The organism is Streptomyces sp. NPDC025651, from assembly GCF_055558735.1.
Genome location: NZ_JBVHLZ010000001.1, coordinates 1 through 57,076 on the forward strand (window position 1 = coordinate 1; position 57,076 = coordinate 57,076).

The 57,076-nt window shown below is 71.7% G+C and carries 42 protein-coding genes, 2 rRNA genes and 1 pseudogene (1 of these 45 cut by a window edge); 22 read left to right on the forward strand and 23 right to left on the reverse strand.

Annotation, left to right across the window (positions count from 1 at the left end):
* Together ACZ4D5_RS00005 and rrf are read left to right on the forward strand one after the other, a co-directional pair.
* Positions 1-213, forward strand: a 23S ribosomal RNA gene (locus ACZ4D5_RS00005); the annotation flags it as partial.
* Between the two features lie 89 nt (positions 214-302).
* Positions 303-419: ribosomal RNA gene (gene rrf, locus ACZ4D5_RS00010) — 5S ribosomal RNA — on the forward strand.
* A gap of 100 nt (positions 420-519) precedes the next feature.
* Here the strand turns inward: rrf and ACZ4D5_RS00015 are convergent.
* From ACZ4D5_RS00015 to ACZ4D5_RS00035, 5 genes are read right to left on the reverse strand one after another with little or no spacing between them, the layout of a single operon-like run.
* The gene (locus ACZ4D5_RS00015) at positions 520-1,830 is read right to left on the reverse strand and encodes a DUF58 domain-containing protein (RefSeq protein WP_467770028.1); all 1,311 of its coding nucleotides are present in this window, start codon (positions 1,828-1,830) and stop codon (positions 520-522) included.
* A complete protein-coding gene (locus ACZ4D5_RS00020; RefSeq protein WP_467770029.1) occupies positions 1,830-2,819 on the reverse strand; it encodes an AAA family ATPase in 990 nt (329 codons plus the stop codon). The genes ACZ4D5_RS00015 and ACZ4D5_RS00020 overlap by 1 nt, the downstream gene beginning before the upstream one ends.
* The gene (locus ACZ4D5_RS00025; protein ID WP_467770030.1) at positions 2,816-4,078 is read right to left on the reverse strand and encodes a DUF4350 domain-containing protein; all 1,263 of its coding nucleotides are present in this window, start codon (positions 4,076-4,078) and stop codon (positions 2,816-2,818) included. Before ACZ4D5_RS00025 ends, ACZ4D5_RS00020 begins: the two co-directional genes overlap by 4 nt.
* Complete coding sequence (locus tag ACZ4D5_RS00030; RefSeq protein WP_467770031.1) at positions 4,075-4,800, reverse strand: DUF4129 domain-containing protein; 726 nt, start codon at positions 4,798-4,800, stop codon at positions 4,075-4,077. Before ACZ4D5_RS00030 ends, ACZ4D5_RS00025 begins: the two co-directional genes overlap by 4 nt.
* A 4-nt stretch (positions 4,801-4,804) precedes the next feature.
* Positions 4,805-6,109, reverse strand: coding sequence for a DUF7847 domain-containing protein (locus ACZ4D5_RS00035; RefSeq protein WP_467770032.1), 1,305 nt, complete (start codon positions 6,107-6,109; stop codon positions 4,805-4,807).
* Positions 6,110-6,249: 140 nt separating this feature from the next.
* On the opposite strand from ACZ4D5_RS00035, the gene mtnA reads away from it, so the two are divergent.
* From mtnA to ACZ4D5_RS00070, 7 genes are all read left to right on the forward strand, one after another.
* Positions 6,250-7,410, forward strand: a complete 1,161-nt coding sequence (gene mtnA / locus ACZ4D5_RS00040; protein ID WP_467770033.1) for an S-methyl-5-thioribose-1-phosphate isomerase — start codon at positions 6,250-6,252, stop codon at positions 7,408-7,410.
* A 403-nt stretch (positions 7,411-7,813) separates the two neighbouring features.
* Positions 7,814-8,503, forward strand: a complete 690-nt coding sequence (gene mtrA / locus ACZ4D5_RS00045; protein ID WP_189176211.1) for a two-component system response regulator MtrA — start codon at positions 7,814-7,816, stop codon at positions 8,501-8,503.
* 1 nt (position 8,504) lies between these two features.
* On the forward strand, positions 8,505-10,658 hold the full coding sequence (mtrB, locus tag ACZ4D5_RS00050) for an MtrAB system histidine kinase MtrB (protein WP_467770034.1): 2,154 nt from the start codon (positions 8,505-8,507) through the stop codon (positions 10,656-10,658).
* Positions 10,648-12,510, forward strand: coding sequence for an LpqB family beta-propeller domain-containing protein (locus ACZ4D5_RS00055; protein ID WP_467770035.1), 1,863 nt, complete (start codon positions 10,648-10,650; stop codon positions 12,508-12,510). The genes mtrB and ACZ4D5_RS00055 overlap by 11 nt, the downstream gene beginning before the upstream one ends.
* A 257-nt stretch (positions 12,511-12,767) precedes the next feature.
* A complete protein-coding gene (locus ACZ4D5_RS00060) occupies positions 12,768-13,613 on the forward strand; it encodes a ComF family protein (protein ID WP_467770036.1) in 846 nt (281 codons plus the stop codon).
* Positions 13,614-13,927: 314 nt separating this feature from the next.
* The gene (gene hpf / locus ACZ4D5_RS00065) at positions 13,928-14,620 is read left to right on the forward strand and encodes a ribosome hibernation-promoting factor, HPF/YfiA family (RefSeq protein ID WP_467770037.1); all 693 of its coding nucleotides are present in this window, start codon (positions 13,928-13,930) and stop codon (positions 14,618-14,620) included.
* Between the two features lie 194 nt (positions 14,621-14,814).
* A complete protein-coding gene (locus ACZ4D5_RS00070) occupies positions 14,815-15,558 on the forward strand; it encodes a response regulator transcription factor (protein ID WP_362339751.1) in 744 nt (247 codons plus the stop codon).
* Here the strand turns inward: ACZ4D5_RS00070 and ACZ4D5_RS00075 are convergent.
* Entirely contained in the window at positions 15,551-16,738 is a 1,188-nt protein-coding gene (locus ACZ4D5_RS00075) for a winged helix-turn-helix domain-containing protein (RefSeq protein ID WP_467770038.1), read from the reverse strand. The genes ACZ4D5_RS00070 and ACZ4D5_RS00075 overlap by 8 nt on opposite strands.
* Positions 16,739-16,808: 70 nt before the next feature.
* On the reverse strand, positions 16,809-17,381 hold the full coding sequence (locus tag ACZ4D5_RS00080; RefSeq protein WP_467770039.1) for a GNAT family N-acetyltransferase: 573 nt from the start codon (positions 17,379-17,381) through the stop codon (positions 16,809-16,811).
* 249 nt (positions 17,382-17,630) lie between these two features.
* Here ACZ4D5_RS00080 and secA point away from each other — a divergent pair, with 249 nt between their 5' ends.
* Positions 17,631-20,465 carry a preprotein translocase subunit SecA gene (gene secA, locus ACZ4D5_RS00085; protein ID WP_467770040.1) on the forward strand — a complete coding sequence of 945 codons (2,835 nt, stop codon included), beginning with the start codon at positions 17,631-17,633 and terminating at the stop codon, positions 20,463-20,465.
* A gap of 156 nt (positions 20,466-20,621) precedes the next feature.
* On the opposite strand, the gene ACZ4D5_RS00090 is transcribed toward secA, so the two are convergent.
* Positions 20,622-21,083 (reverse strand): Rv3235 family protein, encoded by a 462-nt coding sequence (locus tag ACZ4D5_RS00090; RefSeq protein ID WP_467770041.1) that lies wholly within the window; start codon positions 21,081-21,083, stop codon positions 20,622-20,624.
* A gap of 299 nt (positions 21,084-21,382) precedes the next feature.
* Between ACZ4D5_RS00090 and ACZ4D5_RS00095 the strand changes: the two genes are divergently transcribed.
* The 3 genes from ACZ4D5_RS00095 (at position 21,383) to ACZ4D5_RS00105 (ending at position 25,019) form a co-directional block, all read left to right on the forward strand.
* A complete protein-coding gene (locus ACZ4D5_RS00095; RefSeq protein ID WP_467770042.1) occupies positions 21,383-21,889 on the forward strand; it encodes a DUF6912 family protein in 507 nt (168 codons plus the stop codon).
* A 60-nt stretch (positions 21,890-21,949) separates the two neighbouring features.
* The gene (locus ACZ4D5_RS00100; protein ID WP_467770043.1) at positions 21,950-22,618 is read left to right on the forward strand and encodes an HAD family hydrolase; all 669 of its coding nucleotides are present in this window, start codon (positions 21,950-21,952) and stop codon (positions 22,616-22,618) included.
* A 109-nt stretch (positions 22,619-22,727) separates the two neighbouring features.
* On the forward strand, positions 22,728-25,019 hold the full coding sequence (locus ACZ4D5_RS00105) for an ATP-binding protein (RefSeq protein ID WP_467771450.1): 2,292 nt from the start codon (positions 22,728-22,730) through the stop codon (positions 25,017-25,019).
* Between the two features lie 413 nt (positions 25,020-25,432).
* Here the strand turns inward: ACZ4D5_RS00105 and ACZ4D5_RS00110 are convergent, their stop codons facing one another.
* Positions 25,433-25,999 carry a DJ-1/PfpI family protein gene (locus ACZ4D5_RS00110; RefSeq protein ID WP_467770044.1) on the reverse strand — a complete coding sequence of 189 codons (567 nt, stop codon included), beginning with the start codon at positions 25,997-25,999 and terminating at the stop codon, positions 25,433-25,435.
* 476 nt (positions 26,000-26,475) lie between these two features.
* On the opposite strand from ACZ4D5_RS00110, the gene ACZ4D5_RS00115 reads away from it, so the two are divergent.
* From ACZ4D5_RS00115 to ACZ4D5_RS00135, 5 genes are all read left to right on the forward strand, one after another.
* Complete coding sequence (locus ACZ4D5_RS00115; RefSeq protein WP_467770045.1) at positions 26,476-31,422, forward strand: NAD-glutamate dehydrogenase; 4,947 nt, start codon at positions 26,476-26,478, stop codon at positions 31,420-31,422.
* 507 nt (positions 31,423-31,929) lie between these two features.
* On the forward strand, positions 31,930-33,057 hold the full coding sequence (manB, locus tag ACZ4D5_RS00120; RefSeq protein WP_467770046.1) for a mannose-1-phosphate guanylyltransferase: 1,128 nt from the start codon (positions 31,930-31,932) through the stop codon (positions 33,055-33,057).
* Positions 33,058-33,143: 86 nt separating this feature from the next.
* Positions 33,144-33,881: a polyprenol monophosphomannose synthase gene (locus ACZ4D5_RS00125; protein WP_467771451.1), complete on the forward strand. Its 738-nt coding sequence runs from the start codon at positions 33,144-33,146 to the stop codon at positions 33,879-33,881.
* The gene (locus ACZ4D5_RS00130; protein ID WP_467770047.1) at positions 33,878-34,372 is read left to right on the forward strand and encodes a GtrA family protein; all 495 of its coding nucleotides are present in this window, start codon (positions 33,878-33,880) and stop codon (positions 34,370-34,372) included. Before ACZ4D5_RS00125 ends, ACZ4D5_RS00130 begins: the two co-directional genes overlap by 4 nt.
* Complete coding sequence (locus ACZ4D5_RS00135; protein ID WP_467770048.1) at positions 34,356-35,876, forward strand: hypothetical protein; 1,521 nt, start codon at positions 34,356-34,358, stop codon at positions 35,874-35,876. The genes ACZ4D5_RS00130 and ACZ4D5_RS00135 overlap by 17 nt, the downstream gene beginning before the upstream one ends.
* A gap of 30 nt (positions 35,877-35,906) precedes the next feature.
* Here the strand turns inward: ACZ4D5_RS00135 and ACZ4D5_RS00140 are convergent, their stop codons facing one another.
* The 7 genes and pseudogenes from ACZ4D5_RS00140 to ACZ4D5_RS00170 form a co-directional block, all read right to left on the reverse strand.
* A complete protein-coding gene (locus ACZ4D5_RS00140) occupies positions 35,907-36,686 on the reverse strand; it encodes a GntR family transcriptional regulator (RefSeq protein WP_467770049.1) in 780 nt (259 codons plus the stop codon).
* Positions 36,686-36,931 (reverse strand): annotated as a pseudogene (locus ACZ4D5_RS00145) (UTRA domain-containing protein); the annotation flags it as partial. The pseudogene ACZ4D5_RS00145 and the gene ACZ4D5_RS00140, both read right to left, overlap by 1 nt.
* A 119-nt stretch (positions 36,932-37,050) precedes the next feature.
* On the reverse strand, positions 37,051-38,736 hold the full coding sequence (locus ACZ4D5_RS00150; RefSeq protein WP_467770050.1) for a glycosyltransferase family 2 protein: 1,686 nt from the start codon (positions 38,734-38,736) through the stop codon (positions 37,051-37,053).
* Positions 38,733-40,934: a CDP-glycerol glycerophosphotransferase family protein gene (locus tag ACZ4D5_RS00155; protein ID WP_467771452.1), complete on the reverse strand. Its 2,202-nt coding sequence runs from the start codon at positions 40,932-40,934 to the stop codon at positions 38,733-38,735. The genes ACZ4D5_RS00150 and ACZ4D5_RS00155 overlap by 4 nt, the downstream gene beginning before the upstream one ends.
* Positions 40,935-40,957: 23 nt before the next feature.
* The gene (locus ACZ4D5_RS00160; protein WP_467770051.1) at positions 40,958-44,551 is read right to left on the reverse strand and encodes a bifunctional glycosyltransferase/CDP-glycerol:glycerophosphate glycerophosphotransferase; all 3,594 of its coding nucleotides are present in this window, start codon (positions 44,549-44,551) and stop codon (positions 40,958-40,960) included.
* Positions 44,552-44,644: 93 nt separating this feature from the next.
* On the reverse strand, positions 44,645-45,442 hold the full coding sequence (locus ACZ4D5_RS00165) for an ABC transporter ATP-binding protein (protein WP_467770052.1): 798 nt from the start codon (positions 45,440-45,442) through the stop codon (positions 44,645-44,647).
* On the reverse strand, positions 45,435-46,358 hold the full coding sequence (locus ACZ4D5_RS00170) for an ABC transporter permease (protein ID WP_467770053.1): 924 nt from the start codon (positions 46,356-46,358) through the stop codon (positions 45,435-45,437). Before ACZ4D5_RS00170 ends, ACZ4D5_RS00165 begins: the two co-directional genes overlap by 8 nt.
* Positions 46,359-46,494: 136 nt before the next feature.
* On the opposite strand from ACZ4D5_RS00170, the gene ACZ4D5_RS00175 reads away from it, so the two are divergent.
* Complete coding sequence (locus tag ACZ4D5_RS00175) at positions 46,495-47,139, forward strand: TetR/AcrR family transcriptional regulator (protein WP_467770054.1); 645 nt, start codon at positions 46,495-46,497, stop codon at positions 47,137-47,139.
* A 42-nt stretch (positions 47,140-47,181) separates the two neighbouring features.
* Here the strand turns inward: ACZ4D5_RS00175 and ACZ4D5_RS00180 are convergent, their stop codons facing one another.
* A complete protein-coding gene (locus tag ACZ4D5_RS00180; protein ID WP_467770055.1) occupies positions 47,182-47,346 on the reverse strand; it encodes a hypothetical protein in 165 nt (54 codons plus the stop codon).
* Positions 47,347-47,532: 186 nt separating this feature from the next.
* Between ACZ4D5_RS00180 and ACZ4D5_RS00185 the strand changes: the two genes are divergently transcribed.
* Together ACZ4D5_RS00185 and ACZ4D5_RS00190 are read left to right on the forward strand one after the other, a co-directional pair.
* A complete protein-coding gene (locus tag ACZ4D5_RS00185; RefSeq protein ID WP_467770056.1) occupies positions 47,533-48,705 on the forward strand; it encodes a sensor histidine kinase in 1,173 nt (390 codons plus the stop codon).
* A complete protein-coding gene (locus ACZ4D5_RS00190) occupies positions 48,693-49,337 on the forward strand; it encodes a response regulator transcription factor (protein WP_467770057.1) in 645 nt (214 codons plus the stop codon). The genes ACZ4D5_RS00185 and ACZ4D5_RS00190 overlap by 13 nt, the downstream gene beginning before the upstream one ends.
* A gap of 74 nt (positions 49,338-49,411) precedes the next feature.
* On the opposite strand, the gene ACZ4D5_RS00195 is transcribed toward ACZ4D5_RS00190, so the two are convergent.
* On the reverse strand, positions 49,412-50,098 hold the full coding sequence (locus tag ACZ4D5_RS00195) for an SDR family NAD(P)-dependent oxidoreductase (protein WP_467770058.1): 687 nt from the start codon (positions 50,096-50,098) through the stop codon (positions 49,412-49,414).
* Positions 50,095-50,553 carry a PPOX class F420-dependent oxidoreductase gene (locus ACZ4D5_RS00200; protein ID WP_467770059.1) on the reverse strand — a complete coding sequence of 153 codons (459 nt, stop codon included), beginning with the start codon at positions 50,551-50,553 and terminating at the stop codon, positions 50,095-50,097. Before ACZ4D5_RS00200 ends, ACZ4D5_RS00195 begins: the two co-directional genes overlap by 4 nt.
* Here ACZ4D5_RS00200 and ACZ4D5_RS00205 point away from each other — a divergent pair.
* Positions 50,471-51,025: a TetR/AcrR family transcriptional regulator gene (locus ACZ4D5_RS00205; protein ID WP_467770060.1), complete on the forward strand. Its 555-nt coding sequence runs from the start codon at positions 50,471-50,473 to the stop codon at positions 51,023-51,025. The two genes, ACZ4D5_RS00200 and ACZ4D5_RS00205, sit on opposite strands and share 83 nt — an antisense overlap.
* On the opposite strand, the gene ACZ4D5_RS00210 is transcribed toward ACZ4D5_RS00205, so the two are convergent.
* The 4 genes from ACZ4D5_RS00210 to ACZ4D5_RS00225 form a co-directional block, all read right to left on the reverse strand.
* Positions 50,973-53,678, reverse strand: coding sequence for an ABC transporter permease (locus tag ACZ4D5_RS00210; protein WP_467770061.1), 2,706 nt, complete (start codon positions 53,676-53,678; stop codon positions 50,973-50,975). The genes ACZ4D5_RS00205 and ACZ4D5_RS00210 overlap by 53 nt on opposite strands.
* A gap of 5 nt (positions 53,679-53,683) precedes the next feature.
* Positions 53,684-54,445 (reverse strand): ABC transporter ATP-binding protein, encoded by a 762-nt coding sequence (locus ACZ4D5_RS00215; protein WP_467770062.1) that lies wholly within the window; start codon positions 54,443-54,445, stop codon positions 53,684-53,686.
* A 141-nt stretch (positions 54,446-54,586) separates the two neighbouring features.
* Entirely contained in the window at positions 54,587-55,570 is a 984-nt protein-coding gene (gene galE, locus ACZ4D5_RS00220) for a UDP-glucose 4-epimerase GalE (RefSeq protein ID WP_467770063.1), read from the reverse strand.
* 73 nt (positions 55,571-55,643) lie between these two features.
* Positions 55,644-57,076 carry the 3' portion of a glycosyltransferase family 2 protein gene (locus ACZ4D5_RS00225; RefSeq protein ID WP_467770064.1) on the reverse strand. 181 nt of this gene lie beyond the right edge of the window, so only the last 1,433 of its 1,614 coding nucleotides appear in the window; its start codon lies beyond the right edge, outside the window; the stop codon is at positions 55,644-55,646.

Here is a 57,076-nt window from a genome sequence, read left to right on the forward strand (position 1 = left end):
TGCCAGTTGTCCTGCCAAGGGCATGGCTGGTTGGCTACGTTCGGAAAGGATAACCGCTGAAAGCATCTAAGCGGGAAGCCTGCTTCGAGATGAGTATTCCCACCCCCTTTGAGGGGTTAAGGCTCCCAGTAGACGACTGGGTTGATAGGCCAGATCTGGAAGCCCGGTAACGGGTGGAGGTGACTGGTACTAATAGGCCGAGGGCTTGTCCTCAGTTGCTCGCGTCCACTGTGTTGGTTCTGAAACCACGAACGACCCCGCATGGGTTTTGCCGTGTGGTGCGGTTGTCAGTTTCATAGTGTTTCGGTGGTCATAGCGTGAGGGAAACGCCCGGTTACATTCCGAACCCGGAAGCTAAGCCTCACAGCGCCGATGGTACTGCAGGGGGGACCCTGTGGGAGAGTAGGACGCCGCCGAACTCCTTTTGAAGAAAGCCCCGGACCGGGAACGGTCCGGGGCTTTCTTGCGTTATGGGCCCCTTTTCTTGATGGGGATGGAATAGCTGCCGCCCCTTTCTGCTCAGAGGCGGCCGGCGGCCTTGAGGGAGAGGTATGCGTCCGCCAACGCGGGTGCGAGGTCCTTGGGGGTGGCGTCCACGACCGTGACGCCACGGCGGGTGAGTTGCTCCGCTGTGCGGTGGCGTTCCGACTGGGCTTGGGCGGCTGCTGCTGCGTCGTACACCGCTTCTGTCGTGCCGCGGGAAGCCGCCATTTCTTCGATGTGCGGGTCGGCCACTGACGCGACCAGCACTTTGTGGCGCTTGGTGAGGCGGGTGAGGACCGGGAGCAGGCCTTCTTCGATGGGGGCCGTGTCGAGGCTGGTGAGCAGCACGATCATGGAACTTCGAGGGGCCGTGCGAAGGGCCGTCGACGTCAGGCCTCTGGCGTCCGTCTCGATGAGTTCGGGTTCCAGCGTGGCCAGGGCGTTGACCAGGGATGGGAGGACGTCGCCTGCTGAGCGGCCCTGGACCAGGGCGCGTACTCGGCGGTCGTAGGCGAGAAGGTCCACGCGGTCGCCGGCGCGGGAGGCCAGGGCGGCGAGGAGTAGGGCCGCGTCCATGGAGGCATCGAGGCGGGGTGCGTCGCCCACTCGGCCGGCGGAGGTGCGGCCGGTATCGAGGACCAAGAGGATGTGGCGGTCGCGTTCCGGGCGCCAGGTTCGGATCGCGACGCGGGACTGGCGGGCGGTGGCGCGCCAGTCGATGGAGCGGGTGTCGTCCCCGGGAACGTAGTCACGGAGGCTGTCGAACTCGGTTCCCTGGCCGCGTGTCAACACGCTGGTGCGGCCATCGAGTTCGCGTAGGCGGGCCAGCTTGGAGGGGAGGTGCTTCCGGCTGGCGAAGGGCGGCAGGACGCGTAGGGACCAGGGGGCCTTGTGGCTGCCCTGGCGGGTGAAGAGGCCCAGGGGGCCGTACGAGCGGATGGTCACGCGGTCGGCGTGGTGGTCGCCTCTGTGGGTGGGGCGCAGGCGGGTCGTGAGACGGCGGCGCTCGCCGGCCGGGACGGTCAAGTGGTGGCGTGACGCGGCGACTTCGGTTCCGGGTTGCCAACTGCTCGGGGGCCAGGCGTCGCGGAGGTCGGCGCGCAGAGGGCGGCCGGAAGGGTTCGTGACGGTGAGTTCGACGTCGGCGGCTTCGCCCAGACGCACGGAGGTGTCGCCGGAGCGGGTCAGGCCGAGGCGGCGTACGGGGGCGGCCAGGGCGAAGTCGCAGGCGCAGGCCAGGGCCAGAGGGGCGTTGACGGCGAGGATGCCGGTCCAGCTCGGCTCCCAGAGGCCCACGGGGAGGGTGCCCAGGGCCGCCAGGAGGGCGGTGCGTCCGGTGAGGGCCATCAGCGGGGGACCGGGACGTGGGCGAGGATCGCGTTGATGACGGAGTCGGCCGTCACACCTTCCATCTCGGCCTCCGGGCGGAGTTGGATCCGGTGGCGGAGGGTGGGGAGGGCGAGGGCCTTCACGTCGTCGGGGATGACGTAGTCGCGGCCGGTGAGCCAGGCCCAGGCGCGGGCCGTGGAGAGCAGGGCTGTGGCGCCCCGAGGGGACACGCCGAGGGTGAGGGACGGGGATTCGCGGGTGGCGCGGCACACGTCCACTACGTACGCGGTGATCTCGGGGGAGACGGAGGTCTTGGCGACGGCGGCTCGGGCGGCTTCGAGGTCGGCGGGGCCCGCCACGGGGCGTACGCCGGCGGCGCGGAGGTCGCGGGGGTTGAAGCCCTGGGCGTGGCGGGTGAGGACGTCGATCTCGTCCTGGCGGGACGGGAGGGGGACCGTCAGTTTGAGGAGGAAGCGGTCCAGTTGTGCTTCGGGGAGGGGGTACGTGCCTTCGTACTCGACCGGGTTCTGGGTGGCCGCGACGAGGAACGGCTCGGGGAGCGGGCGCGGTGTGCCGTCGACCGTGACCTGGCGTTCCTCCATCGCTTCGAGGAGCGAGGACTGGGTCTTGGGCGGGGTGCGGTTGATTTCGTCGGCCAGGAGGAGGTTGGTGAAGACCGGGCCGGGTTGGAAGGAGAACTCGGTGGTGCGGGCGTCGTAGACGAGGGAGCCCGTGACGTCGCTCGGCATCAGGTCGGGGGTGAACTGGACGCGCTTGGTGTCGAGTTCGAGGCTCGACGCGAGTGCGCGGACGAGCAACGTTTTGGCTACCCCGGGGACTCCTTCTAGTAGGACATGGCCGCGGCAGAGGAGGGCGACGACGAGGCCGGTGACGGCGGAGTCCTGGCCGACCACGGCCTTGGAGATCTCGGTGCGCAGAGCTTCGAGGGAAGCGCGTGAGCTGCGGGGATCTCCGGTGGGCCCGGTGTCAGTGGTCGGGTCCATCATGAGTGGCGTACCTCTCTTTCGAGGGCGTCGAGTTGGTCGGCGAGGGCGATGAGTGCTGCGTCGTTGCCGGGAGGCGGCCCGAAGAGGAGGGGGCGAAGGTCTTGGCCGGAGGTGCTGACGCGGGCGGACAGCGCGGGGATCAAGGTTTCGGGCGCGTGCGCCTGCGTGGGGGATACGCCGACAAGAGAGGCGAGGCGGGTGCGGGTGGCTGTGCGCAGGGCCGCGGCCGCGCGGTCGCGGGCGTTCGCCTTGCGATAGAGGCGGGCACGGCCTTCGACGGTCTCTGAGGCGCGGATCGCCACAGGGAGGCGTTCGGCGACGAGGGGGCCGAGGTGGCGGGCTCGCCACAGGGCGGCGAGCGCGGCCGCGATGGTGAGCTGCAGGGTGCCCCAGAGCCAGCCGGAGGGGATCAGGTCGAAGAAGCTTCGGCGTTCGGACTCGGTGGCGGCCTGGTCGTCGGAGAGCGAGGGGAGGTACCAGACCAAGTGGGGGCGGGAGCCGAGGAGTTGGAGGGCGAGTGAGGCGTTGCCCTGCTCGTCGAGACGGTCGTTGTAGAGGATGTCGGGCGCGCCGAGGACGACGGTGTCGCCGTTTCCGCGGGGGGCGGGGAGATGCAGAAGGCTGGGCAGACCGTCGCTGAGGTAGCAGGCCTCGGCGTCCGGGGCGAGGGAGTCGTAGCGGATGCCGCCCATGTCGGCGGTGCCCGCGCGGCGGGCCGCGGGGAAGGAGCAGGCGGGGGAGAGCGTGGAGTCGGTGCTGGGAGTGGCGTCCGCGGTGACCCCGGGGGCGAGGGTGCCGATCGACGGGGCGCCTGGGGTGACGAGGACGGTACGGCCGTCGGAGTCCTTGGTGGCCTCGTGGAGTCGGGAGCGCTGGCGGTCGGTGAGCAGGTCGGGGTTGGCCACGAGGAGGGTCGTGTCCGGGCCGGCCGCGGAGCGCGCTTCTTCGGTGCTGGTGACCACGCGGGTGGACACGCCTCGGTCGGCGAGGAGTTCGGCGACGGCCCGGCTGCCGTAGGGGTCGGCGGAGCGCGGGTCGAGGCGGCCGTGCTGGGCGCCGGAGCGGACGGCGGCGAGGGCGACGGCCGCGGCCAGGAGGACGAGCAGGGCGAGGGCGATGCCTCGGGAGCGGGTCCACAGCTGGCGGGGGGTGGGGGAGAGCGAGGTCGGGGCCGGGCCGGGAGGTGTGCCGGGCTGCTGCGTGGTGGTGGGCGGCGCGGAGGGCTGGAGCGGCTCCGTGGAAGGGGTGGGGCCGGTCATTCGGCGGCCCCCTGGGAGCTGCTGCTCGGCGTGGTGTGGGCGGTGCTGGTCAGGACCGGTTTGGTGCGTTCCAGGTCGCGGTCGAGCTCGGCCAGGCGGAGGTATGTCGGCTCGTCGGTGGTGCGGCCGCCGTATGTCACGTCGTCGAACGCGTGGGCGGCGGTGCGCAGTCCGTCGGTGTGGGAGGGGAGGGTGCGGCCCGCTTCCGCTGCCGCCTCGTCGGCGGTGCGTCCGGGGCGGGGGTCCAGGAGTGCGCGTTCCTCCAGGGCGCGGACGATGGCGCGCATGCGTTCCTGGACGGCCTGGTTCCAGTGGGCCTGGGCGGCGTGTGCCTCGGAGGCCGCGCGGTGTTCCGCGGCGCTGCGGGGGCGGTCGTCGAAGAGGGCCGGTGCGGAGGCGGGGGAGCGTCGGGGGGTGCCGAGGCGCCACCACAGGGCGACGGCCAGGAGTACGACTGCCAGCACGATGACCAGGAGGCCGAACCCGCCGCCCGGGGTGGCCCCCGAGGCGGCGGAGAACAGGTCGTCGACCCAGCTCCAGAAGCGGTTCAGGGCTCGCTGGAAGAGGCTGGGGTCGTTCTCGTGGTACATCGGCTTGGACAGTTCGCGCTCGGCCGCCTCCCGTGCGGGGTCGCGGGGGATCGTCACCGGTGGGTCGTCGCCGGCGCGCGGCAGGAGCGGTGCCGCTCCGAGCCCCATGAGCACTGCCCCCGCCGCGGTCACCGCATCAGCTCCCCGGGGTGCCGGGCGGGGTGGTGCCGTGGCCGGGGAGGCCTGCGGCGCGGGCCAGTTCGAGGTCGAGGGCCTCGCGGCGGATCCGCTGGTCGATGTAGAGGAGGACGGTGACTCCAGCGGTGATGGGGAACGTCAGCATGGAGCCGATCACCGAGCCGACGCCGCTGACGATCAGGAAGGTCCAGCCCAGTTCGCCGGTGTTGTTGAGGAAGCCGGTGACGCCGTCGCCGCTGAGGGCGCCCGCGATGAACGTGAACGGGATGACGATGATCGACGCCACGACGTTCGCGATGATCGCGGCGAGCAGCTGGATGCCGAAGACGCGCCACCAGGAGCCGTGGACCAGCTTGACGGAGCGGGCCAGGGACTTCTTGACGCCCTGCTTCTCCAGCATGAGCGCGGGAGAGGCGAGGGAGAAGCGGATCACGACCCAGATGGCGGCGATGCTCGCGGCCAGGCCGCCGAGGATGGCCAGGCTGGCGCCGGCGTCGGAGGCGCCGGCGAGGGCGATCAGCACGCCGGGCAGGATGCCGACGGCGACGATCGCCGCGCCGATGAGCGGGATGAGCAGTGTCAGGCCGAACAGCTTCGCCAGCTGGGGGCGGGAGTCCCGCCAGGCCTCCTTGGTGGTCACCGGCTTACCGAGCACCGCACGGCTGGTGACCATCGTGAGCAGGGCCGTCGCGATGATCGTGCCGAGCAGGGTGATCACGAGGACCGTGCCGGAGCTCAGCATCGTGTCGCCCATGGCGCGGGTGAGTTCGCCGACGGTCGCGCTCGGGTCGTTGAGGGCTTCGGTGTCGACGGAGTCGTTCAGGACGAGCCCCTGAAGGAGGACGACCACGATCTCCGTGAAGACGGCCACCGTCAGGGAGATGCCGAGCACCGTGCGCCAGTGGGCGCGCATGGTCGACACCGCACCGTCGAGGATCTCGCCCACGCCGAGCGGGCGGAGCGGGATGACGCCGGGCTTGGCCGCGGGCGGCGGGCCTTGCCAGGCACCCCAGCCGCGGTAGCCGCCGGGGCCTCCCGGGCCGCCGGGACCTCCGCCGGGGGGCTGGCCGCCCCAGCCCCAGCCGCCGCCCTGGCCGGGCGGAGGGGGCGGTGGAGGCGGCGTCTGGCCCGGGCCCGAGGTGCCGGGCGGGGACCACTGGGCGGGCGGCGGCTGCTCCTTGGACCACTTGGACGCGCCGCTCTGCTGGCCGGCGTCCGCAGGCCCGGCGGCGTCCGGCTTGCCGGAGTCCTGTCCTTCGGAGGGGGCAGATCCGGGCGAGGCCCAGCCCGGAGTGTCGTTCATCGTCGCTCCTTCAAGGTGCCCGTCCGCGGGTGCGGCGGCAGGTTGCCAGCCATCGTGCCACGGGGCACCGGCCAGGTGACCGGGCGCCGTAGGGGCTGTACACCTTCAATTGTCCGCCGGGTACGGGGCAGACTGGGCGGATGGCTGATCAGTACGCGCAATCCAGCGAGGACAAACGGCCGACCGAGACCCCGACGACGATTCCCGCGATCCGATGGGACGACCCACCTGAAGGACCTGTGCTGGTCCTCCTCGACCAGACCAGGCTGCCGGGCGAGGAGATCGAGCTGGTGTGCACCGACGCGCCGGCCCTGGTGGAGGCGATACGGACGCTCGCGGTGCGCGGGGCACCGCTTCTGGGCATCGCGGGGGCCTACGGCGTCGCGCTCGCCGCTGCCCGTGGCTTCGATGTGGACGAGGCGGCGGACTCGTTGGCGGGGGCGCGGCCCACCGCGGTCAACCTCGCGTACGGGGTGCGCAGGGCCCAGGCGGCGTATCGCGCCGCGGCCGTGGGCGGCGCGGGTCTCCGGGCGGCGGCGGGTGCCGCGCTCGATGCGGCGCGGGCGCTGCACGCCGAGGACGCCGAGGCCAGTGCCAGGATGGCGGCGCACGGTCTGGCTCTGCTCGACGAGCTGCTGCCGGGCGGTGGGCATCGCGTCCTGACGCACTGCAACACGGGGGCGTTGGTCTCCGGTGGGGAGGGCACGGCGTTCGCGGTGGCCCTCAAGGCGCACAGAGAGGGGAGTCTGCGCAGGCTGTGGGTGGACGAGACGCGGCCGTTGCTGCAGGGGGCGAGGCTCACCGCGTACGAAGCGGCGCGGAACGGCATGGCGTACACCTTGCTCACGGACAACGCGGCGGGTTCGCTGTTCGCGGCCGGTGAGGTGGACGCGGTGCTGATCGGTGCCGACCGCATCGCGGCCGACGGTTCGGTGGCCAACAAGGTGGGGAGCTATCCGCTCGCGGTGCTGGCGCGGTATCACCATGTGCCGTTCATCGTGGTGGCGCCGGTGACGACCGTGGACCCGGACACCCCGGACGGAGCGTCCATCGAGGTGGAGCTGCGGGGCGGGCACGAGGTGACGGAGGTCACGGCACCGCATGTGCCGGTGATCGGGATGGAAGCGGGAGGCGGTATTCCGGTGGCACCTCTGGGGACCCAGGCGTACAACCCCGCGTTCGATGTGACGCCACCCGAGCTGGTGACGGCCCTCGTCACGGAAGAGGGCGTGCTGTCACCTGTGACGGCAGAGGGTATTGCCGAGCTGTGTGCCAGGTCACGACAGGTGACGATCGGTTGACCGGATGATGGCGCGGGTGGCGGCGGGGAGGTTCTCAACCGGCTGTGCCTGCTGCTGACGTACCGGCCTCGGCTTCGGCTTGCTGCGGGCCCTGTTGGCCTGGCCCGCAGCAAGCAGCAAGCAGCAAGCAGCCCGCAGCCCGTGGCCGGGGCGGGCGGCGTCGTGGCTTCGGGCGGCCACCATGGTGCGGGCGGTGAGCGGGGGTGGGGGAGTGCGGGGGTGCAGAGCGTGGGGTCGTAGCCGGGGCTTTCGGTGATGTTCGACCTGCCGCGGTGAATGATCCGCCCCTGACGGCCATGACCGGCATCGGCGGGCGACGGCAGACAGTAGTGCCCCCGTACGACTATCGTCACAGGCCAGTGACCTACCTCACCAGCAGCACAGTCGCCGTTACGAGAATGGGATGATGTCAGGCATGAAGGGACGAGTCCTTGTCGTCGACGACGACACCGCACTGGCCGAGATGCTCGGGATTGTGCTGCGTGGTGAAGGTTTTGAGCCGTCGTTCGTAGCTGATGGCGACAAGGCGCTGGCTGCTTTTCGGGAGGCCAAGCCCGATCTTGTGCTGCTCGACCTCATGCTGCCGGGGCGGGACGGCATCGAGGTGTGCCGCCTGATCAGGGCGGAGTCCGGAGTGCCGATCGTCATGCTCACCGCAAAGAGCGACACCGTGGATGTGGTGGTCGGTCTGGAGTCGGGGGCCGACGACTACATCGTCAAGCCGTTCAAGCCGAAGGAGCTCGTGGCCCGGATCAGGGCGCGGTTGCGGAGGTCGGAGGAGCCCGCGCCGGAGCAGCTGGCCATCGGTGACCTGGTCATCGACGTGGCGGGGCACTCCGTGAAGCGGGACGGGCAGTCGATCGCGCTGACGCCGCTGGAGTTCGACCTGCTGGTCGCGCTGGCGCGCAAGCCGTGGCAGGTGTTCACGCGTGAGGTGCTGCTCGAGCAGGTCTGGGGCTACCGGCACGCGGCGGACACCCGTCTGGTGAACGTCCACGTCCAGAGGCTGCGGTCCAAGGTCGAGCGGGACCCGGAGCGGCCGGAGATCGTGGTGACCGTCCGTGGCGTCGGTTACAAGGCCGGACCGAGCTGACGTGTCCCGGGACAGTTCCTCCTCGGCGCCCGCAGGTCCGGGGGCACGCCCGGGGCGGACTGGACCGGCGCGTCGCGCGTCCCGGTTCGGGCGGCTCGTCGACGGCGGGCTGCTGTTGCAGGGGGGCATGCAGGGCAGTCCTGTCGTGCGGCTCTTCGTGCGCTGGGTGCGCCGTCCGCTGCTGCCCGCGGTGCGGCTGTGGCGGCGCAACATCCAGCTGAAGGTCGTCGTCACGACCTTGCTGATGTCGCTCGGCGTGGTGCTCATGCTCGGCTTCGCCGTCATGAGCTCGGTGAACAACGGCCTGCTCAAGGCCAAGGTGAAGGCCTCGCAGAGCCAGGCCGACGGTGGCTTCAGGGCCGCGCAGGACAGTGTCAACGCCGCGCGGCAGAGTGCCCAGGGGCAGGGCCAGGAAGGCAGCACGGCCGACGGGCGCAACGCCGCGGTGTGGATGTCCGACCTCGTCGAGCAGCTCTCCAGCGGTGGTCAGAACGCCTTCGCGGTGGTGACGCTGAGCCCCACCTCCGCGGGTGACGCGGGCAGTGTGCGGGGCTCGCGGGCCTCGGGCGGGGTGGAGCCGATCCTGAGCGTGCCCGAGGAGCTGCGTCTCCAGGTCGACGACGGCACGGGCGTCTACCAGGCCAATACGCGCATCATCTACGACGACGGCCGTGAGCCGCAGTCGGGCCTGGTCATCGGCAAGCGGCTCAACGACCTCAACGGCGACCCGTACCAGCTGTACTACCTCTTCCCGCTGACGCAGGAGGAGGAGTCGCTCAACCTCGTCAGGACGACGCTCGCGACCGCGGGGCTCTTCGTCGTGGTGCTCCTCGGTGCCATCGCGTGGCTGGTGGTGCGCCAGGTCGTCACGCCCGTGCGCATGGCGGCCGGTATCGCCGAGCGGTTGTCCGCCGGGCGCCTTCAGGAACGTATGAAGGTCACCGGTGAGGACGACATCGCGCGGCTCGGTGAGGCCTTCAACAAGATGGCGCAGAACCTGCAGCTGAAGATCCAGCAGCTGGAGGAGCTGTCGCGGATGCAGCGGCGGTTCGTGTCCGACGTGTCGCACGAGCTGCGGACGCCGCTGACGACCGTGCGGATGGCCGCCGACGTCATTCATGAGGCGCGGGTGGACTTCGATCCGGTGACCGCGCGGTCGGCCGAGTTGCTCGCCGATCAGTTGGACCGCTTCGAGTCGCTGCTCGCCGATCTGCTCGAGATCAGCCGGTTCGACGCGGGGGCGGCCGCCCTGGAGGCCGAGCCGATAGACCTGCGCGAAGTCGTGCGGCGGGTCGTCGGCGGCGCGGAGCTGCTCGCCGAGCGCAAGGGCACGCACATACGGATCGTCGGGGATCAGCAGCCCGTGGTCGCCGAGGCGGATGCCCGGCGTGTGGAGCGGGTGCTGCGCAACCTCGTGGTGAACGCCGTGGAGCACGGCGAGGGCAAGGACGTCGTGGTGCGGCTCGCCGCCGCGGGCGGCGCGGTCGCCGTCGCGGTGCGGGACTACGGAGTGGGCCTCAAGCCCGGTGAGGCGACCCGGGTGTTCAGCCGCTTCTGGCGGGCGGACCCGGCACGCGCGCGTACCACCGGTGGTACGGGACTCGGGCTCTCCATCGCGCTCGAAGACGCGCGGCTGCACGGTGGCTGGCTGCAGGCGTGGGGTGAGCCGGGGGGCGGTTCGCAGTTCAGGCTGACGTTGCCGAGGACGGCGGACGAGCCGCTGCGGGGTTCGCCGATACCGCTGGAGCCCGACGACTCGCGTCGGCACCGCGGTCTCAACGACGCGGGGCTGCCGCTCGGCGGCGTCAGCAAGCTCGCCACGGTGCCCGCGCAGGCGTCCGCGACATCGCCCGAGAGGGTGTCGCCGCCCGTGCCGGTGAAGGGGCCGATACCGCCGCGGCTCGCCCAGGCCGCGGCCGTGGATCCGACGGCGCTGCCCGGTAACGGGGCGCGGGTCGTACCGCGCAGACCGCTGGAGGGGGAGTCCCGGAGCGACGGGGCCTCGGACGGCGCGGTGCACGAGGCGGAAGAGTCCGGGGCGGGCGAGTCCGGGGCGGGCGAGTCCGGGGCGGGCGGTGAAGGCTCTGCCGGGCACGTCGAAGCGGAGCCGGGCACGGATGCGGACAGGGAAGAGGAGAGCACGCGTGGGCGCTGACCGTGACGGGCGCGGCCGCGGGCGGGGCCGCCGGCGTTCGCCGCGCACGGGGCTGCTGCTGGGCAGCTGCGGCGTGCTCCTGGCCGGCTGTGCCTCGATGCCCGACAGCGGGAATCTGAAGGCCGTCGACGCCTCGCAGCGCCCGGACTCGCAGTCGCAGGTGCGGGTCTATGCGATGCCGCCGCGCGAGGGCGCCAAGCCCGTGGAGATCGTGCAGGGCTTCCTGGAGGCGCTGACCAGCGACGACCCGCAGTTCGCGATGGCGCGCAAGTATCTGACCAAGCAGGCGTCGAAGGACTGGCACCCGGAGGAGTCCACGACGGTGCTCGCCGACGGCCCGAACACGGACGCGGGCAACGCGGGCAACGAAGCCGACGACAGCCGTCGCTTCACGCTCACCGGCCAGCAGGTCGCGAAGGTGGACGAGCAGCACGCGTACCGGCCGGACGAGACCTCGTACAGCCAGTCCCTCCACCTGAGCCAGGTGGGCGGTCCGGGCGGGAGCGAGTGGCGCATCGACAAGCCGCCGCCGGGCGTGGTGCTCGGTGAGTCGGACTTCCAGCGGATCTACCGGTCGGTCAACAAGTACTACTTCGCCGGGCCTTCGGGGGCCGGCGTCAGCGGGGAGCCGGGGCTCGTCGCGGACCCCGTCTACATACGCCAGCGGATCGACCCGCTGACGCAGACGGTGAAGACGTTGCTGGAGGGGCCGACCAACTGGCTGGGGCAGGTGGTGCGTTCGAGCTTCCCGAGCGGTACGCGGCTCAAGGATCCGGACAAGCCGCTGACGCTGGACGACCAGAACCGGCTGACCGTGCAGCTGAACAGCCGGTCCGACAACACCGGGCAGACCCAGTGCAAGGAGATGGCGGCGCAACTGCTCTTCACCTTGCGGGACTTGACGCCCTCGGGCGTCGAGCAGGTGACGTTGGAGCGTTCCAACGGCTCGATGCTCTGCGTCCTGAGCCAGGAACGGGCCGAGACCGTCGCGTCGTACCGCAGTGCGGACCGTCCCGACTTTCAGTACTTCGTCGACGAGAAGCACCGCCTGGTGAAGATGTCGGCCAGTGCGGGGAGCGCCGTGACGCCCGAGCCGGTGGGCGGTGTGCTCGGCACCGGTGACCAGCCGCTGCTCTCGGCGGCGGTCTCGCGTGACGAGAAGCGCGCGGCCGGGGTGTCGCTCGACGGCAAGTCGCTGTACACGGGCTCGCTGCTCACGGACGACACGCTCGGCAAGGCGCGGCTGCGCAGCAAGGCCAAGTCGGAGAAGCAGCGTCTGTCCACGCCGAGTTGGGACGGCAGGGGCAACCTGTGGGTGGCCGATCGCGATCCGAAGCGGCCCCGGCTGCTCTGGCTCGAACAGGGGCAGGGCGATCCGGTCGAGGTCGAGATCCCGGCTCTGGACGGTCGCGTCGAGTCGGTGCGGATGTCGGCCGACGGCGTGCGCATCGCGCTGCTGGTGAAGAAGGACGGCAAGACGTCGCTGTGGATCGGCCGGGCCGAGCGGGGCGGCGGCAAGGGGGAGCGGCCCGAGATATCGGTTCTCGACCCCACCCCCGCGGCACCGCAGATGGAAGAGGTCACGGCCATGTCGTGGGCGGGCGGCGGCCGGCTCGTCGTCGTCGGCCGGGAGACCGGCGGGGTGCAGCAGATCCGGTACGTCCAGTCCGACGGCTCGGTGCTTCCGGGCACCGCGCTGCCCGGCCTGACCGGCGTCATGGAGATCGCGGCGTCCGAGGACGAGCGGCAGCCGCTGGTGGCCCACTCGGACGACGGGATCGTGCGGCTGCCGACGGGCTCGCAGTGGCAGACGGTGGTGAAGGAAGGGATGGCTCCGGTCTATCCGGGGTGAGCTCTTGTCCGGGGCGAGATCCTCCGGGGTGAGCTCCCTCTGGGGTGAGCTCCCTCTGGGGTGAGCGTGAGTTGTCCGTGACGTGGGGGCCCGTGACGTGGGGGGTCCGGCGCGGGTGACGCGCGGGGCCCGCACGCATTATGCCCGCGGGCCTGAGGGGGCCAGGCCCGCAACGGGGCCTCGGCGGTGGGCAGTTGTCCACAGGGGGTTATCCACAGGGGTGGCCGGGCGGTCCGCGGCTTGGCACAGTGGTGGACATGCGGGGGTGGTGGCAGGACCTCACCGACCTGGTGCTGCCGGCCGAGTGCGGAGGCTGCGGAAGGCCTCGGACGGCACTCTGTGACGAGTGCCGTGCCGCCCTGATCGGGGCCGCGCCGCGCCGGGTGCGACCGGTGCCGGAGCCGCCCGGGCTGCCCGTGGTGCATGCCGCGGCGCCGTACGAGGACGCGGTGCGGGCCGTTCTGCTCGCGCACAAGGAGCGTGGCGCCCTGGGGCTCGCGGGACCGCTGGGCGCCGCGTTGGCCGCGTCCGTGCGTGCCGCTCTGCGGGGCGAACCGCGGGTTCGGGGTGATAGGGGCGCCCCATCGTGGGTAGGCGGCACACAAGGCGGTCCACAGGGGCGTGTGATGCCGTTGTCGCTCGTTCCTGTGCCCTCGGCGCGGGCCGCCGTGCGGGCACGTGGTCACGACCCGGCACGGCGGATCGCGCTCGCCGCGGCGAGTGAGCTGCGGCGCGCGGGGATTCCCGCCCGGGTGCTCGCGGTGCTGCGCCAGCGGCGTGCGGTCGCCGACCAGTCGGGGCTCGACTCCCGGCAGCGGCAGGCCAATCTGGCGGGCGCCCTGGAGGTGACCGCAGGGGGCGGCCGGCTGCTCGCGGGCGGTGGCCGGGTGGTGGTCGTGGACGACCTGATGACCACCGGCGCCTCATTGGCGGAGGCCGCCCGGGCAATACGTGACGTACACACGGAAGAGAACGCGCGAGCGGAGGCCGTGCGAGAACCGGGAACGGGGGTTCTTCGGAGGTCGGTATTGGGTCGTGAGAACGCGATCAGTGCGGCCGTTGTCGCCGCACCACCGGATTCCTTCGAAATAAACCGGAACTGATTGAGAACTTGCATCGTTGCAGGTGATGAGAGGGTGGATACACCTGAATGGAGGTACGCGGCAGTAGAGGGTGACGACATCCGTCCGGGCGAGATATGTTCGGTTGTGAGGAATGGCGGACGCCGTCCCTCGCATATCGGAATGCCGGTCTGTGGGTTATCCGCAATCACCCGGGCCGGTGGGGTGGAGATCTTGTCCGCGGGGGAGGAGGAGGTGGAAGTCACCGAGTCCGAGGCTCCGGGATTCACCGGGGCCTGGTGCAAAAGGGAGATGCTCCGCAGTCGAAGCGGAGCGATCCGGGAACGGAGTTCTGCGTGGACATCGTCGTCAAGGGCCGCAAGACCGAGGTGCCCGAGCGGTTCCGCAAGCACGTGGCCGAGAAGCTGAAGCTGGACAAGATCCAGAAGCTCGACGGCAAGGTGATCAGCCTCGACGTCGAGGTGTCCAAGGAAACCAACCCGCGTCAGGCCGACCGTTCCGACCGCGTGGAGATCACCGTCCGCGGGCGTGGGCCCGTGATTCGCGCGGAGGCCTCGGCAGCAGATCCGTACGCGGCGCTCGACCTGGCCACGGCCAAGCTCGACGCACGACTGCGCAAGCAGCACGAGAAGCGTCACAACCGGCGAGGCACCGGCAGGCTCTCCGCCGCCGAAGTGGCCGAGCGGGTCCCGGACGCGGCGTACCTCAACGGAGACGGCACCGTCGCACGCGACGAGGAGCCGGACGGTGTGCCGGTCAAGAAGATCGGCTCCCTGGAGATCCAGGGCGAAGGCCCGCTCGTGGTCCGCGAGAAGACGCACGTAGCTGCCCCCATGTCGCTCGACCAGGCGCTCTACGAGATGGAACTGGTCGGACACGACTTCTACTTGTTCGTCGACTCCGAATCCAAGGAACCCAGCGTCGTCTACCGACGGCACGCCTACGACTACGGCGTCATCCGCCTCAACACCGACCCCATGGTCGCCAGGGCCGAATCGGCCGGCGGAGGCGGAGCACTCGGCGGCTGACCCTGCCCCGTGACCGCTGACGTGGTGCCCCTGGAGCGCGTGTGCGCCCCCCAGGGGCACCACCGTGCGCCCAGTGCGCGCACCGCACCGGCGCCGGGCATGAAATCATGGGCGGGCCGGCCAACCGGTGTGCTGCCGCCTCGGGTTGGCGCAGCAGAGGCACAACAGGCCACGGCCTTCATGGGGGAGGAACGATGGCGGACAGCTTCGGACCGATGCGACGCGACGATGCCGACGACGGCATCGGCATCGGCACGGACGCGGGCGCCCCACGCAAGGAGCCCATCAGGGTCCTTGTGGTGGATGACCACGCCCTCTTCCGCCGCGGCCTGGAGATCGTCCTCGCCGCCGAGGAGGACATCCAGGTCGTCGGGGAAGCGGGCGACGGCGCCGAGGCGGTGGACAAGGCCGCCGACCTGCTGCCCGACATCGTGCTCATGGACGTCCGGATGCCCAAGCGCGGCGGCATCGAGGCGTGCACCTCCATCAAGGAGGTGGCGCCCAGCGCCAAGATCATCATGCTGACGATCAGCGACGAGGAAGCCGATCTCTACGACGCCATCAAGGCGGGCGCGACCGGCTATCTCCTCAAGGAGATCTCCACGGACGAGGTGGCCACGGCGATTCGCGCGGTGGCCGACGGGCAGTCGCAGATCAGCCCCTCGATGGCGTCCAAGCTCCTCACGGAGTTCAAGTCGATGATCCAGCGCACCGACGAGCGGCGGCTCGTTCCCGCGCCCCGGCTGACCGACCGGGAGCTGGAGGTGCTCAAGCTGGTCGCCACCGGCATGAACAACCGGGACATCGCCAAGGAGTTGTTCATCTCCGAGAACACCGTGAAGAACCACGTGCGCAACATCCTGGAGAAGCTGCAGCTGCACTCCAGGATGGAGGCCGTCGTCTACGCGATGCGGGAGAAGATCCTCGAGATCAGGTGAGCGCGCGCACCAGCTCGGCGGTCAGCTCCGGGCGGTTCACCCGCTCCACCCGTACGGAGTCGCAGCCGACCCAGGACGCCGCTTCGAGCAGGGCCTGCGCCATCGGGGCCACCGCCTTCGGGGCGTCCAGCGAGACCTGCTTGGCCACCAGCGTGCTGCCCTCGCGCGCGGGGTCGACCCGGCCGAGGAGCTTGCCGCCCGCGAGCAGCGGCATCGCGAAATAGCCGTGGATCCGCTTCGGCTTGGGCACGTACGCCTCCAGGCGGTGCGTGAAGCCGAAGATCCGCTCCGTGCGCGCCCGCTCCCAGATCAGGGAGTCGAAGGGGGACAGAAGCGTCGTGCGGTGCCGGCCACGGGGCGCCGTCTCCAGGGCCCTGGGGTCCGCCCAGGCGGGCTTGTCCCAGCCCTGGACCCGCACCGGCACCAGACCCGAGTCCGCGACCACCGCGTCGAACTGCTCGCCCTTGAGGCGGTGGTAGTCGGCGATGTCCGCGCGCGTGCCGACGCCCAGCGCCTCGCCGGCCAGGCGGACCAGGCGGCGCAGGCACTCCGCGTCGTCCAGGTCGTCATGGAGCAGCGGGTCCGGGATGGCGCGCTCCGCGAGGTCGTACACCCGCTTCCAGGAGCGGCGCTCCGTGCACACCACCTCGCCGTGCATCAGCGCGCGCTCGACGGCGATCTTCGACTCGGACCAGTCCCACCACTCGCCCTTGTTCTTCGCGCCGCCCAACTCCGTCGCGGTGAGCGGGCCTTCGGCGCGGAGCTGCTTGATCACCTGGTCGTACGCCCCGTCGGGCAGGTCGTGGTGCCAGTGGGGGCGGGCGCGGTAGGCGCGGCGGCGGAAGGCGAAGTGCGGCCACTCCTCGATGGGGAGGATGCACGCGGCGTGCGACCAGTACTCGAAGGCGTGCGGACGGGCGGGGCCGGGGCCCGTCGTGCCGTCCCAGTACGCCGCCTCGACGCGGTCGCGGCCGACGGCGCCCAGGCGTGCGTACGGAACGAGTTCGTGCGAGCGGGCCAGGACCGAGATCGTGTCGAGCTGGACCGCGCCGAGGTGCCGCAGGACGCCCCGCACACCGGACTTGCGGTCGGGGGCGCCGAGGAAGCCCTGGGCGCGCAGGGCGATCCGGCGGGCCTCGTCGGCGGAGAGTTCGGTGGCGGGACTCGGCAGGCTCGTCATGGAGCGAACGATAGAGCGCGCCACTGACAATCCGGCGGGAGCGCCCGGTCCAGACCTCCAGGGGCGGCGCTCAGGCCTTCGCGGGCAGGTACGGGTGCGGCGACGGCATGCCGAGATCCGAGGGGAGCAGCGCGCCGACCCAGCCGTCGCGCAGCGTGCCCTTGTTGAGCAGGCCCGCGCGGAGCACGCCCTCGACGGTGAAGCCCGCCTTCTCCACGACCGCGCGCGAGCCGGTGTTGCCGACCTCCGCGCGCCACTCCAGGCGGGTGCAGCGCAGCTCCGTGAAGGCCCAGCGGGCGAGGCCGAGCACGGCCTCCGTCATATAGCCGCGGCCCCGGTGCTCCTTGGCCGTCCAGTAGCCGACCTCCCAGGTGCCCGAGCGCGGGTGGTGCAGGCTGGTGGCGGCGAGCAGCGGGCCGCCTTCCCTGGGGCGTACGGCGAAGGTGTACTCCAGGTCGTTGCGCCAGCCGTCCGGGACCACGCGGCCGATGAAGGTCTCGGCGTCCACGCGCGCGTACGGCGAGGGGATCGTGGTCCAGCGCTGGATGTCCGGGTCCTGGCAGGCCAGGTACGTCTCGTCGATGTCCCCGGGCGTGAAGACGCTCAGGCACAGACGTTCGGTGGTCAGTGTGACGGGCTCCATCAAGCGATTCTGCTGGTGCGCCCGCCAGGGGGCCAGTGCTTTTGCCGTGCCTGCTCGATCACCGGTCACGGAGTGTGGGCGGGCACCACCCGAGAGGTACTCATGGGCGCAACCCGGCACCTTCGGCGCTCCTCGCCCGTTGACCTCATGGCAGACCTCCCGGCGCAGCCGGGTCCTCGCATACGATGGCCGTTGCCCGACGAGTAAAACCGACCATGCCAGGCCCGACCGGCAAGGAGACCAACCCCCGTGTCCGTCCTCTCGAAGATCATGCGTGCAGGCGAAGGCAAGATCCTGCGCAAGCTGCACCGCATCGCGGACCAGGTCAACTCCATCGAAGAGGACTTCGTCAGCCTCTCCGACGCCGAGCTGCGCGCCCTGACCCAGGAGTACAAGGAGCGTTACGCCGACGGCGAGACCCTCGACGACCTCCTGCCCGAGGCCTTCGCGACGGTCCGCGAGGCCGCCAAGCGCGTCCTGGGTCAGCGCCACTACGACGTCCAGATGATGGGCGGCGCCGCGCTGCACATGGGCTATGTCGCCGAAATGAAGACCGGTGAGGGCAAGACCCTCGTCGGCACCCTGCCCGCGTACCTGAACGCCCTGTCCGGCAAGGGTGTGCACCTCATCACGGTCAACGACTACCTGGCCGAGCGCGACTCCGAGATGATGGGCCGCGTCCACAAGTTCCTGGGTCTGACCGTCGGCTGCATCCTGGCCAACATGACGCCGGCCCAGCGCCGCGAGCAGTACAACTGCGACATCACGTACGGCACGAACAACGAGTTCGGCTTCGACTACCTCCGCGACAACATGGCGTGGTCGCAGGACGAGCTGGTCCAGCGCGGCCACAACTTCGCGATCGTCGACGAGGTCGACTCGATCCTCGTCGACGAGGCCCGTACGCCGCTGATCATCTCCGGCCCCGCCGACCAGGCCACCAAGTGGTACGGCGACTTCGCCAAGCTGGTCACCCGCCTCACCAAGGGCGAGCCCGGCAACCCCCTCAAGGGCATCGAGGAGACCGGGGACTACGAGGTCGACGAGAAGAAGCGCACCGTCGGCATCCACGAGTCCGGCGTGAGCAAGGTCGAGGACTGGCTGGGCATCGACAACCTCTACGAGTCGGTGAACACGCCCCTCGTCGGCTACCTCAACAACGCCATCAAGGCCAAGGAACTCTTCAAGAAGGACAAGGACTACGTCGTCATCGACGGCGAAGTCATGATCGTCGACGAGCACACCGGCCGTATCCTCGCCGGCCGCCGCTACAACGAGGGCATGCACCAGGCGATCGAGGCGAAGGAAGGGGTGGACATCAAGGACGAGAACCAGACCCTTGCGACCATCACCCTTCAGAACTTCTTCCGCCTCTACAAGCGCGATGGCTACGACAGCGGCCTGTCCGGCATGACCGGTACGGCGATGACCGAGGCCGCCGAGTTCCACCAGATCTACAAGCTGGGCGTCGTGCCGATCCCGACGAACCGGCCGATGGTCCGCGCCGACCAGTCCGACCTGATCTACCGCACCGAGGTCGCGAAGTTCGCCGCGGTCGTCGACGACATCGCGGAGAAGCACGAGAAGGGGCAGCCGATCCTCGTCGGCACCACCTCCGTCGAGAAGTCGGAGTACCTCTCGCAGCAGCTCTCCAAGCGCGGCATTCAGCACGAAGTGCTGAACGCCAAGCAGCACGACCGTGAGGCGACCATCGTCGCCCAGGCCGGCCGCAAGGGCGCCGTCACCGTCGCCACGAACATGGCCGGTCGTGGTACGGACATCAAGCTCGGCGGCAACCCCGACGACCTCGCCGAGGCGGAGCTGCGCCAGCGCGGCCTCGACCCCGTCGAGCACGTCGAGGAGTGGGCCGCGGCGCTGCCCGCCGCCATGGAGAAGGCCGAGCGGGCCGTCAAGGCCGAGTTCGAAGAGGTCAAGGAGCTCGGCGGGCTGTACGTGCTCGGCACGGAGCGGCACGAGTCGCGCCGTATCGACAACCAGCTGCGCGGTCGTTCCGGCCGTCAGGGCGACCCCGGTGAGTCGCGGTTCTACCTGTCCCTTGGCGACGACCTGATGCGTCTGTTCAAGGCGCAGATGGTCGAGCGCGTGATGTCCATGGCGAACGTCCCGGACGACGTGCCGATCGAGAACAAGATGGTCACCCGCGCCATCGCCTCGGCCCAGTCGCAGGTCGAGCAGCAGAACTTCGAGACCCGCAAGAACGTCCTCAAGTACGACGAGGTCCTCAACCGCCAGCGCGAGGTCATCTACGGCGAGCGTCGCCGCGTCCTGAAGGGCGAGGATCTGCAGGACCAGATCACGCACTTCATGGACGACACCATCGACGCCTACATCGCCGCGGAGACCGCCGAGGGCTTCGCCGAGGAGTGGGACCTGGACCGGCTGTGGGGCGCCTTCAAGCAGCTCTACCCCGTGAAGGTCACGGTCGACGAGCTGGAGGAGGCCGCGGGCGACCGCGCCGGGCTCACCGCCGAGTTCATCTCCGAGTCCATCAAGGACGACATCCACGAGCAGTACGAGGCGCGTGAGGCGCAGCTCGGCTCCGACATCATGCGGGAGCTGGAGCGGCGGGTCGTCCTCTCGGTGCTCGACCGCAAGTGGCGTGAGCACCTCTACGAGATGGACTACCTCCAGGAGGGCATCGGCCTCCGTGCCATGGCGCAGAAGGACCCGCTGGTCGAGTACCAGCGCGAGGGCTTCGACATGTTCAACGCCATGATGGACGGCATCAAGGAGGAGTCCGTCGGCTACCTGTTCAACCTGGAGGTCCAGGTCGAGCAGCAGGTCGAGGAGGTTCCTGTCGAGGACGCGGCCGCGACCTCGCTCTCCAAGGACGGTGCGCAGGACGCCGTTCCCGCGGGTGCCTCCCGGCCGGAGATCCACGCCAAGGGCCTCGAGGCTCCGCAGCGGCCCGACCGGCTGCACTTCCAGGCGCCGAACGCCGAGGGCGGGGTCGACGAGGGCGACTTCGCCACGGACGGCGCGGGCGTGCGGTCCGAGGCGGACGGGATGACCCGTGCGGAGCGGCGCAAGGCTCAGAAGGGCGGGCGGCGTCGCAAGAAGTGACGCTGTCGCTGTGACGTGACACAGGCGGAGGGGCCGGGCTCTTGTCCGGCCCCTTTGTCGTGGCCTGGAACAGTGGTCCGGAGCCATGGCTGGTGCCGTGGTCCGGAGCCGTGGCCTGGTGCCGTGGTCCGGAGCCGTGGCCTGGTGCGGGCCGGGTCAGGGGTGTGGTTCCAGCTCCACCGCCGTGCAGCGCCACCTTCTGTCCGCGCCCAGCGACAGGCGGAACGCCAGCGCGCGCAGTCTCGGGCCCGTCGCGATGCGGGCGAACACCTCGTACGCGTCGGGATGCGGCTGGTAGTGGCCGATCCGGTGGATCGTGGGGCGGTGGCCGTCCGTGCACAGGGGGCGGCGCTCGGCCAGGCGGGCCAGCTCGTCGAACGCCGTGTTGGCGATGTGGCGGGCCACCCAGTACATCGGGCGCTGGCCGCTGAGGACGAGGACCAGGCGTTCCGCGAAGAGCTCCGTGGGGTGCGGGGGCGGGTTCGGCGGGATCGCCCTGGGTGGGGGTGTGCCGGGGCGTTCCGCGGGGCGACGGGAGTCCGTGCGGGTCGGAGGGCGGCCTGCCGGTGGGCGGGTGGCGGTTCGGCGCGGGCGGGGCCGTGTCATCACCTTGCGCATGGGGTGCCTCCAGTACCAGGGAGTAACTTTTCGTTGGGGGATCTTGTACGGGGGCGGGGCCGGAGGGCGCAAGGGTTCCCAGGCCGCGGCGGAGAGGGGGGCCGGGTTCACCTATCAGGAGGGCCCGGGGGCTGGAGGCGCCGAGCCCACGGGGTGGTGCCGGGTGAATTCCGGGACGTGCGTTGACGGCTCCACGGGTGAAGGGGGGAGCTCGATGGGGGACTCCCGCACGTATCCTGAAGGTCTTCCACGGCCACGAAGGTCCGCCTGCGCGCGGACACGAACGAAAGCGGTCAGCCATGCGCGTCTACGTCCCCCTGACCCTGCCCCGGCTCGCTGAGGCGTACAAGGCGGGGGAGCTGGGGCCCGGGCCGCTGGTCGCCTACGCCGTGACGCCCGCGCTGCGGGAGTGGTACGTCTCCGACGACATGGAGGAGCTCGAGTACGCGGCGCTCAACCGGGCGGCGCTGGCGTCGCTGCGGCTGGTGGCGGGGGACCCCGGGGCGGCACGGCGGCGGGTCGTGCTCGCGGCCGACGTGCCGGACGGGGCGGCGGTGGCCGATCCCGACCGGGGTCTGGACCAGGGAGCGCTCGGGGAGGTGCGGATCGCCGCGGCGCTGCCGCTGGGGAAGGCGGCGGCCGTGCATGTGGACGCCGGGGATGCCGAGGGTGACGTGGCGGCGGCTGCCGCCGCGCTCGGGGCGGCGGACCAGGGCGACGACGACGCGCGGTTCGTCGTGGACGGCGCGGAGGACCACGAGCTGCTGTGGTTCGCTACTCAGGAGATTCCCGGGTTGATCGGCTGAGCCGCGGTGCCGCCCGGGGCGGCAGGGTCGGGTGTCAGTGGGGACGGGTAGCGTTTTCGTATGGGGAAGCTGCTGCGCGGGGCGCACATCGTGTGGGACTGGAACGGGACGCTCCTGCATGACATTCATGCCGTGATCGACGCCACGAACGCGTCCTTCGCGGAGATCGGGCTCGAGTCGATCACGTTGGAGCGGTATCGCGACCTGTACTGCGTGCCGGTGCCCAAGTTCTACGAGCGGCTGATGGGGCGGCTGCCCAGCGAGGCCGAGTGGCGGGTCATGGACACCGTGTTCCACAAGCACTACTGGGCGCGGGCGGAGACCTGCGGCCTCGCCGAGGGCGCCGCGGAGCTGCTGGCCGCGCGGCGGGCGCAGGGGCGTACGCAGTCGTTGCTGTCGCTGGCCCCGCACGAACACCTGGTGCCGATCGTGCGCAGGCACGGCATCCAGGAGCACTTCGTACGGATCGACGGGCGCACCGACGACTCGCATGCCGGCAAGGCCGAGCGGATGGTGCGGCACCTCGCCGAGATCGAGGGGGTGGGCACCGATCGGGTCGTCGTGATCGGGGACGCCGTGGACGACGCGCTCGCGGCCGCGCACGTGGGGGCCAAGGCCGTGCTCTACACCGGGGGATCGCACAGCCGGGCCAGTCTGGAGGTCGCCGGGGTGCCCGTCGTCGACAGCCTGGAGGAGGCCGTCGACGTGGCGGAACGGCTCGCCGCCTGAAGGCGGTTGCGGGGATTTCGCTCACGCTCCGCGTCGTTCTGCGTACGCTGAGGTGACATCCTCGGCGGCATGAGCCTTGCGGGACGACGCGAACGGGGGCGGCAACGCGATGGGTTTCGGCTTCGGGCAGCGGCGGGGTGGGCAACTGCCCGCCGAGTTGACCTCGTTCGTGGGGCGTGTGGACGAACTGGCGCAGGTGCGGGCGGCGTTCGCGTACGCACGGCTTGTCACGCTGGTCGGGCCGGGGGGTGTCGGCAAGAGCCGTACCGCGTTGCGGGCCGCCGCCGGGCTCGGGGAGCGGTTCCCGGACGGGGTGTGGCTGGCCGAGCTGTCCGCCCTGCGGGACCCGGAGCTGATCCCCGCCACGCTCGCCGCGGTCCTCGAACTGCCCGAGCAGTCGGGGATGGCGCCGCTGGACGCGGTCGTGGCGCATCTGCAGGGGCGGCGGCTGCTCATCGTGCTCGACACCTGCGAGCACCTCGTCGACGCGTGCGCGATGCTCTCCGACATTCTGCTGCGCGAGGCCGCGGACGTATGCGTGCTCGCCACCAGCCGGCAGCCGCTGGACGTGCCGGGGGAGCACTGCTGTTCCGTTGCGCCGCTCGCGCCGGACGACGCCGTGGAGCTCTTCGCGCAGCGGGCCGCGGCCGTTGTGCCCGGGTTCGCCGCGGGGGAGGGGAATCGGGAGCGGTTGCTGGCGCTGGTCCACCGGCTCGACTGCATTCCGCTCGCCCTGGAGCTGGCCGCGGTGCGGCTGCGGGCCGTGTCGATGGAGGAGCTCGTCGCGCGGCTCGACGACCGGTTCCAGGTGCTCACCGGGGGGCGCAGGACCGCGCTCTCGCGGCATCAGACACTGCGTACGGCCATCGACTGGTCGCATGAACTGTGCACCCCCGCCGAGCAGTTGCTGTGGGCGCGGTTGTCCGTCTTCGTGGGCTCCTTCGAGTTGTCCGCCGCCGAACAGGTCTGCGGGGGCGGCGAGTTGGCGGTGGGAGACGTCCTCGAGCAGCTCATCGGGCTCGTCGACAAGTCCGTGGTGCAGCGCATCGGGGAGTCCGGGAACCGCTACCGGCTGCTCGACACCCTCAAGGAGTACGGGGCCGAGCGGCTCGGTGCGGTGGAGGGCGACGGGGGCGCGGCGCTGCGGGCGCGGCACTTCGCGTACTACCGGGATCTGGGGCGGCGCTTCGAGGAGGGGTTTCTCGGCGCCGCGCAGCCGGAGCTCCACCGCGCCGTGCGGGCGGAGATCGCCGACCTGCGGGCCGCTCTGGAGTACGCGTACGAGACCGAGGGGCGGGCGGCGGAAGGGCTCCGTCTCGCGGCGCGGCTGTGGCCGCACTGGCGGGCCTCCGGGACGCTCTCCGAGGGCGGGTACTGGATCGAGAAGGGCCTGGATCGGGTCCCCGACGACTGCTCGGCGCGGGCGTGGGGGCTGCTCGGGACCGGGGTCATCGGGGTCTGGACCGCGGATCTCGCGACGGCCGTCGAGCGGATGGCGCTGGCCAGGGAGTCCGCGGTGCGGGCGGGCGACGAGGAGGTCGAGCAGTTCGCCGCGGCGTACGCCAGTGGGCTCGCGGCGCTGTGCGGCGACGAGTCGGGGCTCGACGGGCTCGCGGCGGTGCGGCGGCGGATGGTCGAGAGCGACAACCTGCTGGGTCTTGTCGTCCTGGGGTACGAGGCCGCGCTGCTGCGGGCCGTCCTCGGGGACACGGAGGGTGCCCTGGAGCTGTGCGCGCAGGGCCTCGAACTGTTGGAGGGCACCGGGGAGCGGCAGATCTACGGGTCCACGCTGATGGCGCAGGGCCTGGTGCGATGGCTCGCGGGGGAGCGGGAGGCGGGCGTCTCCTCGCTGTGCCGGGGGATAGAGGCGGCCGGTGAGGTCGACGAGATCCTGGTCGCGGCGATGTGCTGCCACGGTCTTGCGTGGGCGGCCGCGCAGGAGGGGCGGCAGGTGCGGGCGGCGTGGCTGTTGGGGTACGCGGAGAACGCGCGGCGGCTGGGCGGGGATCCGATCGGCATGCTGCCCTCGCTCTTCGAGCAGCAGGAGGCGGCGCGGAAGTCGGCGCGGGAGGCGCTGGGGGGCAAGCAGTTCGAGCGCTGGCACGCGGTGGGGGCGCGGCTGTCGGGGCGGCAGGTGCTTGAGGCGGTGCGGGCCGACGCGGATACGCCGGGGCGGGCGCCGGCGCAGCGGGCCGCGCGGCGGGGCGGTGCCGATGTGCTGACGCGGCGCGAGCGGGAGGTGGCCGTTCTGGTGGCCGAGGGGCTGTCCAACCGGGAGATCGCCGAGCGGCTCGTCATCTCGAAGCGGACTGCCGATGCGCATGTCGAGCACATTTTGGCGAAGTTGGGGGTGGGGTCGCGGACGGAGATCGCGGGAGCGACGGAGATCGCTGGGGCGTGACGGGGATAGCTGGGGCGTGACAGGGGTCGTTCGTTGCTCGGGGGTCCCTCCTGGCCCGCCGCTCCGCGGCGGATTCCTTGCGTTGTCCCTGAGGGCGTTGTCCCTGAGGCCGGGGTCCAGGGCTCGGGGACGTTGCGGGGCCTGCCCTCGCCGACAAGGGCAGGCGGCCGCGTCGGCCGCTCGGGGGTGCGGTGGGGCGGGTGGGTGCCTTGCCACGACAAGCCGTGGGGGAGTTGACCAGGCACTGCCGGCACTCCGCCCGCCCCTTCCGCGGCCCCAGGCGAGGCGGCGCAGAACAGAGCCTGCCCGGTGTCCGCGTCTCCCGGCATCGGTATGCAGAAGGATCGGCATACCTATGTGGGGTCCGGTACGGCGCGCTCCGTATACCTAGCGGAGCGCCTGGGTCCGGCTGGTCACGTCACCGGGGCCTTCGCGCGCAGGACCGTGAGGAACTCGCGCATCCAGCCGGAGTGGTCCGGCCAGGCCCGGGCCGAGACCAGGGTGCCGTCCGCGACGGCCTCCGCGTCCTGGAAGGTCGCGCCCGCCGCCTGCATGTCCATCTCAAGGGCCGGGTACGCCGTGACCCTGCGCCCGCTCAGGCCGCCGATCGCCGCCGTCAGGAGCGGGCCGTGGCAGATCTGGGCGACCGGCTTGTCCGCGTCGAAGAAGGACTTGAGGATCTTGCGGAGCTCCGGGTCGTTGCGCAGGTACTCCGGGGCACGGCCGCCCGGGATCACCAGAGCGGCGTACTGACCGGGATCCACTTCCGAGAAGGCGAGATCCGCGGGCCAGGTGTAGCCCGGCTTCTCCGTGTACGTGTCGAAGCCCGGCTCGAAGTCGTGCACCACGAACTGCAGCTTCTTGCGGGCCGGGGCGGCGATGTGGACGTCGTATCCCTCCTCGCGCAGGCGCTGGTAGGGGTAGAGGACCTCGAGCGACTCCGCGGCGTCGCCGGTCACTAACAGGATCTTGGCTGCCATCTTGCTGCGCTCCCCTCGGGTGGGTGCCGCCTTTGTCGGCCGGACCCTTGGGCCAACGTGCCTCTGCGCTGCCGCTTTGCCAAGAGGGCCGACCGGCGGGATGACTGTGCAGAGTGTCAAAGTTGGCCCCCTGCTTTTGTACACATACGGCTCATGACGGGTCCCCGGTGCGGAGCGATAGCCTTGTCCCGTGATCAGCGCGATATCCAGCGGGGGCATGGGCGCCCCCGTCCCGCGCCCGGGGACCACGGAGGACATCCGTGCCCGGGCGGCACTCGCTGACGCTTCTTCGCGGTGCGGTACACCGGGCCGAGCAAGTCACCGGTCAGCGAAACCGCTGAAAATGGCGGATAACCGCCCGCCCATCTCGCACCGCGGCATAACGTCGAATCCGGCCGGAGACCCCGCGTCGCGGCGTTACGTCACATCACTTCCTTCTACGTCACGCAACGGCGCGCGACAGGAGTCAGAGGATCATGCAGACCAAGCTGGACGAAGCCAAGGCCGAGCTGCTCATGCGGGCCGCGCGGGTAGCTGAGAACAGCCCGGTCGGGGGGCGCCTACCGAGCGGTGCACCGACCGGGACGACGAGCGAGGCGACGCCGGACCAGGACATGGCTCTCGCGTTCCTCCAGCGCTACTACCTGCACACGGCTCCCGAGGACCTGGCCGACCGCGACCCGGTCGACGTCTTCGGAGCGGCCTTCTCCCACTACCGGCTGGCCGAGAACCGACCGCAGGGAACGGCCAACGTGCGGGTGCACACCCCGACCGTCGAGGAGAACGGCTGGACCTGCAGCCACTCCGTCGTCGAGGTGGTCACCGACGACATGCCCTTCCTCGTCGACTCCGTCACCAACGAGCTGTCCCGGCAGGGGCGCGGCATCCACGTGGTGATCCACCCCCAGGTCGTCGTCCGCCGTGACGTGACCGGCAAGCTCCTGGAGGTGCTGAGCGGTGACGCCGGCGCCGAGCGGCCGCACGACGCGCTCGTCGAGTCGTGGATCCACGTCGAGATGGACCGCGAGACCGACCGCGCCGACCTGAAGCAGATCACCGCCGATCTGCTCCGGATCCTCAGCGACGTACGCGAGACCGTCGAGGACTGGGAGAAGATGCGCGACGCCGCGCTGCGCATCGCCGACGAGCTGCCCACCGAGCCCACCGCCGACGACCTGCGCGACCAGGAGGTCGAGGAGGCCCGCGAGCTGCTGCGCTGGCTCGCCGACAACCACTTCACCTTCCTGGGCTTCCGTGAGTACGACCTCATGGACGACGACTCCCTCACCGCCGTCCCCGGCACCGGCCTCGGCATCCTGCGCGCCGACCCGCAGCACGACGGCGACGACCACCACCCCGTCAGCCCGTCCTTCAACCGGCTGCCCGCCGACGCCCGCGCCAAGGCCCGCGAGCACAAGCTCCTCGTGCTGACCAAGGCCAACAGCCGGGCCACCGTCCACCGGCCGTCCTACCTCGACTACGTCGGGGTGAAGAAGTTCGACGCCGAGGGCAACGTCATCGGTGAGCGGCGCTTCCTCGGGCTCTTCTCGTCCGCCGCGTACACCGAGTCGGTGCGGCGCGTGCCCGTCATCCGGCGCAAGGTCGCCGAGGTGCTCAAGGGCGCCGGGTTCTCCGCCAACAGCCACGACGGGCGCGACCTGCTCCAGATCCTGGAGACGTACCCGCGCGACGAGCTCTTCCAGACGCCCGCCGACGAGCTGCGGTCCATCGTGACGTCCGTCCTCTACCTGCAGGAGCGGCGCCGGCTCCGGCTCTACCTGCGCAAGGACGAGTACGGGCGCTACTACTCCGCCCTCGTCTACCTGCCGCGCGACCGCTACACCACCGGCGTCCGGCTGCGGATCATCGACATCCTCAAGGAGGAGCTGAACGGCGCGAGCGTCGACTTCACCGCCTGGAACACGGAGTCGATCCTCTCCCGTATCCACTTCGTGGTGCGGGTGCCCAAGGGCGCCGAGGTCCCCGACCTCTCGGACGCCGACATCGAGCGCATCGAGGGACGGCTCGTCGAGGCCGCCCGCTCCTGGGCCGACGGCTTCGCCGAGGCGCTGACCGCCGAGTGCGGCGAGGAGCGCGCCGCCGAGCTCCTGCGCCGGTACGCGGGCGCCTTCCCCGAGGGGTACAAGGCCGACCACACGCCGCGCGCCGCCGTCGCCGACCTCCAGCACCTGGAGCAACTCACCCAGGGGCACAAGGACTTCGCCCTCTCCCTGTACGAGCCGGTGGGCGCCGCCCCCGGTGAGCGCCGCTTCAAGATCTACCGCACCGGCGCGCAGGTCTCGCTCTCCGCCGTGCTGCCCGTCCTGCAGCGGCTCGGCGTCGAGGTCACCGACGAGCGCCCCTACGAGCTGCGCTGCACGGACCGTACCCACGCGTGGATCTACGACTTCGGGCTGCGCATGCCCAAGTCCCCGAACGGCAACGGCGACTACCTCGGCGACGACGGCCGCGAGCGCTTCCAGGAAGCCTTCGCCGCCGCCTGGACCGGTGCCGCCGAGGTCGACGGGTTCAACTCGCTGGTGCTGCGCGCCGGGCTCAACTGGCGTCAGGCGATGGTGCTTCGGGCCTACGCCAAGTACCTGCGCCAGGCCGGTTCGACGTTCAGCCAGGACTACATGGAGGACACCCTCCGCAACAACGTCCACACCACCCGGCTGCTCGTCTCGCTCTTCGAGGCACGGATGTCGCCGGAGCGCCAGCGCGCCGGGACCGAGCTGATCGACGGGCTCCTCGAGGAGCTGGACGGCGCCCTCGACCAGGTGGCGTCGCTGGACGAGGACCGGATCCTGCGGTCCTTCCTCACCGTCATCAAGGCGACGCTGCGGACCAACTTCTTCCAGGAGGCGGAGGGCGGCAAGCCGCACAACTACGTCTCCATGAAGTTCGATCCGCAGGCCATCCCCGACCTGCCCGCGCCCCGTCCCGCGTACGAGATCTGGGTGTACTCGCCCCGCGTCGAGGGCGTGCACCTGCGCTTCGGCAAGGTCGCGCGCGGCGGTCTGCGCTGGTCGGACCGGAAGGAGGACTTCCGTACGGAGATCCTCGGTCTGGTCAAGGCGCAGATGGTGAAGAACACCGTCATCGTGCCCGTCGGCGCCAAGGGCGGCTTCGTCGCCAAGCAGCTGCCCGACCCGTCGGTGGACCGCGACGCGTGGCTGGCGGAGGGCGTCGCCTGCTACAAGACCTTTATCTCCGCACTGCTCGACATCACCGACAACCTGGTGGCGGGCGAGGTCGTGCCGCCGGCCGACGTCGTGCGCCACGACGAGGACGACACCTACCTCGTCGTCGCCGCCGACAAGGGCACCGCGACCTTCTCGGACATCGCCAACAAGGTCGCCGAGGACTACAACTTCTGGCTCGGCGACGCCTTCGCCTCCGGTGGCTCGGCCGGTTACGACCACAAGGGCATGGGCATCACCGCCCGCGGCGCCTGGGAGTCCGTCAAGCGGCACTTCCGGGAGCTGGGCACCGACACCCAGTCCGAGGACTTCACGGTCGTCGGCGTGGGCGACATGTCCGGTGACGTGTTCGGCAACGGCATGCTGCTCTCCGAGCACATCCGCCTGGTCGCCGCCTTCGACCACCGGCACATCTTCATCGACCCGAACCCGGACGCCGCCACCTCGTACGCCGAGCGCCGCCGCCTGTTCGAGCTGCCGCGCTCCTCCTGGGCCGACTACAACAAGGACCTGCTGTCCGCGGGCGGCGGGATCTTCCCCCGCTCCGCCAAGGCGATCCAGCTCAACGCCCACATCCGCGAGGCCCTCGGCATCGAGACCGGCGTCGCCAAGATGACCCCGGCCGACCTGATGAAGGCCATCCTGCAGTCGCCCGTCGACCTGCTGTGGAACGGCGGCATCGGTACGTACGTCAAGTCGTCGGCCGAGTCGAACGCGGACGTCGGCGACAAGGCCAACGACGCGATCCGCGTGGACGGCCAGGAGCTGCGCGTCAAGGTCGTCGGCGAGGGCGGCAACCTCGGTCTGACCCAGCTGGGCCGCATCGAGTTCGCGCGCGCCGGCGGCCGCATCAACACCGACGCCATCGACAACAGCGCGGGCGTGGACACCTCCGACCACGAGGTGAACATCAAGATCCTGCTCAACGCGGTCGTCGCCAACGGCGACATGACGGTCAAGCAGCGCAACAAGCTGCTCGCCGAAATGACCGACGAGGTCGGCCACTTGGTGCTGCGCAACAACTACGCGCAGAACACCGCCCTCGCCAACGCCGTCGCCCAGTCGGGTTCCCTGCTCCACGCCCACCAGCGCTTCATGCGCAGGCTCGGCAAGCAGGGCCACCTCGACCGGGGCCTGGAGTTCCTGCCGAACGACCGGCAGATCCGCGAGCTGCTCAACTCCGGGCGCGGTCTGTCGCAGCCCGAGCTCGCCGTCCTCCTCGCGTACACGAAGATCACGGCCGCGGACGAGCTGATCCAGACGACGCTGCCCGACGACCCGTACCTGCAGCGGCTGTTGCACGCGTACTTCCCCAAGGCGCTGCGCGAGAGGTTCCCCGAGCAGGTCGACGGGCACGCGCTGCGCCGCGAGATCGTCACGACCGTCCTCGTCAACGACACGGTGAACAGCGGCGGTTCGACCTTCCTGCACCGGCTGCGGGAGGAGACCGGCGCCTCGCTGGAGGAGATCGTGCGGGCGCAGATGGCCGCGCGGGAGATCTTCGGCCTGAGCGAGGTGTGGGACGAGGTCGAGGCGCTCGACAATGTCGTCGCCGCCGACGTCCAGACCCGGATCCGGCTCCACTCGCGCCGTCTGGTGGAGCGCGGCTCGCGCTGGCTGCTCAACAACCGGCCGCAGCCGCTGCAGCTCGCCGAGACCATCGCCTTCTTCAGCAAGGGCGTCGCCGAGGTCTGGGACGAGCTGCCGCAGCTGCTGCGCGGCTCGGACCTGGAGTGGTACGAGGGCATCCGCGACGAGCTGACCGCGGCGGGTGTGCCCGAGGACCTCGCGCGCCGCGTCGCCGGGTTCTCGTCCGCCTTCCCGGCGCTCGACATCGTCGCGGTCGCCGACCGGATGGGCAAGGAGCCGATGGCCGTCGCCGAGGTGTACTACGACCTCGCCGACCGGCTCCGCATCACCCAGCTCATGGACCGCATCATCGAGCTGCCGCGGGCCGACCGCTGGCAGTCCATGGCGCGCGCCTCGATCCGCGAGGACCTGTACGCGGCGCACGCCGCGCTCACCGCGGACATCCTCGCCGTCGGCAACGGCGCGTCCACGCCGGAGCAGCGGTTCAAGGCGTGGGAGGAGAAGAACGCGCCGATCCTGAGCCGGGCGCGGACGACGCTGGAGGAGATCCAGAGCTCGGACGCGTTCGACCTGGCGAACCTGTCCGTGGCGATGCGGACGATGCGGACGCTGCTGCGTACGCATTCATAGGCGCGTGGGGCCGCGTCGCGTTGGGTCGCGTCGCGTCGTACGTGAACGGGGGCGCCCCGAGCCGGACGGCTCGGGGCGCCCCCGTTCGTTCCGCCGGTCCTAGCTGATCTTCCAGAGGCGGTCGCCGCTGTTGATCGGCTTGCGCTCGCGGAAGGCGGCGATGTCGTGGGGTGCCGGGTGTACTCGTCGCGGAGCAGCTTCAGGGGGACGGGCTGGCCGCCCCGGGCGAGGAGGCGGTAGCCGGAGACCTCCCGCGGATCGTCGTCCCGCAGCGGCTTGAGTACCGCGCCCGCCGGGTGTCGCCCCCTCCGCGTCCGTGACGTGTCGAGGCGGAGCGTATCGCGGGGTGATTGGTTGCCTCTGTGGCGCGGAATGGGTGATGAGATTCGCCATATCACGTCAATTCGGGCATTTGGTCTAAGGTGGGTGAGATTGTCTGACGGAGGTACGAGATCCGTGGCGCGCAGCCACGCGATCCGAAACGCAGGAAAGGTCGCGGGTAAGGCGATGACGGAAGCCGTTCTGCTGGTCGGCGGCCAGGGCACCCGGCTGCGGCCGGTCACGGTGCACACGCCGAAGCCGATGGTCCCCGCGGCCGGGGTGCCCTTCCTCGCGCACCAGCTCGCGCGCCTGGCGGCCGCCGGTGTCGACCACGTCGTCATGGCCACCTGCTATCTCGCCGAGGTCTTCGAACCGCACTTCGGCGACGGATCGGCGTACGGCCTTGAACTGGAGTACGTCGTCGAGGACCGGCCCCTCGGCACCGGCGGCGCCATCCGCCATGCCGCGCGGCGGCTGCGGAGCGGCGCCGACGAACCCGTACTCGTCTTCAACGGCGACATCCTCAGCGGCCTCGACATCCGCGGCCTGGTCGACACGCACGTGGACCGTGGCGCCGACGTCACCCTCCACCTCGCCCGCGTCGACGACCCCCGCGCCTTCGGGCTCGTGCCGACCGACGCCGACGGGCGTGTGCTGGCCTTCACGGAGAAGCCGCAGACCCCCGAGGAGATCGTCACCGACCAGATCAACGCGGGCGCGTACGTCTTCAGGCGGTCCGTCATCGACGCCATCCCCGAGGGGCGCGTCGTCTCCGTGGAGCGGGAGACCTTCCCCGAGCTGCTCGCCGTCGGCGCGTATCTGCACGGGCAGGTCGAGAACACCTACTGGCTGGACCTCGGCCGCCCCGAGGCCCTCGTCCGGGCGTCGGCCGATCTCGTACGCGGCGTCATCTCCTCGCCCGCGCTGCCGGGGGAGCGGGGCGAGGCGCTCGTCCTGCCCGGTGCCGAGGTCGCGGCGGACGCCAGCCTCGCCGCCGGGACCGTCGTGGGCGCCGGTGCCCGCATCGGCGCGGGGGCCGTCGTGCACGGCTCGGTCGTGCTCGACGGGGCGGACGTCGGTGCCGGCACCGACATCAGGGAGAGCCTGGTCGGCGCGGGTGCCCGCATCGGCCGCCGCACCGTCCTGCACGGCGCGGTCGTGGGGGACGGCGCACAGGTGGGGGCCGACAACGAACTGCGGACCGGGGCGCGGGTGTGGTGCGAGGCGGTGCTGCCCGACGCGGCGCTGCGGTTCTCGCCCGACGTACCCGACGTACCCACCGGTCCCCGTACCACCGAAGGACAAGAGCTGTGACCGTGAACCTTCCCCAGAGCGACCTCTCCGAAGAGCTTGCCGCCCGGCTGCCCGAGGCGTGGGCCGCGACCCCGCTGACCGTCGTCATGCCGACGTACAACGAAGCGGGGAACCTGCCCGGCATGGCCGAGGCCCTGATGGCGCTGCCGCTGCCAGGACTGCGGCTCCTCGTCGTCGACGACTCGAGCCCGGACGGCACGGGGCAGATCGCCGAGCGCTTCGCCGAGCGGTACGGCAGCGCCCGCATGAGCGTCCTGCACCGCACCGAGAAGGACGGCCTCGGCCGGGCCTACGCGGCGGGCATGGCGCACGCCGTCGCCGAGGGCGCGCACTACGTCCTGCAGATGGACGCCGACGGCAGCCACCCCGTCGAGAAGGTCGCCGAGCTGCTAGGCGTCGCCCTCGCCACGGACGCGGGCGTCGTCATCGGCAGCCGGTACGTCCAGGGCGGCACCCTCTCCGACGCGTGGGGCGCGCACCGCAAGCTGCTCTCGCGCTGGGCCAACGCGTACGCGGGGAGCATCCTCGGCACCCGTGTCCGCGACATCACCGGCGGCTTCAACCTGTGGCGCGCCGACGCCCTGCGCGCCATCGACCTCGCCTCCGTGGACAGCGCGGGATACAGCTTCCAGGTCGAGATGAAGTACCGCGCGCTGCGCCGGGGCTTCGGCGTCATGGAGGTGCCGATCCACTTCGAGGACCGCACGGTCGGCGAGTCGAAGATGAACCTGATGGTGCAGCTGGAGTCCGTCGTCATGCCGTGGAAGCTGCGGCTCGACGCGAGGGCGCGGGGGCGTGCGCGTGGTGCGGGGGAGCGGGGATGAGTACGCCCACCCTGCACGAGGCGCCGGCGGTCGTGCCGCCCGCGCCCGCCGTGCCCGCGCCCCGGTTCGGCCTCGCGCGGCTGCGCAGGCTGTTCCTTGAGCTCGTGAAGTTCGGCCTGGTCGGCGGCAGCGGCGTGGCCGTGAACCTCGTCGTCTTCAACCTCCTTCTGCACGGCATGAGTTCGGGCCCGATGACGGCGACGGTCGTCGCGAGCTGTGTCGCCATGGGGACGAATTACCTGGGCTTCCGCTTCTTCGCCTACCGGGACCGCGCCTCGCGCACCAAGCGGCAGATCGCCCTCTTCTTCGTCTTCAGCGGTATCGGCGTGGCGATGGAGAGCATCCTGTTCTACGCGGCGTACCACGGCGCGGGCATGAGCGGGCCGCTCGGCTCGAACATCGCCAAGGCCCTGTCGATCGTCCTGGCCTCGGCGTTCCGCTTCCTGGTGTACCGGACGTGGGTCTTCCAGCACGATGCGCGTCGCAAGTAACGCGGTCATACGGCCCCTCGCCCGGGCCGGGGCCCTGCTCGCCCTCGTCCTGCTCCTCCTCGTGATCGTCCGCCTGCCGTGGGCGGGCGACCTCGGCATCCACGCGGCGACGATCGAACGCCTGCGGCACGACCTCGTCGACCCGGGCAACCCTCTGGTCGACGCCGACACGCCCAGCCCGTACTACTCGCCCTGGATGGTGCTGCTCGGCGCCCTGGCGAAGGTGACGGGGCTCGGGACGTTCGTGGTGCTGAGGGTGGCCGCGCTGGTGGGACTCTCGCTGTTGGCCACGGGCGTATGGCACTTCGTGCGTACCTTCGTCCGTACGCCCGGCGCGCGCCGGGCCGCGCCGCCGCCGGCCCTGCTCTGCCTGCTCCTCCTCTGGGGCCCGCAGCTCTTCAACTGGAGCGGCTTCCTCGGCCTCAACTCCCTTGCCCTGACGATCTCCTACCCCAGTACCTTCGCGCTCGGCCTGTCCTTCCACTTCTGGGCGCTGGTGAGGAAGGCGGTGCGGAGGCGGAGCGAGGACGGTGGGGGCGGCGCGGGGTGGCCGGTCTTCCTCGGCCTCGGGGCGCTCTGGTCGGTCATCCTCCTGAGCCATCAGTTCACGGGCGTGGTGGCGTCGTTCGGGGCGCTGGCGATGGTGGCGGGCGCACGGCCATGGCCGTCGCGGGCGGTGCTCCTGCGGTTGGGCGGAGCCCTGGCCCTTGGCCTCGCCGTCCTCGTCTCGTGGCCGTATTACTCCTTCTTCGGCCTCTTCGGGGTGGGCGACCTGGAGGAGATCCACCGCTCGCTGTACCGGCATCTGCTGCCGCACTTCGGCTTCGCGCTGGTCGGGGTCCTGGCGCTGGCGCTCCGCTGGCGCAGGGACCGCCGTGACCCCCTGGTCCTCTTCTTCCTGCTCGGCGCGGCGATGTTCGCGGCGGGCGGCCTGACCGGTCACTACTCGTGGGGGAGGGTGCTGCCTGCGGCGCTGATCCCGGCGCAGCTTGCGGCGGCGCTGGAGCTCTTCGAGGCGGGTACCTCGCGCGTGCTGCGCCGTGCATTCGCCGGGCTGCTCGGGGCGGCCTTGCTTCTCGGCGCATGGACCCAGGCGGGCACACTCGGCTACGTGATTCCGCGCGACGCCCTGCCGTCGCCGGTCGCCGCGAAGTACAAGGCGCCGTGGCCGGGTTACGACTGGCTGGCGCCGCGGGTGAAGTACGGCGACGTAGTTATGGCGAAGACCTTCCCGGCCCGCCAGATCCCCGCCTACGGCCCCTACACGGTCGCCCCCGGATACCCGGACTTCTTCCTGCCGGATCAGGAAGAGCGGTTGGAGGCGACTCGCGCCTACTTCGCCATGGGAACGTCCCGTACGGAACGGCTGGACATTCTGCGTCGGTACGGGGTGCGGTGGATCGTGGGGTATCCGAGGGACGGTGGCCTGCGTGCGGGCGACCCGGCGTTGCGGAAGGTGGAGACGGGTCCGAAGGGGCAGGTGCTGTACGAGGTGGTGGGCTGAGCGGGGCCTTGACCGGCCCCGGGCCCGCCCTTACTCCGGTGTGAACTCGTACTGCAGCTCGTAGAGATGGCCTGCTTTGACCATGACAGTGGCTTCGATCGGCCGGTCGCCGTCGCTGTAGACGACGCGGAGAGTGCGGAGCACGGGCAGGTCGCTGGGGAGGTTCAAGGCCTGGAACTGCTCTTGGGTGGGGACTCTCGCCGACACGCGGTCCACGCTCAGCCGGGGCGGGAAGCCTCGCTCGGCGAGGAGGGCCGGGGTGCCGCCCTTGATCTTCCGTTTGCTTGTGATGGCGGTGCCTCGAGCGATCCCCAAGGGGTAGTAGGACATGACCAGTTCCACCGGCTCGCCGTCGATGGAGAGGAGCTGGCGCCGGAGCAGGGCGGTCTTGCTCGCGGTGAGGTTCAGGGCGGCAGCGACGTCGGCGGGTGGCCGCGCCTCGGTCACTTCCAGCAGCGTGCTGTGCGCCCGCGTGCCGTGCTTCGTGGCCTCGGTGAGCCAGCGGTAGGGCTCTCCTGGCAGGGCCGGAGCCATGTACGAGGCAGGGCGCATGGTCCGCTGGCGGTGTTCGCGCACGGTGACCGCCGCCCCGGCCCGCCCTACGACGAGCCGCTCGTCCTTGAGTAGTTGGAGTGCCTTCTGGATGGTGGCGTTGGAGGCCTCGAACCGCTCCTTCAGCTGGTTCGTGGAAGGCAGCTTCGCGCCCGGGGCGAGGTCGCCGCTCATGATCTCGTCACGGATGTCGGCGGCGATCCGCTCGTGGAGGGAGCGCCGGTCTGTCGTGCCGTCGTCGGTCTGGGGCACAGCCATCAGATCCTGATCTCGTAGCGCAGCTGCTGCCGGTGTGCGGGCATGACCATCATGTCGACCTGGATCGGCTTGTCCTCACCGTCCAGCGTCACCCTGTTCAGCCGGAGAACCGGCTCGTCGTGCCCCAGGCGCAAGGCTTCCCGCTCATCGGTGTCGGGCATGCGGGCGGTGACGTCCTCACGGACGCGTACGCCGATGTGACCGAGCGCGGCGAGGAGCGTCACGGCTCCGCCGCGGATCTTGCCCGTGGCGGGCGGTGCCGGGCGTGTGGCGGCTGGGCCGGGTGGGCGGGGGTGGTGGGTGGGTCCGCGGGGTGCTCGGGGAGCTCAGGGCGGCCACCCTGGGAGGTGGCCGCCCCGTCGGTTCAGCGGGTCAGGCTTGATGCCAGGCGGGCCGCCTTGCGGAGCTTCGGGCCCGCCTTTGCTCCTGCCTTGCGGGCCAGGGGGCGTATGACCTTCGACGTCATGCCCACCGGGGTCCAGCGGAGTTGGAGGCGGCCCGAGGCCCGGCCCTCCGGTTCCACCGTGACCTCGTGCGGGAGTGCGCCGCCCCGGTAGTCCACCCTCGCCGTCAGGGCGGGGAAGGACAGGGGGGCCAGGAGCAGGGACGTGTTGCGGAGGGTGCCCTGGGTGAGTTGCAGGACCGGGTGGCGGGCGCCCTCGAAGCCGTTCAGGGGGAGCGGGGCCGCCGTCAGGTCCAGGCGGGCGCTGCCCTCGAAGACACCGGGGCGCACCGGGTCCAGGCGGAACGGGACCTTCATCCGGCGTCGGCCCGGGGCGAGCAGGAGCGTCGCCACCTGGGGGCCCACCGGCAGGCGCAGGCCCGGGTCGTACGTGCGGATCGTGAGGTCCACCGACGCCCCCGGGCCCCGCTCCACCCGTGTGATCTCGTGGCGGAACTGCGCGCTCGGGAAGGGGCGGGAGTCCAACCCCTGGTCCGTCAGGTCGAGTTCCGTGCGGGACGAGACCGTTTCCGGGACCTGTGCGCCCCAGTACACGTGGCCGGAGGAGTCCACCGACGTCTCGCGCGGCGCCACCCCGTGGCCGAGCCCCCGCGCCGCCAGCTGCGCCTCGGCCAGGCGGTTGTCGCGGACCAGTTGGAGGACCACGCGCTCGGCGCGGGGCAGGCGGGCGTACGCGCCGGGGGCCAGCTTCGCCAGGTACGGGTTCACGATGTCCGCGAAGCCCGACAGCCACTCCTCGTCACGGAAGGGGAGGTCGCCCGCGTACATGCGGAAGTCGTGCTTGAGGAACTTGTAGTCCTTGGCCTCCCGGACGTCCGCGTGGCCGCTCGACTCCAGGAACTCGTCGATCAGGCCCTGGACGTGGATGCGGTCGCGGACGTTCGTCAGCTTGTGGCGCTGGTTGGAGATCGACGCCGATTCGGCCGCCTCGTAGGGGGCGATGTACCAGCGGTAGACCGGATCCGGGATCACCGTGAACGACTTCGCCAGGCAGTACGCCTGCGCCGAGAACAGCTGGTCCTCGTAGTGGATGCCCTCCGGGAAGCGGAGGTCGTTCCTGTCCAGGAACTCGCGGCGGTACATCTTGCTCGTCGAGAGGTGCTCGAAGAACAGGGCCGGTTCCGAGGCGATGCCCTCCACCGTGCGGCGCTCCGCCACCAGGTGCGGCATCCACGTCGAGGTGCGGCCCGTGTCGACCCGGACGCGTTCCACCGCGCCCATCGCGAAGTCCACCTCCCGGTCGCGGTGCGCCGCGAGCAGCAACTCCACCGCCCGCTCCGGGAGTTCGTCGTCGCTGTCCAGGAACATCAGGAACGGGGCCCGCGCGATGTCGAGCGCACGGTTGCGCGGCGCGCTGCAGCCACCGCTGTTCTCCGGCAGGCGCAGGTACGAGACGCGCTCGTCCTCCGCCGCCAAACGCCGCGCGACCTCAGGCGTGTTGTCCGTCGAGTGGTCGTCGCTGATGATGATCTCGATGTTCGCGTGCGTCTGCCGACGCAGCGACGCCACCGCGCGCGGAAGGCGCTCCGCGTCGTTGTAGACGATCACCGTGACGGTGACGTCGGGCGTGGTCGCCGTCTGAGTCATCGGGTCGCCTCCTCGGGCGTCGGGGCCGGCGTGCGCTCGTCGACCGGGGTCACGGGCGGCAGTGACTCCTCGCTCTCGCCGAGGAAGACACGGCGCACGACCCGCTCGGCGGCGCGCCCGTCGTCGTACTCGCAGAAGCGGTGGCGGAACACCTTGCGCGCCTTGGCCGACTCCTCGTCGCGCCACGCGCCCGAGGTGAAGATCTCCGTCAACTCCTCCTGTGTACGCGCCACATGGCCCGGCGCGTGCTCCATCAGGTCGAAGTAGACGCCGCGCGTCTTCGCGTACGTCTCCCAGTCGTCGGCGTAGATGACGATCGGCCGGTCGAGGTTGGCGTAGTCGAACATGATCGACGAGTAGTCCGTGATCATCGCGTCCGCCGCGAGCGACAGATCCTCCACGGGGTCGTACGACGAGACGTCGATGACGCGGCCGCTCTTGCGCAGGCCGGCCAGCGGCGAGGCCGCACCGCCGTAGAAGTAGTGGCCGCGCACGAGCAGTACCGTGTCCTCGCCGAGGCGCTCGGCGAGCGTCGCGAGGTCCAGGCGCGGGGTCCAGGCCGCCTCGTAGTCGCGGTGGGTGGGCGCGTACAGGATCGCCCGCTTGCCCGGCGCGATGCCGAGCCGCTCGCGGATCGCCCGGATGTCGGCCGCCGTCGCGCCGTAGAAGACGTCGTTGCGCGGATAGCCGTAGTCGAGGGACTCGTAGTGCGAGGGGTAGGCCCGCTCCCACATCTCCGTGGAGTGGCCGTTCGCCGAGACGCTGTAGTCCCAACGGTCCACGCGCGCGAGCAGGCTGTGGAAGTTCAGGCCCTTGGCGGCGGCCGGGTAGTCCAGCTGGTCCAGGCCCATGCGCTTGAGCGGCGTGCCGTGGTGCGTCTGGAGGTGGACCGCGTCCGGGCGCTTGACGATCGCGTTCGGGAAGTTGGCGTTGTTCACCAGGTACTTGGCGCGCGCCATGACCTCCCAGTAGCGGCGTGTGCCGGGCACCACGTGGTCGGTGCCGGGCGGCAGCAGCGGCACGTTCGCCGCCGCGACGACCCACACCGGGTGGATGTGCGGGGCGAGTTCGCCGAGCTTCGCCGCGATGGCCGCAGGGTTGCAGGCCACGCCCCGGTCCCAGTAGGCCGTGAAGACCGCGAGGTTCGGGTCGACGGGCCGCTCCAGGGCCCTGCGGTAGCGCAGGTCGCGGACCTTCACGCCCACCTTGTGCTTGCGCGAGACGACGGCCGACCTGAGCTTGCGCCGCTGCTGGTTCGCCGTCTGGAACGTGCGGTATTTGGTGTACGCGTCCTCTTCGAGGATGCGGCGCCGCATGCCCTCCAGGCCACCGGGGTGCTGGTGCCCCCCGGGCTTCCAGGCGACGGCGGCCTTGGACGCGCGGTGGAAGAACTCCTTGCGCACCGCGTCGGGCAGCTTCTCGCGGGCGACGACGCGCAGGCAGTCGCCGACCATCACGTCGTAGAGCGCGGCGCGGGGCGCCGTCGGCAGACCGAGGCCGGTGGCGAGGCGCAGCAGCGACTCGTAGCGCTCGATGACGCCGTACCGCTCCTCGGGCGCGCCCTTGGGCAGGCTCTCCGCGCGCAACTCCCGTACGTTCAGGGCCACTTGGTCGAGCGTCGCGATCCGCTCGGCGACGAGCAGCGCGGCGTACGCGGCGAACGTCTCGTCGTCCACGGCCAGTTCGGCGCGGCGCGCGCGCCAGAAGTCGGCGCGCAGCACGCGGGTGCCGAGCAGCGGCGTGACCTTCATCAGGCCGGGGCAGTCCGCGGGCGGCAGGTCGCGGCGGCCCTGCTTGGCCAGGTGCTTCCCGTCCGGGCTCGGCATGCCCTGGTGCCGCCACGTCGAGCGGACGTGGTCCACGACGAGGACGTCCACCCCGTCCGGCAGTTCGGCGACGCGGTCCGCGACGGCGCGCGGAGCCCCCGTGGGCACGCCGTCCTTGCTGTGCACGAAGTGCAGCCACCGGCCGCCCGCGCGCTCGGCGCCCGCGGCCCGTGCCGCGCCGTCGCCCGTGCCCTCGGGCAGCGGGACGACGGTGACGCCGGCCTTGTCCGCGGCGGCGGCCTGCGCGGAGGCGCCCACCGCCGCGACGATCACCTCGACGCCGGGCGAGGACTGCGCGGTGAGCTCGTCCAGGCAGGCGCCGAGGTGGCCCTGGACGTTGCGGCCGTACACGACGACGCTCAGCTCGGGCATGGCGGTGCCCCCCTCCTGTGTGCTCATGCGGTGGCCGTTCCTCGGTGGGCGAGCATCCGGTCGACCACGCGGCGCGCGGCCTGCCCGTCGTCCAGGTCGCAGAACTCGGCGCGGAACTCGTCGTACGCCTTCTTGTACGGCGCGCTCGTCGCGTCGAGGTCCTTCAGCGCGGCGATCAGCTCGTCGGACGTGGGAAGGAGCGGCCCCGGCGCGCGCTTCTCGAAGTCGAAGTAGAAGCCGCGCAGGCGGTCGCGGTAGTGCTCCAGGTCGTACGTGAAGAACAGCATCGGACGGCCCGTGACGGCGAAGTCGAACATCACCGAGGAGTAGTCGGTGATCATGACGTCGGCGATCAGGAGCAGGTCCATGATGTCCGGGTAGCTCGCGACGTCCCACACGAAGCCGTCGCCCGCGCCCGGCACGGGCTCCACGATGTGGGCGTGCGGCCGCACGAGCAGGACGTGGTCGTCGCCCAGCTCCTCGCGCGCCTTCGCCAGGTCAAGGCGCAGGTCGAGCAGGAAGCCGCCGCGGTGGCGCTGCTTGTCCTCGCGCCAGGTCGGGGCGTAGAGCACGACCTTCTTGCCCTCGGGCAGACCGAGCGCGCGGCGCACCTTCTCCGCGCGCTTGGCGCGGTCGGGGGCGAGCAGCACGTCGTTGCGCGGGTAGCCCGCCTCCAGGAGCTCGCCGTCCACGTCGCCGCCGAACCGGAAGGCGCTGCGCATGATCGGCGTACTGAACTTGTTCGGCGAGAGCAGCATCGTCCACTGGTGGCGCTCGCGGTCCAGGTCCTGGAGGTACTGCGTGCTCGCGAAGTGGTCGTTGTCGAAGTCGAAGCCGATCCGCTTCAGCGGGGTGCCGTGCCAGGTCTGGACGATCTGCTGGCCCTCGCGCCGCTCCAGCCAGCGCGGGAAGTGCGTGTTGCCGACGATGTAGCGGGAGCGGGCCATCGCCTCGTAGTACTCGGGGCTGTGCACGCGCACCGCCTTCGCGGTGGCCGGGACCTCGCACTGGCCGTCCTTGACGACCCACAGGTGCTCAAGAGGCAGGCCGCGGCGGACCATCTCCTCATGGACGGCGCGCGGGGAGTCGCCGTACATGCGGCCGCCGAAGACGTCGTACAGGACGGCCTCGCGCAGCGGCTCGTGCCGGGCGGCCGGGTAGGCCTCGGTGCGCAGGCGGGTCTGGCGGTAGCGGCTGCGCTCGTCGGGGCGCAGCTCGGAGTGGGCCATCAGGGCCAGCTGGTCGTACTGGCGGGCCTGCAGCTCGACGCGCTTGCCATGCGCCACGACCTCCAGCGGGAGGTTCCCGTGGACGGGCGGGGCGAGCTGGACGGCGGTGCGGGAGCCGTCGGGCTTCTGGACGGAGGGCCACCAGAATCCGGCGCGCAGCGGGGTCTCGCCCGCGTAGCGGTGGGTGGGGGCGGGCACGAAGCTCGCCTCGAAGCGGCCGTCGTGCGCCTTCGCGGGGAAGGTGTACTCGTGGCCCGACCAGGTCTGGCGCAGCACGAGCTCCAGCTCGTGGGTGCCGCCGGCCGGGTAGCTGCCGGTGAGCGTGACGGTGCCGTCGGGGTGCACGGAGACGTGGTCGACCAGCGGCTGCACGGGCTGGTCGCACAGCTGGAGGTAGCCGCCGGGGCTGCGCCGGGCGTAGACCGTGCGGCCGGCGTCCTGCTGCGCGAACTGGGCGCCGGAGAAGCCCTCGCGGTCGTCCAGGATCAGGGCGAGACGGGTCGACCTGGGCTCGGCGCCGCTGGAGTCGACGACCTCGACGGACATGTCCCAGCGGGCGATGGACCGCTCGGCCTGCGTCGGGCGCAGCCGCTCGTGGTCCTCGCGGACCTCGGTCAGGTCGGCCGTGCCGATCCGTGCCGTGAACGGGACGCGGCCGTCCTCGGGGGCGCCGAGCTCCAGCGGGACCGTCAGGATCGTGCCGGACTCGCGGTGGCGCATGCGCAGGCGGGGCTCGCCGTCGGGCGCCGTGCGCAGGACGCCGCGGACGACGAGGTGGGAGCCGTCGGCGCGGACCTCCAGGGCACGGGCGTGCGCGGTCTCCACACGGATGGCCAGCTCGCCGTCCTGGATCTGCGGGGCCACGCGGACGTCCTGGGTGACCCAGTGCGCGGGCGGCGTCTGTCCCGAGCCCGTGCCCGCGCCGTACAGCGGGCCGCGGCGCGGCGTCGAGCCGGTGCCGGCCACGGCGACCCGCACGTACCACAGGCCGTCGACCCACTTGCCGCGGTGGCGCAGGCGCGAGGGGTTCACCAGGGCGCCGAAGCCGGCCCAGTCGGCGTGCCTGAACTCGGCGCCGGAGGCCACCGTCGCCTCCGGGTCCAGGTGGCTGCGGGCGGGCACGAGGACCGTGCGGCGGCTGCCCTTCTCCTTGAGGATCAGCGACTTCAGCGCCTTGCTCCGCGACTCGGCACCGATCTGGCGCGCGAAGGCCCAGCCGGACAGCCACAGCTTGTCGTCGTGCCAGGAGGCCTCGTCCAGGCGGCTGCGCAGCCGCAGCTCCGGGTCCAGGCGCAGGACCGCGTCGGGGACGGGGGCGGTCGGGTCGAGGAAGGGGTAGTCCGCCTTCGGGTGCAGCGTCCCGGTCACGGGGATCGAGCCGGGGTGCTCCTTCTCGAACTCCAGCTGCGCGATCAGCTCGTCGAGGCGCCGGTGCACGGTCAGGTACAGCTTCAGCTTGTGGGGCACGTGCAGCGCGCGGACCGCGTCCTGGCCGATCTCGCGGACCAGGCGGCCCACGTGCTCCAGGAAGGCCTCCTGGTACGCGGCGTCCGAGCCCGGCAGGACCCGCCAGAAGAGGGGGATCTCCTCGGCGAGGGCGTTGTTGTCGTAGACCTTCAGGTGCTCGGCGTACATCGGGTCGTCGTCGATGTGGTCGAGCATGAACTCGCGGACCATGCGGATCGACTTCACGCGGTCGATCAGGCCCTGCGGGTTGGTGCGGTTCTGCGTGATCGAGCGCTCGCCGATCTCACGCTCGCGCCAGTTGTAGATCGGCTCGCTCAGGACGTCCACGGACTCGGCGAGGTAGTGCGCGGGGACGCTGACGGGGGCGTCCTCGTAGAGCATCGCCTCGGGGTAGGCGAGCTGGTGCTTCTCCCAGAAGGAGCGGCGGTAGACCTTGTTCCACGCGGTGCGGTCGGTCAGCAGCGGGCGGAACTTCGAGACGTGCGTACGCAGCCGGGTCGCCGCGAAGGGCACGCGGTGCACGGGCGACTGGACGTGTCCGGCGGAGCGGAAGCGGGTCACGTTGCCCGCCACGAAGTCCGAGCCGGTCTTGTCGAGCGTCTCGATCATCAGCGCGTACGCCGTGGTCGGCAGGGTGTCGTCGCTGTCCACGAACGCGAGGTACTCGCTGTCGGGGGACATCTCGCGGACGCCGGTGTTGCGCGCCGCGCCCAGGCCCTTGTTCTCCTGGGATATCAGGCGAAAGCGCGGGTCGGCCGCCGCGAAGGCCTCGGCGATGGCAGCGCTGCCGTCCGTCGACCCGTCGTCGACCATGATCACTTCGAAGTCCTGGTACGTCTGTGCGGCCAGGGACTCCAGGCACTCGTCGAGGTAGAGCTCGACGTTGTAGACGGGGACGACAACACTCAGCCGTGGCTGCACGCGCACTCCTTCTGTTGCTAAACGCTCCCATAGTGTAAGGATCTGCGTATTGATGCGACAAAAGGGATACGGCCTGGCAGGTGGGGGCCGGTGTCAGCCCTTGCCTCCGGTGAACCGCTCGTACTCCTTCAGTACGTCCTCGGTGGCGCCGTCCATGCGCAGCTCTCCGCGCTCCAGCCACAGCACGCGGTCGCAGGTGTCGCGGATCGACTTGTTGTTGTGGCTGACCAGGAAGACCGTGCCCGCGCGCTTGCGCAGCTCCCGGATGCGGGCCTCGGAGCGCTTCTGGAACTTGCGGTCGCCGGTGGCCAGGGCCTCGTCGATGAGCAGCACGTCGTGGTCCTTGGCGGCGGCGATGGAGAAGCGCAGGCGGGCGGCCATGCCGGAGGAGTAGGTCCGCATCGGGAGCGTGATGAAGTCGCCCTTCTCGTTGATGCCGGAGAACTCGACGATGTCGTCGTAGCGCTCCTGGACCTGCTCGCGGCTCATGCCCATCGCCAGACCGCCGAGGCGTACGTTGCGCTCGCCCGTCAGGTCGTTCATCATCGCCGCGTTCACGCCGAGCAGGGACGGCTGGCCGTCGGTGAAGATGCGGCCGCTCTCGACCGGCAGGAGCCCGGCGACGGCCTTGAGCAGCGTCGACTTCCCGGAGCCGTTCGTGCCGATCAGGCCGATGGCCTCGCCCTTGTACGCGGTGAACGACACCTTCTTGACGGCGTGCACCGTGCGTACGCCCGACCGTGCCTCGGCCTTCTTGCGGCCTCCGAGGATCCGGTTGAGGGCGGCGGTGGCGGTGCCCCGGCCCGCGCCGGTGCCGTGCACGCGGTAGACGATGTCGACCTGGTCGACGATGACGGTGGGGGTGTTGTCGTTCCTCGTCGTCTCAGCCACGGCCGTACGTCTCCTCTGCCTTCCAGAAGTAGATGAACCCGCCGATCCCGGCGAGCAGCGCCCAGCCCAGGGCCCAGGCCCAGACGTGGTGCGGGAGCTGGTCGCGCTGGAAGCTGTCGATCAGCGCGAACCGCATCAGGTCGATGTAGACGGCGGCCGGATTGCACTCCAGGAGGACCTGCACGGCGTGCGGCAGGTTCTGGTCCCTGAGGACGGCGTCGATGCTCCACATCACCCCGGACACGTACATCCAGGTGCGCAGCACGAACGGCATCAGCTGCGCGATGTCCGGGGTCTTGCTGCCGAGCCGCGCCATGACGAGCGCGAGGCCGGTGTTGAACGTGAACTGCAGGACCAGGACCGGGACGGTGAGCAGCCAGGACGCCGTCGGCGGGACGCCGAAGCAGAGCAGGATCACGACCAGCGCGGCCATCGAGAAGAGCAGCTGCTGCAGCTGCTGCAGGCAGTACGAGATCGGCAGCGAGGCCCGCGGGAAGTGCAGGGCTCGGACCAGGCCGAGGCTGCCGGAGATGGCGCGGGTGCCCGCCATCACGGACTGCTGCGTGAAGGTGAAGACGAAGACGCCGGTGACCAGGAAGGGGACGTAATCCTCGACGTCCCGCTTGGTGTTCATCAGGACGCCGAAGATGAAGTAGTAGACCGCCGCGTTCAGGAGTGGCGTCATCACCTGCCAGACCTGGCCGAGCTTCGCCTGGCTGTACTGCGCCGTCAGCTTGGCGGTCGCGAAGGCGGTGATGAAGTGGCGGCGCTGCCACAGCTGCCGGACGTAGGCGGGCAGGGAGGGGCGGGCGCCGCTTACGGACAGGCCGTACCGGGCGGCGAGTTCGGCCGGGGGAACGGCCGGGGCGGCGGGGGATGCCTGGTGGGGCGGTGCGTCGTCGAGGACCTGGCTCACGTCCGTTGCTTTCGCTCGGGGAAGCGGGGGCGCGCGTCGGGTACGTCGGGACGGACCCGTATCGTCGCAACGCCGAGAGTAGGACGTCGTTACGTCGGAACGCAACCGTATCGTCGTGACGTTCTATGCTGTCCGCATGACGACGAGCAGGCCACAGGGTGAACAGGCGAGCCGGTCCTCGGGCGGACAGCCGCGCCGCAGGGCCCCCGCCGGAGCCGCCGTGCTCCGCGAGGACGTGACCGAGGCCATCCGGGCCGCCGTCTTCGAAGAGCTCGCCTCCGTCGGCTACGCCCGCATGTCCATCGAGGGCATCGCCCGCCGCGCGGGCGTCGGCAAGACCGCGGTCTACCGCCGCTGGCGCTCCAAGCTGCAGCTCGTGCTCGACCTGGTGTCGGCGATAGCGGTGCAGGGGCTGCCGGCGCCCGACACCGGGTCCCTGGAGGGCGACCTGCGGCTGCTGTACGAGGTGACCTCACGGGCGCTGCGGCACCCCGTGGCCTCGCAGGTGATCCCCGACCTGCAGGCCGAGGCGGCGCGCAACCCCGAGATCGCCGAAGCCCTGCAGAAGGCGCTGCGCGAGGGGCAGCACGGGGTGGCCAGCGGCATCGTGCGGGCCGCCGTCGCGCGCGGCGAGATGCGGGAGGGGGCCGACGAGGACCTCGCCCTCGACCTGGTCTCGGGGCCGCTCTACTGGCGCTCCGTGGTGGTGCGGGCCGAGCTGCCCAAGGGGTACCTGGGCAGGCTCGCGGCGGCTACGGCAGCGGGGTTGCGGGCGCTCTGAGGCGACGAGGCGAGCCTCGGGGTTCATGCGTCGCGACGCTGGTCAGGCGTCGCGGCGGCGCGTCAGGAACAGGGTCACGCCCGTTCCCAGCGCCACGACGCCCGTGCCCACGCTGATCAGGACCTGCTGCACGCCGTCGAAGGCGAAGCTGGTCGAGACGTTGACGAGGACGGCGGCCGCGAGGACGAGCCAGAGCAGGGCCTTCATGGTGGGTTCCTTCCGGCGGGAGGGTCGGTGGGGCCGTCGCTCCGCGGCGGCCTGTGACCAACCCTGCCTGCCGCGGGCCGCGGGAACGAGGGGGTGCCCTCCCGAACCGAGGGTGTAGCGCACTCCACCATCGGGCGGGAGGCGGCTCGCTCCCGGCCGCTTCCGTCGTGACCTAGCCTTTCCGGCATGAGGGAGACGGTGCGGCGCGCGGGGCTCGCCACGGTGCAGTTGGGCAAGGGGGCCGGGCTCGCTCTCCTCTCGTACCTCTTCATGGGGCTGATCCTCTTCACCGCCTTCGTCACCCTCCTCGTGGTCGGCGCCGCCGTGCTGCCCGAGACCGTGCTGCTGCTGCGCAGGACCGCCGGGTACAAGCGGCGCCTCGTCGCGGGCTGGACGGGCGAGCCGGTGCCCGAGGCGTATCTGCCGCTCACCGGGGGCGTCCGCGACCGCGTGAGCGCCGCCGTCCAGGACCCCGGCACCTGGCGCGATCTGCGGTGGCTCTTCGTCCACTTCGTCTACGGGTGGCTTCTGGCGTACGTCACGCTGCCGCTGTGGGCCGTGGGTCTGCTCGTCGACGGGGTGTGGTGCGGGCTGCTGCGGCGCCGCGCCGTCGTCCTCCCCCTGATCTCCCGCCTGGCCGACCTCGACGCCCGCTGGTCCCGCCTGCTCCTGCTGCCCTCGCCGGAGGCGCAGCGCACCGCGGACCTCGCCGAGCGCGTCGAGGAACTCACCGTCACGCGGGCGGGCGCCGTCGCCGCGCACGGCGCCGAACTGCGGCGCATCGAGCGGGATCTGCACGACGGCACGCAGGCCCGGCTCGTCTCCCTCTCGATGCGGGTCGGGCTCGCGCGGCGCGCGTACGACAAGGACCCCGAGGCCGCGAAGAAGCTGCTCGACGACGCGCAGGACCAGGTCGAGGAGGCGCTGACCGAGCTCCGCCACGTCGTGCGCGGCATCCATCCGCCGATCCTCACCGACCGCGGACTCGTGGGCGCCGTACGGGCGTTGGCCGCCAGCAGCGGGCTCGATGTGACGGTGAGCGAGGACGGGGTGGAGTCGGACGCGGGGCCGCGCGCTCCGGCCGCCGTGGAGGCCGCCGCGTACTTCGTCGTGGCCGAGGCGTTGACCAACGCGGCCAAGCACAGCGGGTCCGAGCGGGCCTTCGTGGAACTTTCCAGGGCGGGGAGCGGGTTGAGGATCGCGGTACGTGACGAGGGGCGGGGCGGGGCCGACGGCGCGGGTGGCAGCGGTCTGCTCGGGATGCGGCGCCGGGTCGCCGCGCTCGACGGGACCGTGGAGGTGTCGAGCCCCGTCGGGGGGCCGACCGTGATCGAAGTGGAGCTGCCGTGCGCGTGGTGATCGCCGAGGACAACGCCCTGCTGCGGGAGGGGGTGGTGCTGTTGCTCACCTCCGCGGGGCACGAGGTGGTGGCGGTCGCCTCCAGCGGGCCCGAGGTGCTGCCCGCGCTGCTCGAACACCGGCCGGACATCGCGGTGTTGGACGTGCGGATGCCGCCGGGGTTCAGGGACGAGGGGCTGCGTGCGGCGCTGGCGGCGCGGGCGGAGATTCCCGGGCTGCCGGTGCTCGTCCTCTCCCAGTACGTCGAGGAGACGTACGCCGCCGAGCTGCTGGGCGGGGGCGCGAGCGGGGTCGGTTACCTCCTCAAGGACCGGGTGGGGCGCGTCGACGAGTTCCTGGACGCGTTGGAGCGGGTGGCCGCGGGCGGCACGGCGCTGGACCCGGAGGTCGTGACGGAACTGCTGACGCGGCGGCGGGACGATCCGCTGGACTCGCTGACGCCGCGCGAGCGGGAGGTGCTGCAGCTGATGGCGGAGGGCCGCGACAACGCGACGATCGCCTCGACGCTGGTGGTCTCCGACCGCGCGGTCAGCAAACACATCGGCAACGTCTTCGCGAAGCTGGGGCTGCCGCCGAGCGACAGCGGGCATCGGAGGGTGCTTGCGGTGCTGGCGTACTTGGAGCGGGGTTAGGGCTCGCCTTCTGCTTTTGCGGGGTGGGGCCGCCGCCGGGCGACGTCAACGAGAGGTGCCCAGCAAGGACTCCGTCAGGGCGTGGAGGTGCCTCGCCTCCGGGAGTGCGAAGTCCGGGCCCGCGGTGGACAGCGGGGTGTCCAGGACGTACGCGCTGAGGCCCGGCGCAGGCGGGGCGTCCAGGATGTCGAGGAGCCCGGGCGGCTCGCCGCGTAGCCCACGCCCAGCAGGTCGTTGAGGCGTCCGCCCTGCCCGAGCGCGAGGCCCCCGTCGTAGTTCCGGGCCAGTTGCAGGTCCTCCCAGAAGATCCGCCCACCGCCCCCGGGGCCCGCGACGTTCAGGACGACCGGGGTGCCCGCGGCCTCCAGCAGGCCCGTCAGGCCATGGCTCAGGACGAAGCGGCTCAGGTAGAAGTGCGCGAACGTGTTCTCGAAGCCCTCCGCCGTGACGAGCCGCGTCGAGCGGAAGTGCCGGGCGCACAGCACCAGCGCGTCGATCTTCGCGTGGGCGGCGGCCAACGTCTCGACCACCGCTCTCGTCTCCGAGAGCAGGCTCAGGTCCGCCCGGATGAAGCGTGCTCGGCCCGCTGCCCCGCGCTCCCGCGCGTACGCCAGCCACGCCTCGCCCTTCCCCGCGTCGCGCCCCACGACCACCACCTCCTGCCCCCGCTCCAGGTAGGCACGGGCAACGGCCTTGCCGAGGCCGTCCGTTCCGCCGGTGACGACGTACGTCTTCTTCGTGGTCACATTCTTCGTGCTCACAGGAACCTCGACGCGATCTTCTCGGGGGCGACGTGGACGGTGACGAGTTCGGGAAGCACGGCCGCCACCTCCGGGTTGTGCTCCGCGTACGTCAAGCCCGTGTACTTGAGGGACAGTTCATCCATGCGGGCCCGGCTGCCCGCGCTCTCCAGGCGTGCCGTTCCCGTGATCACCGCGTATCCGTACGGCTCGTCCGGCGGGTTGACCGTCACGCTCAGGCGCGGGTCGCGCCGCAGATTGCGGACCTTGACCTTGTCCACGCCCGTCACGAAGAACAGGTCGTCGCCGTCCCGCCCCACCCACACCACCGACTGGTGCGGACTGCCGTCCGGGCGGAGGGTCGCCACGGTCACGAAGACCTTGGAGTCGAGGGTGTCCTTCAGCTTGGGCGACAGGGGTGTCGCCGTCCTGCAGACCGGCGCACGCCTTCTGGCACGGGACCCCGCCACGAGCATCGCGGCGATCGCGGCCGCCGCCGGCGTCGACCGGCGCACCGTGTACCGCCGCTTCGAGACCCGCGAGGCCCTGATGGCCGCCGTGTACGTGGCCAAGCTCGACGCCTGCGAGGCGGTCGTCGCCGAGGCGCGGCTCGACGAGGCGCCGGTGGCCGTTGCCCTGCACCGGTACGCGGAGGGCATCATCGCCGTCAGCCGCCGGTGGCCGGTGGACGTGGGGCAGGTGCGGGACGAGGCGGGGGCCGAACGGCTGCGTCTGCTGATCGAGCGGCTCGACGCCTTCATGGCCCGCGCGGTGCGCGAGGGCGCCCTGCGGCCCGGCCTCCCCGACCGCTGGGCCCGCTCCCTGCTGATCCACCTCACCAACATCGCCTCGCACGAGATGCCGGAGCTGAGCCCGGCCCAGGGCGCCGACATGGTCAGCCGGTCCCTGTTCTCGGGGCTGGGTCCGGGCGCCGAGAACAAGGGCTGACGTCTTGCGGCGCGGGCCGAGACCCTGCCGCACGGGCCGAGACCCTGCTGCACGGGCTGACGCCCTGCCGCGCCCCGCCCCGCAGCGGATGCCGGCCCCGCAGCACCCGCCGGGCCGGCAGCACCGTCCCCGCCGTCGTCGTCGCCGCGACCACCGACACGATCAGGGCCGCCTGCGCCGCCGTGAGACGCGGCAAGGAGTGCGCCGTCGCCAGGCTGAAGGCCAGCAGGGGGAGTGCGGCCACGGCCGCGCCGACCACCAGGCCCGTCAGCGCCGTGGCCGCCGCCTCCAGGCGCAGCATGTGCCGCAGTTGGCGTCGGCCCGCCCCGGCGAGGCGGAGCAGGGAGAGCTCGGGGCGGCGCCCGACGGTGATGAGGGTCAGCGTGCTCAGGACGGCGATGACCGTGAAGCCGCCGACCGCGCCGACCGCCGCCGCGGTCACCACCTCGCCCAGCGCCTGGTCCTCCGGTTCGAGCCGCTCGGGGGGCGGGTCCGCACTCACCCTCGCCCCCGGGGCGGCATCGCGCAGGGCCCGGGGCGTGGTGCCGGTCGCGGCCACCAGGACGCGGTCCGCCGTGGGGGAGGACATGTGCCGCAGGAGCTCGCCGTGCGCGAACAGGAAGGGTCCCAGGGCCAGTTCACGGTCGTACGTGGCCACGACCCTGAGCCGTGACTCCACTCCGTCCCCGAAGCGCACCGTCACCGTCGAGCCGACGTCCGCGTCCAGGGAGCGGGCCTGGTCGCGGCCCAACGCCACCGTGCCGGGGCGCAGTTCGCCGATGTCGCCCTCGCGGACGCCGGGGTCCAGCGTCCTCGCCAGGCCTTCAGGGGTGACTCCGAGCACCGGCAGGCGGTCCAGGCGGGGCGAGCCGGCCTCCTGCCGGGCCAGGACCACCGTGCTGCGGACGACGGCTGTCGCCGCCTGAACTCCGCGGGTTCTCCTGATGCGTTCGAGGGCGCCCGCGGGCAGGCCGCCGGGCGCCGTCACCGCGTACTCCGCCCGGGCCGCCCCGCGCGCCTGGTCGCCCGCGGCGTGCGTCATCGTCGCGCCCGCGGAGAGCTGCACCGCGATGAACGCCGTGACCAGGATGATCGGGGTGAGCGCCGCCCCCAGGCGGCGGGCGGACGCCGTGCAGTTGGCCGCCGCCAGATGGCCGCCCGCGCCGCCGAACCCGCGCAGCGGTGTGCCGAGCACCCGCATCGCGCCCTCGGCGATCCACGGGCCGAGCAGCGCGCAGCCGATCACCAGGACCACCGCCGCCGCACCGGCCGCGGCGCCCGCGGCCTCACCGTGCTGGAGCGTGGCGGTGCCCGCCGAGCTCGCGCCGGCGAACAGCAGCACCAGCCCCGTGATCTTGCGGCCCTTGCCGGGGGCGGACTCGCGCAGCGCCTCCGAGGGGCGCACCTTCGCCGTTCGCGCGCACGCGATCAGCGCGGCCACGCGGGCGATCAGGAGGGTCAGGCCCGCCGTGACCAGCGGGGCGGGCAACAGCCAGGCGGGGAGCGGGAGTTCCAGGCCCGGCGGCAGCGCGCCCCGGGCGTCGAGGAGCGCCCGCAGGCCCAGGAAGGCCGGGGCCGCCAGCGCCGCCCCCGCCAGCGCCGCCGCCGCGGCGACCCTGCCGACCTCGCGGCCCACCGCGCCCCGCAGCTGCCGCGGCGTCGCGCCGACCGCCCGCAACAGACCCAGCTCACGGGAGCGTTGCTGGAGCGCCTGCGCCACCGTCGACGCCACGACGAGCAGGGCGATCAGGACGACCGTCGCGCTCACGGAGCCGAGCAGCGCCAGCATGCCCGCCCGCGCGGGGGCCGCGGCGAGGAACTCGGCGTCGCCGCGCCCGTCCCCGGCAAGGACGCGAAGCCGTGCGCCGTCCCCGTCCGCGCGGTGCCCCACGCTGTGGTGGCCCGCCTCGTCCAACGCGTTCCGCACGCGCGCGTACAGGGTCGCCGTGCTCGTGCCGGGGTCCGCCGTGACGCCGATCGCCGCCACGGACCCGGGGCGGTCGGCGAGGCGGCGGGCCTCGCCGGAGGTGAAGTAGACCGCCGCGCGCGGGCCCCCGGCCACCCCGGCCACCGTGTACGCCGCCTCCGCACCGGCCACGCGCAGGGTGATCCGGTCCCCGACGCGCGCCGTGCCCCGGCCCACCACGACCTCGGACGGCCGCTCGGGGGCGGTCCCGTCCCGGAGGGAGTACGAGCCCAACCGGGCCGCGTCCCAAGGCCGCCCGGTCGCCGCGCCGTTCCCGCCGTTCCCGCCGTTCCCACGGCTCCCGACGCCCACCGCGAACACCTCGTCGGCGACCGCCGCACGGACCCCGGGGACCTCGCGCACGGTCTTCAGTGCCGCCCGCGGGACCCGCACGCGCTCGGTGAGCCCGGCCGTCGCCGTCTCGGGTTCGCTGCCCCACGGCTTGGCCGTGTAGCGGGTGTTCTGGTCGCCGGAGACGACGAGGTCGGCGGCGGCGTAGCGCTCCACGCGCGCGTGCCCGAGCCCGGCCGAGGAGAGCGCGAGGCCGAACGCGCCGAGCAGGAGGGAGGTCAGGGCGAGCGCGGTGAAGACCGCGGCCCAGGCCTTGCGGTGCGTCCGCGAGGCGCGCGAGGCGAGCAGCCTGGTGACGTGTACGCGCGCAGGCCTGTTCACAGGGGCCTCGCTCATGCCGCTCACCGCCCCAACGTCCGCATGACGCCGAGCACGTGGGAGGCGTCGGGGTGGAGGATGCGGGTGGCGATCCGGCCCGAGGCGAGGAACAGCGCCTCGTCCGCCCAGGCCGCCGCGGCCGGGTCGTGGGTCACCATCACCACGGTGTGCCCGTCCCGGTCGACGGCCTGCCGCAGCAGGGCGAGCACGTCCTGCGCGGTGGCCGGGTCGAGGGCGCCGGTCGGCTCGTCGGCGAAGACCACCTCGGGCGAGGTGACCAGGGCACGGGCGACGGCGACGCGCTGTTGCTGGCCGCCGGAGAGTTCCGCGGGGCGGTCGCCCGCGCGCTCGGCGAGCCCGACGGCGGCCAGGGCGCGTCGCGCCCGGTCCTCGCCGGGGGTGCCCGCGAGGAGCAGCGGCAGCGAGACGTTCTCCAGGACGCTCAGCGAGGGCACCAGATTGTGCGCCTGGAAGACGAAGCCGACACGCTCGCGGCGCAGCCGGGTCAGGGCCGCCTCGCCGAGCGGTCCGATGGCGACGCCGCCGATCCGCACGGTCCCGGTCGTCGGCCTGTCGAGGCCCGCCGCGCACTGCAGCAGCGTCGACTTGCCGGACCCGGAGGGCCCCATGACGGCAAGGAACCGGCCGCGTCCCACGGCGAGGTCGACGGGTTCGAGCGCGGTCACGCCCCGCCGGTAGGACCTGCCGACCCCGTCGAGCGTGAGCGCGTCGGGCGCGGCCACCCGCTCGGCGGCCACCGCCCCTGAACCCCGTCGCCTGAACATCCCTGCGCCCTCCCAGTGGCCGTCACACCCGCGGTGACTGTCCCTGAGAACGCTAGGAACACCAGGTCACAGGGGCGAGGGAGTGCGGTACCGAACCGGGGGTGGAGCCTGCTACACCCCCGGGGGCCCGGAAAGCGACGCTCAGGCGCGCGCCGCCTCCGGATGCAGCCGCACCCAGCCCGCCCACGCCGACGCGACCATCTCGCGCACGTCGTGCTTGGCGGACCAGCCGAGCTCGGTGGCGATGCGGTCGGCGGCGGCCACCACGCGGGCCGGGTCGCCGGGGCGGCGGTCCGTGACCTCGGCGGGGACGTCGTAGCCGGTGACCTCGTTGATCAGGTCCGTCATCTCGCGGACCGAAACGCCCTCGCCGCGGCCGATGTTGAGGGTCAGGTCGGTGCCGGGCGCGGCGGACGCGAGCCTGCGGGCCGTCGCCACATGGGCCTCGGCCAGGTCGACGACGTGGATGTAGTCGCGTACGCAGGTGCCGTCGGGGGTGTCGTAGTCCGCGCCGAAGATGCGGGGGGCCTCGCCGTCGGTGAGCTTCTCGAAGACCATCGGGACGACGTTGAAGACGCCGGTGTCCGCGAGCTCGGGCGAGGCGGCGCCCGCCACGTTGAAGTAGCGCAGGGACGCCGTGGACACGCCGTGCGCCCGGCCCACCGCGCGGACCAGCCACTCGCCGGCCAGCTTCGTCTCGCCGTACGGGCTCATGGGCGCGCACGGCGTCTCCTCGGTGACGAGGTCGACGTCGGGCATGCCGTACACGGAGGCGGAGGAGGAGAAGACGACGTGGGCGATGCCCGAGGCGACCGCCGCGTCCAGGAGGACGCGCAGGCCTTCCACGTTCTCGCGGTAGTAGTGCAGTGGGCGCTCCACCGACTCGCCGACCTGCTTCTTGCCGGCCAGGTGCACGATGCCGGTGATCGCGTGCTCCTCGAAGGCACGGGTGAGCAGGTCGCCGTCGAGGACCGAGCCGACGACCAGCGGGACGCCCTCGGGGAGGCGTTCGGCGATGCCGCTGGACAGGTCGTCGTAGACCGCCACCTGCTCGCCCGCCTGCGTCATGGCACGGACGACGTGCGCCCCGATGTATCCGGCGCCGCCGGTGATCAGCCAGGTCATTCCCGTCTTGTCCCGTCTTGTCGCGAGTGTGTGCGTGGACGTGCAGTGTCGCAGAGGCGGTGTGAGGGCCGCGTCAGCGGATCAGCCGGGTCAGCCGCCGCTTCGCGACCCCGGCCACGCCCCGCACGCCGGGGGCGAGCCGCACCGACAGGTTCCCCGCCTGAGTGGCGTACGGCTGGACGAGGAGCACCCCGCGCCGCCTGCTCGGCACCACCGTGCGGCGGAGCAGGCCGGGCCCGGCCACGGCCTGCGCGGTCGTGTCGCGCGCCGTCCCGTCGTCGAAGTGGAGCCGCAGCCGCACGTCCCACACGCCGCCGTCCAGCGAGCCGAGGTCGAGCAGGACCGTGGCGAGCCAGGTCTCCCCGGGCCGCTCGGTGCTGAACGCGGCCGTCCTGCGCAGGCTCGGCCGGTCGCCCTGGCGGTGGCTCAGCTCGACGTCGACCGTGGCGGGTCCGGCGTCGGCCACCCGTCCGTACAGCTCGCGCAGCCGTAGCGTGAGCCGCGAGGCGCCCGCGCCGGGGCGCAGCTCGCCCTCGACCGCGAGGGGCAGCAGCCGCAAGGGGCGTACGAGCAGGTGCTCCAGGGTGACCTGGGGGAGGTCGTCGGCCCAGATGGGGGTGGCGTCGGCCGCCCGCGGGTACGGCGGCACCAGCCGCGCGGGGCGCGCCGCCACCTGCTTCAGGCGCGCCAGGTCGCGGGGCTCCTCGGAGGCGAGGACGACGCGTGCGATGACGCGCCCGGGGGCGGGCGCCGCGTCGAGGTCGGCGTCGTCGAACGTCGCCAGGTAGGCGCGCGTGAGGGCCCACCACTCGCGCTGGTACTCCTTGCCGCGCGCGGTCAGCTCCCGGGTGTACATGCGCAGGCCGTGCTCGACGAACTTGGCGCGGGCCGCCCGCGCGAGCCGCTTGCCGCCGGTGCCGTGCGCGTCCCGCAGGATCTCCACGGACTGGCGGTGCGCCTCCATGCGGGCCTGCCAGTTGGCGATCCCGGAGCGGTCCAGGGAGATCGACAGCTTGGCGGCGGCGCGGCGCACGTGCCAGACGTAGACCGTGTCGGGGACGAGCGCGATGCGGGGCGCGGCGGCCAGGACCCGCGCGGTGAAGACGAAGTCCTCGTAAATGAAGCGGCCTTCGGGGAAGCGGATGCCGTGCTCGCGCAGGAAGTCCGTGCGGTAGAGCTTGTTGACGCAGAGCGTGTCGTGGACGAGGCGGGTGCGCAGCTCGGGTCGGGCGACGAGCTGCGCCTTGCGGTAGAGCTCGGGCTGCCAGGGCACCTCGCGCCCCGAGGGCAGCTCGCGGCGCACGCACAGTCCGGACGCGACCTCCGCGCCGTGCCTGCGCGCGGCGGCGAGCAGCGCGTCGACGGCGCCGGGCGGCAGCACGTCGTCGCTGTCGAGGAACATCACGTACGCGCACGAGGCGGCGTCGATCCCGTCGTTGCGGGGCGTGCCGCAGCCGCCGCTGTTGGTCGCGCGGCGCACGACCTTCACGCGCGGGTCCGTGGCGG

What these genes read in the sequence shown, in the direction of transcription:
- ACZ4D5_RS00175 (WP_467770054.1), top strand. Translation starts at nt 46,495, where the DNA reads ATGACGACGAGCAGGCCACAGGGTGAACAGGCGAGCCGGTCCTCGGGC.
- ACZ4D5_RS00155 (WP_467771452.1), bottom strand. Translation starts at nt 40,934, where the DNA reads ATGCCCGAGCTGAGCGTCGTCGTGTACGGCCGCAACGTCCAGGGCCAC.
- ACZ4D5_RS00150 (WP_467770050.1), bottom strand. Translation starts at nt 38,736, where the DNA reads ATGACTCAGACGGCGACCACGCCCGACGTCACCGTCACGGTGATCGTC.
- manB (WP_467770046.1), top strand. Translation starts at nt 31,930, where the DNA reads ATGACGGAAGCCGTTCTGCTGGTCGGCGGCCAGGGCACCCGGCTGCGG.
- ACZ4D5_RS00015 (WP_467770028.1), bottom strand. Translation starts at nt 1,830, where the DNA reads ATGGCCCTCACCGGACGCACCGCCCTCCTGGCGGCCCTGGGCACCCTC.
- ACZ4D5_RS00100 (WP_467770043.1), top strand. Translation starts at nt 21,950, where the DNA reads ATGGGGAAGCTGCTGCGCGGGGCGCACATCGTGTGGGACTGGAACGGG.
- ACZ4D5_RS00180 (WP_467770055.1), bottom strand. Translation starts at nt 47,346, where the DNA reads ATGAAGGCCCTGCTCTGGCTCGTCCTCGCGGCCGCCGTCCTCGTCAAC.
- ACZ4D5_RS00215 (WP_467770062.1), bottom strand. Translation starts at nt 54,445, where the DNA reads ATGTTCAGGCGACGGGGTTCAGGGGCGGTGGCCGCCGAGCGGGTGGCC.
- ACZ4D5_RS00080 (WP_467770039.1), bottom strand. Translation starts at nt 17,381, where the DNA reads ATGGAGCCCGTCACACTGACCACCGAACGTCTGTGCCTGAGCGTCTTC.
- ACZ4D5_RS00075 (WP_467770038.1), bottom strand. Translation starts at nt 16,738, where the DNA reads ATGACGAGCCTGCCGAGTCCCGCCACCGAACTCTCCGCCGACGAGGCC.
- ACZ4D5_RS00105 (WP_467771450.1), top strand. Translation starts at nt 22,728, where the DNA reads ATGGGTTTCGGCTTCGGGCAGCGGCGGGGTGGGCAACTGCCCGCCGAG.
- ACZ4D5_RS00020 (WP_467770029.1), bottom strand. Translation starts at nt 2,819, where the DNA reads ATGATGGACCCGACCACTGACACCGGGCCCACCGGAGATCCCCGCAGC.
- ACZ4D5_RS00115 (WP_467770045.1), top strand. Translation starts at nt 26,476, where the DNA reads ATGCAGACCAAGCTGGACGAAGCCAAGGCCGAGCTGCTCATGCGGGCC.
- ACZ4D5_RS00125 (WP_467771451.1), top strand. Translation starts at nt 33,144, where the DNA reads ATGCCGACGTACAACGAAGCGGGGAACCTGCCCGGCATGGCCGAGGCC.
- ACZ4D5_RS00140 (WP_467770049.1), bottom strand. Translation starts at nt 36,686, where the DNA reads ATGGCTGTGCCCCAGACCGACGACGGCACGACAGACCGGCGCTCCCTC.
- ACZ4D5_RS00060 (WP_467770036.1), top strand. Translation starts at nt 12,768, where the DNA reads ATGCGGGGGTGGTGGCAGGACCTCACCGACCTGGTGCTGCCGGCCGAG.
- mtrA (WP_189176211.1), top strand. Translation starts at nt 7,814, where the DNA reads ATGATGTCAGGCATGAAGGGACGAGTCCTTGTCGTCGACGACGACACC.
- ACZ4D5_RS00025 (WP_467770030.1), bottom strand. Translation starts at nt 4,078, where the DNA reads ATGACCGGCCCCACCCCTTCCACGGAGCCGCTCCAGCCCTCCGCGCCG.
- ACZ4D5_RS00095 (WP_467770042.1), top strand. Translation starts at nt 21,383, where the DNA reads ATGCGCGTCTACGTCCCCCTGACCCTGCCCCGGCTCGCTGAGGCGTAC.
- ACZ4D5_RS00110 (WP_467770044.1), bottom strand. Translation starts at nt 25,999, where the DNA reads ATGGCAGCCAAGATCCTGTTAGTGACCGGCGACGCCGCGGAGTCGCTC.
- galE (WP_467770063.1), bottom strand. Translation starts at nt 55,570, where the DNA reads ATGACCTGGCTGATCACCGGCGGCGCCGGATACATCGGGGCGCACGTC.
- ACZ4D5_RS00185 (WP_467770056.1), top strand. Translation starts at nt 47,533, where the DNA reads ATGAGGGAGACGGTGCGGCGCGCGGGGCTCGCCACGGTGCAGTTGGGC.
- ACZ4D5_RS00035 (WP_467770032.1), bottom strand. Translation starts at nt 6,109, where the DNA reads ATGAACGACACTCCGGGCTGGGCCTCGCCCGGATCTGCCCCCTCCGAA.
- ACZ4D5_RS00130 (WP_467770047.1), top strand. Translation starts at nt 33,878, where the DNA reads ATGAGTACGCCCACCCTGCACGAGGCGCCGGCGGTCGTGCCGCCCGCG.
- ACZ4D5_RS00135 (WP_467770048.1), top strand. Translation starts at nt 34,356, where the DNA reads ATGCGCGTCGCAAGTAACGCGGTCATACGGCCCCTCGCCCGGGCCGGG.
- ACZ4D5_RS00210 (WP_467770061.1), bottom strand. Translation starts at nt 53,678, where the DNA reads ATGAGCGAGGCCCCTGTGAACAGGCCTGCGCGCGTACACGTCACCAGG.
- ACZ4D5_RS00070 (WP_362339751.1), top strand. Translation starts at nt 14,815, where the DNA reads ATGGCGGACAGCTTCGGACCGATGCGACGCGACGATGCCGACGACGGC.
- ACZ4D5_RS00200 (WP_467770059.1), bottom strand. Translation starts at nt 50,553, where the DNA reads ATGCTCGTGGCGGGGTCCCGTGCCAGAAGGCGTGCGCCGGTCTGCAGG.
- ACZ4D5_RS00090 (WP_467770041.1), bottom strand. Translation starts at nt 21,083, where the DNA reads ATGCGCAAGGTGATGACACGGCCCCGCCCGCGCCGAACCGCCACCCGC.
- mtnA (WP_467770033.1), top strand. Translation starts at nt 6,250, where the DNA reads ATGGCTGATCAGTACGCGCAATCCAGCGAGGACAAACGGCCGACCGAG.